The sequence below is a fragment of the Paenibacillus sp. cl130 genome, assembly GCF_900116035.1.
Classification (GTDB): domain Bacteria; phylum Bacillota; class Bacilli; order Paenibacillales; family Paenibacillaceae; genus Paenibacillus; species Paenibacillus polymyxa_B.
Window position 1 is genome coordinate 230,687 of record NZ_FOYG01000007.1, and the last position, 57,671, is coordinate 288,357.

General features: G+C 46.1%; 49 protein-coding genes and 1 riboswitch (2 of these 50 running past the window's edge). Of the genes, 6 read left to right on the forward strand and 43 right to left on the reverse strand.

The window, feature by feature from the left end:
* A protein-coding gene (locus BM358_RS19575; RefSeq protein WP_023989831.1) for an LLM class flavin-dependent oxidoreductase crosses the window boundary here: on the forward strand, window positions 1-181 show its 3' portion. 824 nt of this gene lie to the left of the window's left edge; 181 of the gene's 1,005 nt are visible here — the last part of the coding sequence; the start codon falls outside the window, past its left edge; it ends in the stop codon at window positions 179-181.
* Window positions 182-503: 322 nt separating this feature from the next.
* Here BM358_RS19575 and BM358_RS19580 read toward each other — a convergent pair whose 3' ends face one another.
* From BM358_RS19580 to BM358_RS19595, 4 genes are all read right to left on the reverse strand, one after another.
* Entirely contained in the window at window positions 504-2,120 is a 1,617-nt protein-coding gene (locus BM358_RS19580) for a cellulase family glycosylhydrolase (RefSeq protein WP_023989832.1), read from the reverse strand.
* A 406-nt stretch (window positions 2,121-2,526) separates the two neighbouring features.
* Complete coding sequence (locus tag BM358_RS19585) at window positions 2,527-2,778, reverse strand: hypothetical protein (RefSeq protein WP_025723818.1); 252 nt, start codon at window positions 2,776-2,778, stop codon at window positions 2,527-2,529.
* Window positions 2,779-3,001: 223 nt separating this feature from the next.
* Window positions 3,002-4,762, reverse strand: a complete 1,761-nt coding sequence (gene dhaK / locus BM358_RS19590) for a dihydroxyacetone kinase subunit DhaK (RefSeq protein ID WP_028542485.1) — start codon at window positions 4,760-4,762, stop codon at window positions 3,002-3,004.
* A gap of 1 nt (window position 4,763) precedes the next feature.
* The gene (locus BM358_RS19595; RefSeq protein WP_028542484.1) at window positions 4,764-5,897 is read right to left on the reverse strand and encodes a glycerol dehydrogenase; all 1,134 of its coding nucleotides are present in this window, start codon (window positions 5,895-5,897) and stop codon (window positions 4,764-4,766) included.
* A 189-nt stretch (window positions 5,898-6,086) separates the two neighbouring features.
* On the opposite strand from BM358_RS19595, the gene BM358_RS19600 reads away from it, so the two are divergent.
* Window positions 6,087-7,118: a PocR ligand-binding domain-containing protein gene (locus BM358_RS19600; RefSeq protein ID WP_028542483.1), complete on the forward strand. Its 1,032-nt coding sequence runs from the start codon at window positions 6,087-6,089 to the stop codon at window positions 7,116-7,118.
* Between the two features lie 179 nt (window positions 7,119-7,297).
* On the opposite strand, the gene BM358_RS19605 is transcribed toward BM358_RS19600, so the two are convergent.
* From BM358_RS19605 to BM358_RS19715, 24 genes are all read right to left on the reverse strand, one after another.
* Window positions 7,298-7,504: a hypothetical protein gene (locus BM358_RS19605; protein WP_028542482.1), complete on the reverse strand. Its 207-nt coding sequence runs from the start codon at window positions 7,502-7,504 to the stop codon at window positions 7,298-7,300.
* Window positions 7,505-7,649: 145 nt separating this feature from the next.
* Complete coding sequence (locus tag BM358_RS19610) at window positions 7,650-8,093, reverse strand: SUKH-3 domain-containing protein (RefSeq protein ID WP_028542481.1); 444 nt, start codon at window positions 8,091-8,093, stop codon at window positions 7,650-7,652.
* Between the two features lie 505 nt (window positions 8,094-8,598).
* Window positions 8,599-9,081, reverse strand: a complete 483-nt coding sequence (locus BM358_RS19615; RefSeq protein WP_028542480.1) for an SUKH-3 domain-containing protein — start codon at window positions 9,079-9,081, stop codon at window positions 8,599-8,601.
* 735 nt (window positions 9,082-9,816) lie between these two features.
* The gene (locus tag BM358_RS19620) at window positions 9,817-10,275 is read right to left on the reverse strand and encodes an SMI1/KNR4 family protein (protein WP_028542479.1); all 459 of its coding nucleotides are present in this window, start codon (window positions 10,273-10,275) and stop codon (window positions 9,817-9,819) included.
* A 13-nt stretch (window positions 10,276-10,288) separates the two neighbouring features.
* On the reverse strand, window positions 10,289-10,723 hold the full coding sequence (locus tag BM358_RS19625) for an SMI1/KNR4 family protein (RefSeq protein ID WP_028542478.1): 435 nt from the start codon (window positions 10,721-10,723) through the stop codon (window positions 10,289-10,291).
* The gene (locus tag BM358_RS19630) at window positions 10,714-13,527 is read right to left on the reverse strand and encodes an HNH endonuclease (protein WP_028542477.1); all 2,814 of its coding nucleotides are present in this window, start codon (window positions 13,525-13,527) and stop codon (window positions 10,714-10,716) included. The genes BM358_RS19625 and BM358_RS19630 overlap by 10 nt, the downstream gene beginning before the upstream one ends.
* Window positions 13,528-13,548: 21 nt before the next feature.
* Window positions 13,549-13,941, reverse strand: coding sequence for a DUF4280 domain-containing protein (locus tag BM358_RS19635; RefSeq protein ID WP_023989844.1), 393 nt, complete (start codon window positions 13,939-13,941; stop codon window positions 13,549-13,551).
* A gap of 15 nt (window positions 13,942-13,956) precedes the next feature.
* Entirely contained in the window at window positions 13,957-14,481 is a 525-nt protein-coding gene (locus BM358_RS19640) for a hypothetical protein (protein ID WP_028542476.1), read from the reverse strand.
* Window positions 14,463-15,110 (reverse strand): hypothetical protein, encoded by a 648-nt coding sequence (locus BM358_RS19645; RefSeq protein WP_023989846.1) that lies wholly within the window; start codon window positions 15,108-15,110, stop codon window positions 14,463-14,465. Before BM358_RS19645 ends, BM358_RS19640 begins: the two co-directional genes overlap by 19 nt.
* On the reverse strand, window positions 15,107-16,519 hold the full coding sequence (locus tag BM358_RS19650) for a hypothetical protein (protein WP_023989847.1): 1,413 nt from the start codon (window positions 16,517-16,519) through the stop codon (window positions 15,107-15,109). Before BM358_RS19650 ends, BM358_RS19645 begins: the two co-directional genes overlap by 4 nt.
* On the reverse strand, window positions 16,516-17,115 hold the full coding sequence (locus BM358_RS19655) for a hypothetical protein (protein ID WP_028542475.1): 600 nt from the start codon (window positions 17,113-17,115) through the stop codon (window positions 16,516-16,518). Before BM358_RS19655 ends, BM358_RS19650 begins: the two co-directional genes overlap by 4 nt.
* Before the next feature lie 25 nt (window positions 17,116-17,140).
* Window positions 17,141-17,917 carry a hypothetical protein gene (locus tag BM358_RS19660; RefSeq protein ID WP_023989849.1) on the reverse strand — a complete coding sequence of 259 codons (777 nt, stop codon included), beginning with the start codon at window positions 17,915-17,917 and terminating at the stop codon, window positions 17,141-17,143.
* Between the two features lie 18 nt (window positions 17,918-17,935).
* Complete coding sequence (locus BM358_RS26580; protein WP_023989850.1) at window positions 17,936-18,088, reverse strand: hypothetical protein; 153 nt, start codon at window positions 18,086-18,088, stop codon at window positions 17,936-17,938.
* A 60-nt stretch (window positions 18,089-18,148) separates the two neighbouring features.
* The gene (locus BM358_RS19665) at window positions 18,149-18,661 is read right to left on the reverse strand and encodes an RDD family protein (RefSeq protein WP_028542474.1); all 513 of its coding nucleotides are present in this window, start codon (window positions 18,659-18,661) and stop codon (window positions 18,149-18,151) included.
* Window positions 18,662-18,698: 37 nt separating this feature from the next.
* Window positions 18,699-21,350, reverse strand: coding sequence for an Hsp70 family protein (locus tag BM358_RS19670; protein WP_028542473.1), 2,652 nt, complete (start codon window positions 21,348-21,350; stop codon window positions 18,699-18,701).
* 31 nt (window positions 21,351-21,381) lie between these two features.
* Window positions 21,382-22,071 (reverse strand): hypothetical protein, encoded by a 690-nt coding sequence (locus BM358_RS19675; protein WP_028542472.1) that lies wholly within the window; start codon window positions 22,069-22,071, stop codon window positions 21,382-21,384.
* Window positions 22,068-23,387 carry a hypothetical protein gene (locus BM358_RS19680; protein ID WP_023989854.1) on the reverse strand — a complete coding sequence of 440 codons (1,320 nt, stop codon included), beginning with the start codon at window positions 23,385-23,387 and terminating at the stop codon, window positions 22,068-22,070. Before BM358_RS19680 ends, BM358_RS19675 begins: the two co-directional genes overlap by 4 nt.
* Window positions 23,388-23,433: 46 nt before the next feature.
* A complete protein-coding gene (locus tag BM358_RS19685; protein WP_028542471.1) occupies window positions 23,434-25,311 on the reverse strand; it encodes a serine/threonine protein phosphatase in 1,878 nt (625 codons plus the stop codon).
* Window positions 25,312-25,333: 22 nt separating this feature from the next.
* Window positions 25,334-26,164: a PP2C family protein-serine/threonine phosphatase gene (locus tag BM358_RS19690; RefSeq protein ID WP_023989856.1), complete on the reverse strand. Its 831-nt coding sequence runs from the start codon at window positions 26,162-26,164 to the stop codon at window positions 25,334-25,336.
* A 35-nt stretch (window positions 26,165-26,199) separates the two neighbouring features.
* Window positions 26,200-26,727, reverse strand: coding sequence for an FHA domain-containing protein (locus BM358_RS19695; RefSeq protein ID WP_028542470.1), 528 nt, complete (start codon window positions 26,725-26,727; stop codon window positions 26,200-26,202).
* A 67-nt stretch (window positions 26,728-26,794) separates the two neighbouring features.
* Window positions 26,795-27,343, reverse strand: coding sequence for an FHA domain-containing protein (locus BM358_RS19700; protein ID WP_028542469.1), 549 nt, complete (start codon window positions 27,341-27,343; stop codon window positions 26,795-26,797).
* 32 nt (window positions 27,344-27,375) lie between these two features.
* Window positions 27,376-27,825, reverse strand: a complete 450-nt coding sequence (locus BM358_RS19705) for a J domain-containing protein (protein WP_023989859.1) — start codon at window positions 27,823-27,825, stop codon at window positions 27,376-27,378.
* A 130-nt stretch (window positions 27,826-27,955) separates the two neighbouring features.
* Complete coding sequence (locus BM358_RS19710) at window positions 27,956-28,381, reverse strand: hypothetical protein (RefSeq protein WP_013311475.1); 426 nt, start codon at window positions 28,379-28,381, stop codon at window positions 27,956-27,958.
* A gap of 119 nt (window positions 28,382-28,500) precedes the next feature.
* Window positions 28,501-30,669, reverse strand: coding sequence for a hypothetical protein (locus BM358_RS19715; protein WP_023989860.1), 2,169 nt, complete (start codon window positions 30,667-30,669; stop codon window positions 28,501-28,503).
* A 638-nt stretch (window positions 30,670-31,307) separates the two neighbouring features.
* Between BM358_RS19715 and BM358_RS19720 the strand changes: the two genes are divergently transcribed.
* Entirely contained in the window at window positions 31,308-33,395 is a 2,088-nt protein-coding gene (locus BM358_RS19720; protein WP_028542468.1) for a vWA domain-containing protein, read from the forward strand.
* 43 nt (window positions 33,396-33,438) lie between these two features.
* Here BM358_RS19720 and BM358_RS19725 read toward each other — a convergent pair whose 3' ends face one another.
* The 15 genes from BM358_RS19725 to gcvH form a co-directional block, all read right to left on the reverse strand.
* Entirely contained in the window at window positions 33,439-34,350 is a 912-nt protein-coding gene (locus BM358_RS19725; RefSeq protein WP_028542467.1) for a serine/threonine protein kinase, read from the reverse strand.
* 177 nt (window positions 34,351-34,527) lie between these two features.
* The gene (locus tag BM358_RS19730) at window positions 34,528-35,781 is read right to left on the reverse strand and encodes an L-lactate MFS transporter (RefSeq protein WP_023989863.1); all 1,254 of its coding nucleotides are present in this window, start codon (window positions 35,779-35,781) and stop codon (window positions 34,528-34,530) included.
* Window positions 35,782-35,971: 190 nt separating this feature from the next.
* A complete protein-coding gene (locus tag BM358_RS19735; RefSeq protein ID WP_023989864.1) occupies window positions 35,972-36,736 on the reverse strand; it encodes a LytR/AlgR family response regulator transcription factor in 765 nt (254 codons plus the stop codon).
* Window positions 36,733-38,394, reverse strand: coding sequence for a sensor histidine kinase (locus tag BM358_RS19740; RefSeq protein ID WP_028542466.1), 1,662 nt, complete (start codon window positions 38,392-38,394; stop codon window positions 36,733-36,735). Before BM358_RS19740 ends, BM358_RS19735 begins: the two co-directional genes overlap by 4 nt.
* A 62-nt stretch (window positions 38,395-38,456) precedes the next feature.
* The gene (locus BM358_RS19745) at window positions 38,457-38,687 is read right to left on the reverse strand and encodes a hypothetical protein (RefSeq protein ID WP_028542465.1); all 231 of its coding nucleotides are present in this window, start codon (window positions 38,685-38,687) and stop codon (window positions 38,457-38,459) included.
* Window positions 38,688-38,873: 186 nt separating this feature from the next.
* Complete coding sequence (locus BM358_RS19750) at window positions 38,874-40,370, reverse strand: methyl-accepting chemotaxis protein (protein WP_028542464.1); 1,497 nt, start codon at window positions 40,368-40,370, stop codon at window positions 38,874-38,876.
* A gap of 285 nt (window positions 40,371-40,655) precedes the next feature.
* Complete coding sequence (locus BM358_RS19755; protein WP_028542463.1) at window positions 40,656-41,297, reverse strand: 50S ribosomal protein L25; 642 nt, start codon at window positions 41,295-41,297, stop codon at window positions 40,656-40,658.
* A gap of 231 nt (window positions 41,298-41,528) precedes the next feature.
* On the reverse strand, window positions 41,529-44,063 hold the full coding sequence (gene pulA / locus BM358_RS19760) for a type I pullulanase (RefSeq protein ID WP_028542462.1): 2,535 nt from the start codon (window positions 44,061-44,063) through the stop codon (window positions 41,529-41,531).
* A 303-nt stretch (window positions 44,064-44,366) separates the two neighbouring features.
* Window positions 44,367-46,022 (reverse strand): amino acid ABC transporter ATP-binding/permease protein, encoded by a 1,656-nt coding sequence (locus BM358_RS19765; RefSeq protein ID WP_028542461.1) that lies wholly within the window; start codon window positions 46,020-46,022, stop codon window positions 44,367-44,369.
* Window positions 46,015-48,168 (reverse strand): DUF454 family protein, encoded by a 2,154-nt coding sequence (locus tag BM358_RS19770; protein ID WP_028542460.1) that lies wholly within the window; start codon window positions 48,166-48,168, stop codon window positions 46,015-46,017. The genes BM358_RS19765 and BM358_RS19770 overlap by 8 nt, the downstream gene beginning before the upstream one ends.
* Before the next feature lie 214 nt (window positions 48,169-48,382).
* On the reverse strand, window positions 48,383-49,528 hold the full coding sequence (locus tag BM358_RS19775; protein WP_028542459.1) for a mannitol-1-phosphate 5-dehydrogenase: 1,146 nt from the start codon (window positions 49,526-49,528) through the stop codon (window positions 48,383-48,385).
* Window positions 49,525-49,959, reverse strand: a complete 435-nt coding sequence (locus BM358_RS19780) for a PTS mannitol transporter subunit IIA (protein WP_028542458.1) — start codon at window positions 49,957-49,959, stop codon at window positions 49,525-49,527. Before BM358_RS19780 ends, BM358_RS19775 begins: the two co-directional genes overlap by 4 nt.
* Complete coding sequence (locus tag BM358_RS19785; protein ID WP_028542457.1) at window positions 49,956-52,034, reverse strand: BglG family transcription antiterminator; 2,079 nt, start codon at window positions 52,032-52,034, stop codon at window positions 49,956-49,958. Before BM358_RS19785 ends, BM358_RS19780 begins: the two co-directional genes overlap by 4 nt.
* Before the next feature lie 81 nt (window positions 52,035-52,115).
* Complete coding sequence (locus BM358_RS19790) at window positions 52,116-53,594, reverse strand: PTS mannitol transporter subunit IIBC (RefSeq protein ID WP_028542456.1); 1,479 nt, start codon at window positions 53,592-53,594, stop codon at window positions 52,116-52,118.
* 377 nt (window positions 53,595-53,971) lie between these two features.
* On the reverse strand, window positions 53,972-54,370 hold the full coding sequence (gene gcvH, locus BM358_RS19795) for a glycine cleavage system protein GcvH (RefSeq protein ID WP_023989876.1): 399 nt from the start codon (window positions 54,368-54,370) through the stop codon (window positions 53,972-53,974).
* A gap of 300 nt (window positions 54,371-54,670) precedes the next feature.
* Window positions 54,671-54,862: riboswitch (glycine riboswitch) on the forward strand.
* Window positions 54,863-55,039: 177 nt separating this feature from the next.
* Here gcvH and gcvT point away from each other — a divergent pair.
* From gcvT to gcvPB, 3 genes are all read left to right on the forward strand, one after another.
* Window positions 55,040-56,140, forward strand: a complete 1,101-nt coding sequence (gene gcvT / locus BM358_RS19800) for a glycine cleavage system aminomethyltransferase GcvT (protein WP_028542455.1) — start codon at window positions 55,040-55,042, stop codon at window positions 56,138-56,140.
* A gap of 128 nt (window positions 56,141-56,268) precedes the next feature.
* Window positions 56,269-57,624 carry an aminomethyl-transferring glycine dehydrogenase subunit GcvPA gene (gene gcvPA / locus BM358_RS19805; protein ID WP_028542454.1) on the forward strand — a complete coding sequence of 452 codons (1,356 nt, stop codon included), beginning with the start codon at window positions 56,269-56,271 and terminating at the stop codon, window positions 57,622-57,624.
* On the forward strand, window positions 57,621-57,671 hold the start of the coding sequence (gene gcvPB, locus BM358_RS19810) for an aminomethyl-transferring glycine dehydrogenase subunit GcvPB (RefSeq protein ID WP_028542453.1). It continues 1,446 nt past the right edge of the window; 51 of the gene's 1,497 nt are visible here — the first part of the coding sequence; the start codon lies at window positions 57,621-57,623; the stop codon falls past the right edge of the window. The genes gcvPA and gcvPB overlap by 4 nt, the downstream gene beginning before the upstream one ends.

The window sequence follows — 57,671 nt, forward strand, 5'->3', positions numbered from 1 at the left end:
GCGGCTGCGTCAATCCGCAGCATGGCGTGTTGTTGGTACCCCTGAACAGTGTAAGGAACAGCTGCTAAGACTGGCTGAGCAGTATCGTACCGATGAGTTGCTGATCGTTTCATCCATACATGACTTTGATAAACGTGTTCAGTCCTACCGTCTGCTGGCCAAAGCTTTTGATTTGGTATAGACACAGTTGAACGGAGGCTGAGCTTCAGAAACATAAAAACCCCCGCCTGCCTATAATGGCAACAGCGGGGGTTTGTCGTATGAGAGGGGTTCATTGGAACCACCCACTCTGCACTATGGAAGTAATTCAAGCACCACAAAAGTCGAACATCATCTGGTACTTTGGTAGTATATATACCGAAACTAAAGTGTTAGTCGTTACCTTCTAAAGTTCCAGTCCTCATATACCAAAGGCGCATATTCTATACTCCAAACCTGGGAAATCTTCCACCCAAAAGTCCCATATCTTTACTCGTTCCGATAAAGTTAGTAACGATTAAATTCTAAGGCTCTATCCCCCAAACCAGCTTACCCTGCTGATATACAGTGCCATGGTCCCAGTCTGCGAATGCTGTTTGGGTAGCACCATAGGAGTAATCGTTGGTCTCATCAAAATTGCTCCAATTTGCAGCATGAATCCGGGGTTGAATTTCTCCGCTTTCCCCTCCGGGCTGAATCGTTCCCGCTCCATCTGTGAAAGAGATCTCCATATATTTATCAGCCTTAGCCTTTGGATTCGGCAATGTTACAAATGTTGCTTTTACCTTTTCATTGCCAATCCTGGCCCAGTCTACAAAAAACTGCTGAGCTTGTTTGCTTTCATCTGTGTAATAGTAGCGAATTTTTAGATCACTCAACTTCACAGCTGTTTTCCCTGTATTTTTGATATTAAATTCAGGACGGATTGCGTTATCCTTGGCGTTCGTGTCACCGGTGCGATACTGAAGCACAATCCCTTGATCGTTACTGCCTGGTGTACTTCCTCCGTTACCGTTATCGCCGCCGTTGTTGCCACCACCGTTATTACCGCCAGTGTTGCCGCCATCTCCGCCGTTATTCCCACCGTTGTTTCCGCCTCCACCATTGTTGCTGGAGCCTTCCAGAATCGCCTGTTTTACGAATTTGCCGGAAGCGGACAATTGTGAATCAGGCCATCCTCCCTTACGGTCAGCACCAGGCAACAGCGCAGCAGAGGTCTCATTTTTATCTGCCAGCGACCAGTTAGCCCAACTGATTCCACGGCTTGCCAGAAAATCAGTCCATACTTTGGATTCATTCAGGAACGGACCACCGTTACCCGAAGCATCGCTTGTACCCCACTCGGTAGCAAATATGCCCACGCCTTTGTTCAGCGCATAATCGACCCGATCGCGCAAGTACTGTCCATGCGTACCCGCATAGAAATGTACGGTATACATTGTATTCTTGTCTGGAAGTGGATGGTCTGCTGCATCATGTACATCCTGACTCCATGTGCCTGTTCCTACAATAATAATATTGTCCGGGTCCTTAGCACGAATAACCTGAGATACCTCAGACGCATAAGGTCGGATTTGATTGTTCCAGTTCACATTCCCATTCGGCTCATTGGCAAGCTCATAGATAACGTTAGGCAAATGGCCGTACTGAGTCGAAAATTCATTAAAGAAAGCTTTGGCTTCATTTTTATGAATGTTCGGATCGCCATCTGAGAGAATATGCCAGTCAATAATGACGTACAAGCCCAGTTTCTGTGCTGCCTCAATCGCTTCCTTCACTTTATTTTTCAAAGAAGGATTGGCGATATAACCATCTTCTTCAGTGTACAGTGCAACCCGGAATACGGAAATGCCCCAATCGTCCCGTAGCCATTTCATAGAGTCCTGATTTACCAGATCCCCAAACCATTGGACGCCGTGAGAGCTAATACCTTTGAGTTGTACAGGTTTACCGTTTTTATCCACCAGTTTGCCATTCTTTACTGAAAGTTGTCCGTAACGTTCCACAGGGGTCGTCCCAGCAGCCTCTGCTGTTTGCGTATTCCAGTTGAATCCGTTCGTTAACGTTAACAGTAATACTGCTGTTAGCATCACCGCTACTCTTTTTGCGATCCTTGGCAGGATCCATTGCCCATTCATCATTTACACATTCCTTCCTTTTTATAAAGTAGATGAGACTTATCAGTACGTTGTTCTCCGCTCTTTTGCCCCCTCCTTCATACAACAAGAGGATCAGGTCCAAACATAGATGTCACTTACCTGTATATGGATGATACTACTATTATAGTTAGTTTCATGTTACATTTCGACTTTATGATAGAAAATGAACAGGAAGTCACGGTTTTGGGATGAGTTCTGCTTAGTTGGCTACTATGGAGTACTAAAGGGACAAAAGACTCATTTGCCAATTGAAAAATTTGGAGAATTTTAGTTGTTTAATAAAAAAAGACTGCTTCCCGATGCTTTAGCTCGGTATAGCAGTCTTATAGATGATCTTATATGTGATCGAATAATGTTACAAATATCGTCTTAACGTATGATCTCCCTATTACCCCTGAGCGGTTGCTTGAGGTTCTTTGGTCGTCTGATCTTCCTTCATATCGCCGCCATCCGTCGCTTGATCTGTCAGTACAGTCTCAGATGAGTTACCTATTACCTTGTCTATAAGTTGCAGCCAAGGTTCTTCACTACCTCCACAGCTCTCAATATCACCGAGCAGGGACTCTAGCGTGGTTCCTTCTTCTGGCAAATCAATAACTAAACTGTCTTCGTCAACTTGGATGGTGCAGCAGGTTTTCATTGTAAATCCCTCGCTTAATTCATATTTGAGCATGCAGTAAGCTAGCTCAGATGGGATGAACTCCCATGGATTCCGGGATAAGCCCTTTGAATCCGTCTGAAATTATAAACCTAATGCACATCAATTGCAATGAACAAACCTTGAATTTTTAAGAATTAGCGAGTGTTACAGAATGGATATCTAAATGAAGTGTTCGCGACAGTAATTTTGGATATATAGAGAATCATTTCAAACACTCAGCGAGCTCCGTAAATATCACCCCAAGCGCATAAGCCCCCGCATCTGGATAACCGAGGCTTCTCTCTCCGACCGTTCCGGCACGACCCATGCGCGCCACGATGTCTTCCGTCTTTTTGGCCCCTGATACAGCGGCTTGAGCACCACTTACAAAGGCTGCCTTCACATCAAAATCTAATTTTACGCTCTCCAACCAGCTATCCGCACATGGCACTAATGCATCTATAAGCGTTTTATCGCCAACGACGGCTCCTCTGCCGAAAGAACGTTCGCCTGTCGATTGTATGCCTTGCACCGCAGCCTGCATCATATCCGCGAATTCGGAAACGGTGAGTTCGGTTCGTTCGCCCGCAGATCGTGCCGCTGCGCGAAATGCTGAACCCCAGATCGGACCCGAAGCGCCACCGCAATATTCCATGATGACGAGCGAGCATGAATGAAGAAAGGCTCCCATCGTCAAAGAATCTTGATTCAGGATGTCTCTCCATTCCCGTTTCAGCTGACGAAATCCCTTAGCAACGCTCATGCCAAAGTCGCCGTCGCCTGCATGAGAGTCAAGATCGCAGAAAGGTACCTCATTCTTGATGATAACCTCGCTCATCTTATCGACTAAATAGATAAGATTGTTCAACGTAACTTTGTTGTTCTCAATAACCGCGAAGGCAGGGTCCGTTTCCACCGCAAAAGATACTTGCCGCTTTTCGTCTACTACAGTTGAAATATCCGTGAATACGACATGATCAACAGGTCCAGCCACCTTGAACGCAGGTGCGTTGCTTTCATGGGAGAGGAGCGTTTTCAGTTCGTTGTCCAGCTTCATGATGGAAACCGAGATGCCTGCCATATCGATACTCGTCATATAATTGTTGACAAAAGTGCGATCGATCGTGATCCCCTTCGCTGCTAGTTCGCGAGTGACCGAATGATTGAAGAGGTACAGTTCTTGCAGAGGGGTGCCGCCGAAACCATTGATCAACAGGGCGATTTCTCCGCCGAATCCAGTTTCAATCTGCATGTCTCGAAGGAGATCGGTTACCATTCTGCCTGCCAACGTATCCGCATCCGTCAGCTTCTCACGGCTGGTCCCAGGCTCGCCGTGAATGCCGACGCCGTACTCGATTTCATCATGCCCGAGCTCTAATGTTGGCGTACCCTTCGCCGGCACGGTACACGAAGTCAATGCGAATCCGATACTGCGTACATTCGCAGCGGCTTTCTCGGCCACTGCTTTAACTTCCGCCAGACTCCGGCCCTCTTCCGCCGCTGCACCCGCAATCTTATGGACGAGTACCGTTCCCGCCACCCCGCGCCGTCCGACTGTATATAGGCTGTCTTCTACAGCGATGTCGTCTTCAACCTTTACATAGTCCACTTCCAGACCGTCTTCAGTGGCCAGATGGGCGCCGTTTCTAAAGTTCATAATATCGCCGCTGTAATTTTTAATAATCAGCAGCGCACCTTTTTTCCCGGTTGTCGCTCGGATGGCCTGATATACTTGAATTTGTGAGGGAGAGGCGAAGACATCACCGCAGACCGCGGCATCGAGCATCCCTTTGCCAACAAAGCCGGCGTGGGCGGGCTCATGACCACTGCCACCGCCGCTGATGAGCGTTACTTTCTCCGCGTTCAATTCCTTTTTTTTGAGCACTTTGTATTTTGGCAGAAATTCCAGCTCGGGATGCGCGAGCGCAATACCGCTGCACATCTCAAGGACCAAATTTTCCGCACGGTTGATGACCTTTTTCATGCTACTTTACCTCCGCTTTGTACTGGCTCCCGATACGGTCGGCCGCAGCGATTGCCGCTGCAACCTGCTCCACTGTGACCGAAAACGGCATGGAATGAATCGATTCCTCCAGAATGCAGGCCTTTGCAGCTACTTCCATGAGTTCTTCCTGGCTGATATGATCGACGCCAATATCAGCCAAGCAGACCGGTAAACCGACGGCTAAACAGAAATCAAGTACCTGATGTAATTCTTCCGTCGGTGCGTTTTCGAGCACCAGCTGTGCGATCGTGCCGAATGCAACTTTCTCTCCATGATAATAATGATGCGTGCCTTCCAAAATCGTGAGTCCATCATGAATCGCATGGGCCGCCGCAAGTCCGCCGCTCTCGAAGCCGAGGCCTGAGAGTAAAATATTAGTTTCAATGATATTTTCGAGTGCTTGCGTAACTTGGTTTTCATCACATGCCGCTTTTGCTTTGGTACCGTCTTTCAACAGCATTTCATAACATAGCGTTGCAAGTGCAATCGCCGCATTTGTACCTACTGTTGGCGCACACTGTCCTTCGCGTACTCCGTTAGGCAGTCCGGCATTGACCCTGGAGTAAGAACGGGAGGTCGCACGGGCTTCAAAGTAAGTCGACAGTGCATCACCCATGCCTGATACGAGGAATCGGGTTGGTGCATTGGCAATTACGGTGGTGTCGACTAATACGACACTCGGACTTTGCTTAAAATAGGCGTAATCGTCGAAAGCGCCTTCCGGGGTGTAAAGAACGGCCGAGTGACTTGTCGGTGCATCCGTCGCAGCAATCGTCGGACAGATGATAAGCGCTTCCCCTTGGGCCACGCATTTCGCCGCGTCGATCGCTTTCCCACCGCCGAGACCTACGATACAATCGCATCCATTCGCAGTAGCAATTTCCTGAAGTCTAGACACTTCCTGTCTGGAACACTCACCCATAAAACCGCTTTCAATAAAGGTCACGTTATATTTATCCAAAGTGGAATCAAGCTTATCTTTTACCCGCGCCACATCGGCAGGATGCGCAATCAGTAAAGCGGATTTGCCGAAGGTGCTCACATAGTAACCCAAATTCAACAATTCGTTTTCACCTTGTACATATTTGCTTGGGCTGATAAAAGCTTTTCTCATCTATAATTCCTCCTTATGATTGTGTTGGCTTCGTTCTGATTAAAACTATAACCGAACCATGTAAACTTTACATTGGAGGAATCAAGGAATATATTATAATCTACAATCGTATTTTTTTGCACTGAAGATCACAAATTGTACTTTTTTGTTATCGCTTACAGGATAATTTACCATTAAGGGATGAGAATCTTGATACGTGAACATTTGAGCATCCAGAAAATCTTTGATTTGAAAAAGTGGGAGCAGTTGCAGGATTCATTAGCATCCGTTACCAAATTAGCCATTCTCACCGTCGATTATAAAGGGAATCCCGTAACTAGCCACAGCCAATGCCAATCGTTCTGCAAGAAGGTTCGCCAGGATGAGAGTCTCCTTCCCTACTGCCAAAAATGTGACTCTCGCGGTGGACTTGAAGCGGTGCGTTCCAACAAACCTTATATTTATCTCTGTCATTATGACATCGTCGACATCGCGGTACCGATCATTATTGACGATAAGTACATCGGCGCCGTCATGGCAGGTCAGGTCCGCTTAGCCGATCCTTCGAGCGCCTTACAGCTGGAGCAAATCCTCACGTCAAAAAATGAAAAACTGTACAGTTCCAAATGGGAGGAACTTAAGAACGACTACGCCGATCTGCCATCCATGACCTATCAGGAAATTCAGACGATCTCCAACATGTTATCCTTATTGTGTAATTATATTGTTGAAGAAGCCATGAACAAAAATCTTCTCGCAGAAATGTTCGAGAAGGCGTCGGCCACACAGTCCACTCCGCAGTTGTCCGAGATCCTTCCTGGCTACTCGCTGGAGCATATCGAAAGCCTTAAGAAAGAAATGAATAATTTCTTAGCAGATGCCTATCTGAATTCCTCAGGAGATGTGGATATTCCGTGTGGAAATCCCGTACTAAAACCCGCCTTTGAATATATTTTTCAGCACAAGGGTGAAACTTTTTCTCTCAAAGCCATGGCTGACTTGTGCCACATTAGCCCAAGCTATTTTAGTCGGCTGTTTGCCAAGGAAACGGGGGAGAACTTTTCCATCTATCTTTCCCGCCTGAAGATTAAATGGGCGAAGCAATTGCTCGAAGCTACAGATATTCCTGTATCTCAGATCAGTAGCGAGCTCGGCTTCAATGAGCCGGGATATTTCATTAAAATATTCAAAAAATATGAAGGCACAACGCCCGCGGTGTACCGAAAGTATTACAAGGGATAAAATAAACGAAAAACAGATGATTCACGGGTCTATCGTCTCCATGATCATCTGTTCATGTAAATTAGTTCTGCTCAGCTACTTATGTCCTGGTGTGCTTCTCAAGCTGCAAGAGATGGTGATTTGCGCTCAATCACCATCCCCTTTTTATCAGCAATTTTATGTTGGAGTGTTCTTTTTCTTTACTGTAGTGTTTCAGACTGATCCTGAGCGTTCGTTTCATTGTGCATGGATTCCGATTTTTTCTTACGAAATAATTTGGCAAAAAACTTGCCTATTACACCAAACATACCTGCACAAGCTGCACCGATAAGTATGATAACCTTAATTCCCGCGCCCTTAAAAAAAGCAATACTTGAGATTGGCAAAATTACTTTTACTATCGCCATTTCTTCTCCATGTAGTTCCTTTCCATTTTTATTTTGGGTATACAGAAAAGCCTATTCCCCCATTGATTCAAAACGGAATAAGCTTTAAAAGTTTATTAAAAATGAAGTTATTTATTGCTTAGTTGACTTTGTTAAATACTTAGCTTCATTCCTCACTAATTACCTTTACTTCTTTACTCTCACATAAATTATTCATAGCTTCATATATATTATTGCCAAATTTCCAAATATAATAATCGTCCATGATACCGTATACTTTTCCTGTCTTAGACATAAACATAGTTGCATTATCGTCATATGCCAATCCGATTACAACTAGCTCTTCTCCAATTATCGTTTCATACCTGCGATAGTGTTTCCTTTCGATTCCTTCCCTTAAAAATTCAGGACCTATCTGAAAGTCATCTGATTCGTCACTAGGTACTGAATACTCTAGTCCTCCGAAATGTTCAAATGCCTCTTTAGCAGGATCAAATACTTCAAATCCTTTTTTTTCTAAAAAGTTTATTGTTGAGCTGGTCTCTACTTTTCTTTCAGAATACCAACCAGCATCTTTTAAAACATTAATAGTTCTTTGCGAAAAAGTCATATGTTAACCTCACTCAGTTTATTTATCATTTAAATTACCATTATCAACCATAAAGTCCTTAAATGTTTCCTTGCATTTTTTAAGTATCTAGTGCTTCATAAATGTTATCTCCGAACTCTAAAATGAATATTCATTTTCCCTACATAAAACACTATTATTAGAAATAAATATTATTAATTTTGTACTATGCGCCTTGTCTAACTACAAGTTTTGTTTATACTGTATATTTACTGACAACTCTCGCAGCAACACTCTAAAAGCCTCAGTCTATGAAAGTATGCCTTTATCCATTTTCGCAACTTTCGCTACTAAATTGTAATCGATTATTTCTCTGCTACTTCTAGCTTTTGATACGGTTTGCAAAAAAAGACTTACCTCAACTCAAATTTCGAGTGGAGTAAGTCTGTGGCTAAGTTATTAGCTTTTATTAATCGTATTAATTCAGTATATTCTACTTTCGTGGTAGTACGTAGGCTATTTTATATTTGATCTACAGTACTATAAATTAATCCTCAGGAAATAAATTAGGGAATTTATCTTGGTCTAGATATTCCTTGTTAAAATAAACTTCTAACATTTCATAAAAATCGAAACCTATAAAAACAATATACATAAATTCATATGAACCAGCAAAATAAAATTTATCTGAGTCTGAAATATAAATATCGAGTGTACTTCTAGGAAAGAAACCTAAAGGTGTCAACTTCTCACCAATTATTTCTTCAAATTCTTTTAACTCTTCGAATGTTACCTCGCCTTCACTTGGATCAAGTATTAAAGATGTATAATAATTCGAGCCTTTGGATGGTAATTTCAAATTTATACCTCCAAATTCCCCCAATATATTTAATGCTAAGGGATTTGGCGTAATATTGTACTTTTGATACATGTCCTTATAAAGTGATATATCAATTTTCCTTCCTTCATACCAACCATTTTCCTTGAAGTATTTTTTAATCTTTTCGCTCTTAAAAATGTTTCCCTCCATTATTTATTTTTTCCTTAAATACAATTCAAATAAATAATCCATAGTGCCAAATCCTCTAGATTTAATTCTTTTATCAACAGATGATTAGTTGCATTAAACTCAACACAGTTCTTATCTATCTACGCAATAGGTTAGATACAGGAATTTTACCGTGTTCTTTAATTGTTTGCTTTCCCAACCCTTTCTGTCCCGATTTCCCACTAAATCTAATATCAATGCTACCTATTTTTCTATCGACGGTAACAGCTTGCTATCTTTAGAGCACTACTTTGAATCTTTATGAACTTTGACAAGACCTTTTTAGCAAGCTAATCCGCTTCTTCTTGCGTAAACTTATAACTCATGACCTTATTGTAATTCTTCTGCATATCTGTCTGTGGAAGTCGTACGCTGTCCATCTTATTAACGTGTGGAACCGATGGAACAGAGGCTCTGTTGTCCATTTAAATTTCTGACCCAGTTAGCTGCCGGTCTGCTCCAGCTTGTTTACATCTTTGCCAAAGCTCGCTCCGAGGCTGGGACAGATCACTTGTCTAACTTTAGCGATATCACTATTTCCTTCACTGTAGTGACACCATTTATGGTCGTGTTGTGACTGTAATCGGAGCTACCGTTGACATTGCGCCATCTCCTCACCACCCCCAAGGTAGCAGCTAGAGTAAAAAAAAAGCCCTAAAGGGAATTTTGGACTTTAGAGAGTCCTATTCCATATTAGGGACTTACTATATTTTAGAATTAATCTGGCTTGAAGAGTGAATTTACAAACTCGCTAAAACTTTGGGATACTAATTTAATAAATTCTTGCTTTAACCCGTTGTCCTCCTCAATATAATCCAAATCGCAGAAATAGACTGTTCCTTGGTCCTCTCCATTTATAGAAAGACATATAAGACTATCTGCAGGATCTACACCAAAAGGGATAAAATTAGAAGGAATTATTTTCCCAATATTATATTTTTCATAGTAATATTCTAAATTATTCTCCGTTTCTTTACTTAGTGGAAGAAATAACATAATTGACGATGTTATTGTCTTATCTTTTGTTTCAAATCTTCTTCGAACAGTCTTACCTCCATTATGACACAGTAAAAAATTCTTATAATCATTTGGCAAGATAAGATTAAACGTTTCTTCAAAAGTTTCTAATTCTTGATTTTTAATTGGTTTAAATGAAAATTCAAATTCTATATTCATAAAATCCCACCCACTATTCTATAGAATACAATTTATCAAGTAACTCCGTAAAAGTATCACAGACAGGTGTTATAGCTTCTTCCCCTATCTCTTCATGATCAAAGAATATAATTAACGGAACTTCTTTATTAAAGCGATAATCAAAACCAAGTAAGTTGCCAAATGGGTCTCTCCCAAAAGGAATAATTCCTTTGGTGAAAGAATCCTGTGCAAACTCACGAAACATTGTAATATTTAGCTCGCTATTGGTAAAGCTAATCAAATCATTAAATACTCCTTGTGCGCCGTTATCATAATCAAAGTTATTAGGTACGGGATAACCACCATTAAAATTTTTAACGCATTCCTTATAATCTTGAGGGAAAGTCACTTGAAAAAGTTGCTCAGTTGCAGCTATAGTAGCGTCATCGACTGGCCCCTCTGCAAAAAGCCATTTTTTCAATCCCATATTAACATCTCCAGTATTTTATTTTTCAGTTTCCCCGTTCTACCTGGTTTTCCGCCACCCCAAACCGCTCTTCCACCGGTATGTCCTGCAGCTTGATGTTCAAAATAATCAACTACTTGCATTTTTCCTGGATCTTGATGATGATGCCAAGTTAAAGTTTTTGGAACTTTGCCTTCTTTTAATAAGGCTAATTCATCTGCGCTGAATTTTTCAGCAAGTTTTGGATTTTTAGCTATATCATCATATAGCTTTTTTGAAAGATATTCAAATTGTACACTATCCGGCTCTAAGTAATATTTTTCAGGTAAAGAAAGATCATATTTTGAATCAAACATAGGGAAGCCTTCTTTATCATACGCAACTAGGTAATTATTACCATTTTTTACAGAAGTAAAAGTGTAAGAGGTTGTACCATCCTCATTGCGAACTTTCTTTTTATAGTTTCTTGGCGTGTTAGGTTTCCTAGTATATGGAGGTTGCTTTCTAGCTGCTTCTTCCATAGCCTTCTCATAAGCTTCTTGCTGTTTAGCTTGGGATACTTTCCCCGTTCCCTCAACCTTTTTCGCCGCGCTCTCTTCCATTTCCTTCATGACCTTGTTGTAATTCTTCTGCACATCCGTCTGTGGAAGTGGTCCGCTGTCCATCTTATTAACGTGCGGAACTGGCGCTCCGTTGGCTGTGGCCAACTTCCCGGGGCTGAGGCCGTCTGCCATTTTACTTAGTTGCTCATTGAACTTCTGACCCAGTTTACTGCCGGACTGCTCCAGCTTGGTTAGAGCTTTGCCAAAGCCTGCCCCGACTGCATCTACACCTTTGCTAATCCATTGCGGTGTAACCTTGCTGCCTACCTTTTCCGCGAATCCGCCGATGGCCTTGCCTACTTTGGAATCCAGTACGCCTACGGTGACAAAACCCAGTCCTGCGTCTTTTGCTACTGAGCCCCAGTTGATCTTTTCACCACTTAGCACCTGACTCGCCAAATTTTCCGCGGCATTTGTTACACCGCCGATCGCTGCTTTTCTTAGCAACGTTCCTCCTACACCGAGTGGACCAAAGATCGCTCCAGACACTGCCCCGATCCCCGCTTCTTTTAAGCCGGTCAGGGCATAGTCACTAAAGTCGCTCACTTCCCCTCGAGCGATATCCGATGCCGCCAAACTCGCTACGCCCAAACCACCCGCCAGCAGTGCTCCTCCGGCTACCGCCGCAATGACCACCGTACCCGCTCCAAGCGTCGCTACCGTAATGGCTGCTACCACGGCTACGGCTGCGACAACCGCCAAACCGCCCAAAATATTCATCCCCAGCTTGCCCCAGTTAAACGGTTCAGGGGGTGGCGGCGGTGGAGGTGGCTGCCCTTCCTTCGGCTCATCGTCGAACGGCGGGTACGCGGTTCGGTCGCTACCGTCCGCCCATACATTTCCTCCCAACACGTGGTATTCGTTCTCTACCGAAAGCCCCGTGCTTCCTCCCGTCTGGTACGCCATGACCTGACTGGTTCCGTCAATAATGATTTTCTTCGGCGTATTCAGAATGATTTCCTGCTCTGCTTCTAGTGTTAGCTTTTTGGGACTAGTTATTTCAATCCCAGTAGCATCGTCCAGACTCATCTGCAATGTCCCACCCGGATCACCCATGATATGGATGCGACCCGGTGCCATTTTCAGCTCACTTCCATGCTCCGTACCAAAATATCGATCATTGGGATTACTCGTTTTCGCGCAACCGTCTCCATTTGTACGAACCGCACCCAAAATCATTGCTCTGGAACCAGACGCATCTGGAAAATACAGGCTTGCCTGTGTTCCCACCTTCGGCATACTGTACATCGCACTTCCCGTTGGGGGAGCGAATGGATACCAATGCGGCTCGGATACCCCATCATCCTTATCAATCGTCAGCCGCAGCTTCACTTCCTCTCCCCGTACCGCGAGGACCTCTCCTTCCAGAGAAATTCCGATTGTTTTGGGATTGGGGATGAAATCACTGCGAATGCCCTCCGCGCGGGCCAACACATAACTGAATAGCAAATGCCCCTTTTCCATGCGGCTTCGCAATTCAGTTACAATCATTGTTTTCTGGCGAAATTGCACCTCGTCTCCAAGAGCATACCGTTCTCCGCTTTCGATCTCGTATTTGAAAAAGTCGGTATCATGTAGCCCGGCTGACGTTCCGCCTGCCCACTGATAGCCCTTTAAATCTTTACTTGCCGTATAAGGCGTATCCTTCCGAATCGTTCGTTGGGTGCCAGCAGGCATGCCGAAATACAGCTTCGGCGCTGCGGACTCCCATATGTCGCTGACCACCACTGTATGTAAACGGCTCGCCATCCGTTTCATAAGCTCCCAATCGGTTTCATCATATTGTAAAATGGCTTCGCCTACCGACTGCTCTCCGGTCTGGAACAAGACATCACTTTGCTCATAGCCTTGAGCAAGCTTATGCACTAACTGTCTATATGTTTGTTTTTCCTCAGGAAAAGACCGCTTTCTTTTGACAATATCCAGCTCAAATGAGCCACTGATTCCTTCCAGTGTAAGTGTATATACTCCATTATGGTTCTCAACTTCCACCGTATGGACGACACCCTTAAACAAGCTGATTTCTTCTTGTCCATTCTGCGCATACACATGTAGCTGATCCTCTGAGGTCGCATCCAGCGCAGCCGTGGCATGACTCGACTCCTTACAAATGCCTGTGAGTGTAATACGCCCATGCTCACTCGGCTTCCACTCGATCTGAACATCCTTTAAGACCTGAATGGGGTAGGGGGAATCTATTCGAATCTGATCATATCCTATCATGTTTTCAAACCTCCCTTCCAGCTACTCCTCCTGCTGGCCATTCGTATGAAATTCGATAAATCCATGATATAAACAAGTCTGAAATGAAGAGGTCGTCAAGGCTGGCTGGCCTTCCACCTTTGTCTGTTCTTTTGTGTTTTTCCACTTATCCGTCAGCATCGGCAGGCATGGCTTTCCAGAAATAGTAGAGCCATCTTCGGCGATCAGATAAATAGTTTCGGCACTCGGCTGTTCCGGACTATTACAAATTCCAAAATGAGGGACATTTTCAGGAGAATAATCTCCTTCATTCATCATGGGTTTACCATTAACAAAAGCCCCGTGGCTGTTCGGCAAATTGATCTTTCGAGGATGGGTCCCGCAAGTGCAACGCATACAGGCCCCCCGTACGACATAATACTCATTGTCTGACATGTACCCTTTCCCTCCCTATTTCACCTCGACTTGCTCCAAAGCGATCCCTGTGTAATCACGCCGCAATATACTTTCCGCCACGTCTAAACGGACGATGATCATCGGGATAGCACTCTCCTGGATTGTAAATATCTTGTGGCTCCGAATAGCATCTGCTTGTAATACCAGCTTTCGAAACACACTTTGATCCAAATTCCATTCACTTTCCGGATGTACAGCTGTGAGCCGCTCCACAAAAGGAATATAGTAATTCTTCTGTATCCTCTGTTCGATCTGAGTAAGTATCGTTAATTTCATAGGCATCTCCGGCACATAGGCCTGGACAAGACGCTTTAAAGCATCTGAAATAAGAGGAATGGGACCTTCTAGATAATCAATAAAAATACTTTCTGCATCTGCCTTCACGTGAAACATCAATGGCTTGACAATATCCTCCGGCTGCAAATCATACAGCTTCCACGGATCAATCGTTTCCATCACCTTTTGTAGCGTAGGAACATTGGTATACCGCACATCCTGCTTTAAGAGGAAATAATCCATGAAGATTCCCCCTCTCGTGTCTCGGCTCCCTCACTATGCGTAAAACGGCACAATATTTCGCTATCATCTCGATACTCTCCGGCAAATATCGTGCATATGTCAGCTTTCGGCAACCTTTCTAGTGAAGGGGAAGCAACGAAGGCGGGCATCTGACTTTTCAGAAACTCAACGGTGAGCAGATGGTATTTAACCGCTTCAATTTGTTGAATTTGCTCAATATCCATCGTCGTAATCTTACGGGCATAATCGGACTTGAGCTTTTCCAGCTTAGCCATGCGATTGAACAGAGGCTCGAAAACAAAGTTTGCCGACCATTCCACAGCGCATTCAGCCTCATCCAGAAACCAATTCTCATCATAGGCGTCTATACGATAAACCGCTCTATTTTTCATAACACGGGTTCTGAGCAAGGAGATATAAATATATCGAATATCCCCCTTGCGACCTTGCTCGTGCTGAAGGGTAGCGAGCTGGCATAGCGACTCTAAAGCTGCTAAAAGCTCCTCTTCAATGGCTTGCTGCCGTGCCAGAAAGTTGTTTTCAATAAGTGCCAAATCATGTAGCCATTCCGTAAATACGTGCTTTTCCAGCAAATCCTGCAACGCAGCATCCCGATCCATGAGCTTCATTCAATGTTCACCTTACCCCCGGTTAATCTCACATCGTCCATGATGTCGAGTTTGGCTCCGGATTGAATAAAACTTACGCCTTCTTTCCCCTCCATAATAATTTTCGCTCCCCCTGTAATTTGGATATCTTCCTGAGCAGACAGGGTTATTTTTTTGTTACTATTAATTTCAATCCCGCCTTCATCCGTGAGACGCATGAGCATTTGCCCACTGTTGATAATTTCTACTGCACCAGGCTTGAAAACGACTTGTTTGCCGTACTTGGTGCTGATACTTTTGACCGCAGGATCACTCCTTTTAACCGGATCAGAGGAGGCAAGATCGACAGAACTGGCGGCAAAAGCATGCTGCTCCCGTTCATCCGGAAAGTACAGACGAATTTGATCCCCTGCTTCTGGCATAACATACCAGCCGCTGCCATCAGGAGAAGAATAAACCGTAGAATAGGGAAACCACATAGCCCCGGATGCAGTCGAGTCTTGATCAATTTCCAGCTTGATTTTCACTTTTTCTTTGGAAATATCAATCACCTTGCCAAACAGAGAGGCTCCTGACAGATCATAGGCATAGACGGTTGGGCATTTTAACCCATGTGCATCTCGTAAAATGTAACGATTCACGATCAGATTTCCTTCTGTGGTCGTTTCCGCCTTGGCTATGTAAAGAGTTCTTTTATGAAAAATGACGGAACTACCGAGTTCTAGCACTTTGTTGCTGGTCACTTCATAGCTCAAGCTGTTAGACTCGCCATATTCCGGCAGTCCGTTGCGGGACATGAGCTTGTGCTCCTTCAAGTCTTTTTTTATGGAATAGTTATGTTCGTTCAGCGGTTGAGGGGCACTAGAATGGGGGACACCAATCACATATTTCAGTCCTTGTTGCATCGTAATTGGAATTAAAGCAGCATGTAGCCGAGAAGCAATTCTTTTGACAAAAGCCCAGTCCGTTTCATTGTATTGCACTAATAATTCACCGATAGCTGCGCCATGAGAAGCCTCATCAATCACTTCTGCATCAGTATATGAACTTGTAACATGCGAAAACAGTTTGTTATACGACTCTCCTGTTTTTTGGAATGAACGACGTTTAGGGCGAATGTCCATCATTAAGGTTTCACTGCTAGCCTCAATCGTAAGCTCGCGTACTCCGTTTACAGCTTTTACAGCAATATTCGTGACAATTCCCTGAAAAAACCGGATCTCCTTGCCTTCACTCTTTAAAAAGACTTCGATGTGCTCATCTTCATCCGCTTTTTCTACGTATTGATCCAGCTTGTCCTCCGAAACAATTCCACGTATGCAGAAGCTCACATGTTCGTTTAACTGTTTAATGAGATGGATACTTAATACACGCTGAAACTGATAAGGGGCCACCTGAACATCTGCTGTGGTGTAAATGGGGTTACTCATTCATATCCCTCCTTTTCTGCCTCGTCAACCGTTTGAATGGTACGAATCATCTGTAGGACGACATCCCGCCATTCAGCATACTGCTTATACGGACAACAAAATGTTCCCATGACCGTCTTTCCTTCCAGCTCAAAGTAGAACATATTGTGGTAGATCGGCTGGTCCAGCGCAGGACTTTTAAAGTCAAAATAGCCAATCTGCTTACCATGTATCTCTTCTATTTTTTCTTCATAAAATACGTGGGCAGGATTCATATTTTTCATCATGGCCTTCATGCCAGAAGTGAGCTGCTCCACCCATTCATCTTGTAACGTCTGGTCCACCCGATTCAGGGTAACATCCACACTGCCCAAGTCATTCGTCAAAATCATTTCTGGACGTTGCTCATGAGGATATTTGATCTTTTGTAAATGCTTGGGCATTGGAGTAAAGATAGAGGGGACATGCATTTTCAGCCGATCCTCAAAAAAAGATCGCTCTTCAAACACATAGGATTGACCGTTAATGATTATGGGTCCTGCTAAAATATTGTTAGACCTCTTCAGCTTCTCCATCTCACGGAGCCGATCCAAAATCTTTTCATCCTCATATTTCATAATGCACACTCCTCTACCTGATTTTCTAATCCACAATCATCCGTCCTGCTCCGCCGCCCTGCCAACGGCCTGCTGTTCGTTTTCCACGTCCGGCGCCTTCTAGAATAAGAACTAGCTGTCTATGCAACTGAGCATGAGAATAATCTCTGTATTCCGCACCATTTCGGTTTGCAATGTAATGCTGGATAGATTCTCTGTCCACGGCTTCCAGGTTCAGGCACATAAGCGCAAACATACAATCCATCGGATCTGTGGCACCACTTTTAAGCAGTTCGGATGCGAAGTAGCGCATCGTTTCCGGGCGCAATGTACTCTGCTTCAAACCCGCAAAAGGAGCATAAATATCGCTCCATGTATTGAATTCGGTAGCCATGTCAGCAAAATCCTGATAATCCGAGCGAAGCACGGCTCCATCTTTGAGCTTGAATCGGCCCAGCTCCATCTCATCCAGACCGATCTCTGCCTCATCCTCCAGCACGATATCTGCATGATGGGCTGTGAAATCCGGGCGATCTGTTTGTTCCAAAAAGAGCAGCTTCAACACCGACAGCCGCCCCGTGGCCGCATACGGCACTTCCTGCTCCTGCTCCAGCAGGTATAGTCTGTCCTTGTGCTTCACGATGCCTCTACCAATGGTCAGCGTGTACTCCCCTACAGTTACGTTCATTCCGGTAATAATGCCATCCGAAAAATCCTGATACCGGATATCCAGAAAACTGCGAGGGTAGTCTCGCAGGTTCTCCAGCATCTCGGTTTTAAGAATACGGCCCTTCTCAAACTTAGGAACGATATGCGTTAACATGGTACTCCCCTCCTTTCCCTATTCTTCTTTATTTAGGGGAACAGATAGCCGATTCACACCGGGTGCAGGAGGCGGAACAGGAACTGCATCATCAATGGGTTGAGCTTTACTTACTCCAAGTAGTCCAGTAAATAGGCGAATATTCTTTTCTAAAAATCTGCGTATATCCATCGTGCTCCCCCTGATTGAAAACTACGGTTCATAATAATCTTAGAATCTATTTATCCACCTTTACATCCCGGCTCCCCGTTGAGCCTGCTCACGAAGGATATAGTCCAGCTCGCGTTTGTCCACAACATAGGTACGGGCGATTAGATCGTGGAGGGCCTGTTTTCTCGCCGTAAAGGCTGCCATGATAAAGCCGACGAACAAAATGATGACCGATATAAGCTTACTCCAGTAGCGGGCACTTGCACGTCCAAAGCTGAGCTTGTGATTAAACTCATCTACCACAACGATGCCGAGAGCCAGCTTGCCCACCGTGGCTTTGCATTTGGATGATTCCATAAGCGCATAATATAGCCATATAGCCCCCCAATTCAGCAAGGTCTGTCCTATTGTTTTCATTGTAAAAATATAAGGCGATCCGTCTGAGAGCAAAGAGCTTTCTGCTGGAGACGGTATCCAATCCCCTAAGGCCCGAATTACAATCCAGATCAATCCTATTATTAAAAATACAAACCATAGAATAAGGCTATCGATGATATAAGCTAAGGTGCGTTTCCAAAAACCCGCATACAGCATGCTGTCCCCTCCAAATGTGTTTACTTTTCTTATTCAATTATTTCGTGCCGTCAAAGAAATCCAGCTCGGAGAGATCATTTTCGAAGGCAAAAAAGCGTTTGGGACCCAGATGCAACAATTCATCTCGACGGGTAATCGGGACTACATAAAAGCCCCATCGGCTATCCCCGACAAAAACAAAATATTTCGTTTCCTCATTGCGGATGGAGTCCGTATCATCTTGCGGGATATCCCGCCCATACAACACGGCAATTTCCTCATACGGCATGGGTTCAAAAGCTTCTGGCCGACTACGATACACATGGCGCTGACGCAGCTTGCCACCGTCGGCCGTCAGGAAGAACTCCACCTCAGCCGCATGAGACGGCCGGGAAATAGAACCGCGTACCCGGTTGCTCTCCAAACTCGCAATCAGCTCCTTCTCGCGTCCCGTATGTGTCCATGCGCTGACCGTATACGGAATAGCCGGAATATGATTGGTAATGACAGGCTCAATCGTGCCCATTTTTTTAGCGTTCAGGTAACGGATAGCCCCGCGCAGACAGGCCATTTTCAACTCAGGTACCCGGCTGAGGTCCTCTGCCTTTTGACGAAACTCAATACTGCGCCCTGGTACAAATTCCTTGAGTGCTTCGCGAAATACGTCAATCCGGCAGGACTGCCCGGTTAGCTTGATAATCGAATAATCCTGCAAGCGCCCCTCCAGATAAAAATCATCCAGAAACTTGCGCACAATATTGTAGATGTCTGCCTTAAGAAGTTGCTGTATCTCCCGAATGTTAAACACCACATCAGGCAAACCATATTCATCACGAAACCGTCCGTTCTCGATGACTGAAACCAGCCAACGATCCATCACTGCAATGTTCAGGTCGCTTTCAGCAGATAATACCTGCTCGGATTCGAAGCGGCTGCGCAAGATCCCCGTACGTAGAAAAAATTCCTTTTTCATATTTTCTGCCGCGCTCCACAACAGATGAAAATTACTCAGTACCCGCTGATATTCATCCCGTGTAGCATGCTCATACTGTTTGAACGCGGTAGGCAAGATGGCCTCTGCCTCACGGTAGCGTTCCTCCAGTCCCGCATATACAGCATCTACACCAAACTCATCCACATGACGGTACAAATCTCCCGAAGGAATGCCGATCAGGGCATCAATATCGGTGTCAGGCAAACGAGTCTCGGCAGCATAATAACCTGCAAATACAATTTTCATAAACTGCATAATCCGATACGTCAGATTGTTGCCGCCAAAATTGGTATCCCCATTTTCATACGTTGTGTGAATATCCAGCTTGTAAGCAATACGTCCGTCCTCAATTCGGAATCGGCAGGAAGACAAATCTGTCGTGCCTCCACCACAATCAATGACAAGTGCCTGGTACTCCTCACCGTCCGCAAAAGTCCCTCGTTCCATCTGGTCTGCCAGCGTGTTGTACAGCACCGCCAGCCCTTCGTCCAACGCATCCTCCGCTTCAATCCGGTAATCAGGCAAAATATCGCTAAACATCTCTATAAATTGGGGCTGCAGCTTGACCGGAGCAGAAAAGTGCAGATTGCGGAACCGACACTTAAATTGCTGCTCGGCTGTAGCAATCACATAACGGATAAAAGCAGCTAAAATATCGCTGCGGGAGGCAGTTGCTGTATTCCCCTCGGAATCCATTAATTCCTCGATTCGCTTGTAGTCGTTGACCCACCGCTTGATTCCCCGTAATACTGTCGCACGGCTGCCTGCCACGTCAGATCCACGTAATGCATCCTCCCCAAATACATAAAGGATATGTTCCGGATTGGAGCAGTCTGCGACGCGAATAGCAGTCGGCAATACTTCGATCCAGTCGCCTTCTGCCCCTTCTGGGCCGGGGAATGACACATAATTGATGGCGTTCAGCCTTACTGTGCTGCTCATACCTGTATCAGGGGCCGTAACGTAGGAACTATCCAAATAAGCACCTGCTGTGGTGTTAGAGGTGCCAAAATCAATCGCAAGTACCGCATCTGTAGTTTCCGTGCCTCGAATGATCAGCTCTGCCACCGGAACCCGGTGACCTTGAAGCTTCAGCGGCAGCATCGGCTTATCTCCATAGTAGAGGTTATAAAAATATTCTGATTCCTGTCTTCGCAGAAATAGCAGGCTATAACTATGATTGGACGTCTCTCGCAGTTCAGCGTCGCGATGACGAGAAAGATAATATACGCCTGTTCGTCCCTCATCCTTCACCAAATTCAAAACACCGCACAGTTCTCCTGTCGCATTCACCAGCAGCACATTAGATGAGCTCAGCCAGGGCAAATCGGATTCGATCCGGTAGTTGTCCATGCGACCTGTGCGTACACCCTGATACAGCGTGATTTTAGCGGGAACCCGGATACCGCTGCTCTCCTGCCGACGGTCGTTCCAGTTTCGCTGTAGAGCCGATTCCATGCGTTCAAAACCGCCAGGGTTCGGCCTTGTGATGAGTAAATGCTCTTCCGCGCTCCGAAATCGCAAAATCACGCGAATCAATTCTTCACGCGCCAAGCGATTGGCAAAGCCCTCGACCAGTCGTTCCTTATCGCATATTCCGCGTAACTGAAAGGTCGTCATTTGTTCCAATTCCGCCCGCGTGTATTTCGCCGTGAAGCGTATGCTTTTTCGATCGGTGAGCGGGTCTAGCAACCTGTATGTATAGGGTCCGTTCATCGTTCACATGTCCTTTCTTAGCCATTTAGCCTTAATAGAGGGCGATAGCGTCTATTTTCATCGTAGGATCTTCCTCTAAAATGCCGAAATGACTTGTCCAATACAATTCCGTCGTAAAACGTGCCGGAAGAAACAAATCCAGAATCAAATCCACTTTAATCCGTGACAACGGTGTCTCCTCTTGGCCGATATAGATGAGCAGTTCGTCTTTTTCCTCACAATTGGTGTAAATGATTGAGCGATGAAAGACGCGCCGCATCGTTTCTTTTAGCAGATGTACGGCTTCTCCCGTCTCATACAGGCGCAGCAGTCCTTCAGCAATCGCGTCCTGATCCTCACGGTTTAATTGTCCAAAGCCTTCCTTTACCTTCGGGCCAAAAATGCCCTCTGCAATATCACGCCGAACAAACCGGATATGGTACTCCCGCCGATTCATCCCTTGATACAAGTCCATTTCCGCCAGAAAATGCATCATAATATCAAATAGCGATTCTCTCAGCTCCAGATACTCTTCAGCATCCGGTGGAAACAGATCCCGAAATATAGAATAAAAGCGGTAGTACGGATTTATTTCCACTACCTGCTCCAAATGGGAAGTATTCAACTCTGCCAGACTAAGCTCCATATACGGAGAGTAGCTGACAGCGGGTACGAAGCGGAATTTATCTACATCCAGCCCCTGTTCCCTCGCGCGCATGAGCAAATCCCAGACGTAATTCACACCCATTCTCCTTCACACTTGTACTCCGGAAAATACATCTGCACTTCCGATACCAGAAAGCTCATTAAATCGGATAAAATATAAGCAGGCGCGGTGGGCAAAACATCGTCAGAACCACGCCTGAACCCCAAACGCATGATCTGCTTGCCTTCCTCTGTCCGTACGTTATCGCTGACAAACGGATTTAATGGATACGTCTGGGTTTTGGTTAACAGGTTGCTTACATCATTTCTCCCTGCACCTCCCCAGATGTCCACACGTTCCAGCTCCAGCCCCTGCGCTGCTTCAAACGAGTTTACGATGCGCATGATTTCCGCTTTGGCACGGACAATCACGGCCTGTTTTCCTGCATAGCGGCCCAAAAAGCTGTCCTGTCGCCGATTGGACAATAACGGATAAGTCTGACGACTAAGTCTCGTTGTAACAGGCTTCGTAACCTTCAACACATTCCATTCGCCAGACTTATCACGTGGTGTGACAATCGTCAGTTCCTCTTCTGTACGCTTGATATACCGGATATCACCTTCAGTCCCGTCAATCAAATAACCATGCTCAGGACCTGTTTTTCGCAAAGGCAGCACATGCTCATAATTCACACGATCCATAGCGGGTATAGGAAAACCGCTGTTCTTTAGAGATAGCCTTTCAATGTTCCAAAGAGGAAAAACGTCGCCCTTCTTAAAAACATCGAATTCCTCCAATGAAATTGTAATTTCATGAATTTCTTCATGGGCAGCCGGCTCGCCGTCTCCACCAATCAATACACAGTCCACAAACTTATAAGCGTATGGGTGATTAATTGTTTTCCACGGCATGCCATTTTGCATAAAGGTATGATATAACTGCTCAATCTCCAAAATATAAGAACGGTTATGCTCCAAACGAAAACGAATCGGATAATTGCCGGTTTCCGTGACCAACATTCCTGAGAAAATTCGCTTGCTGCGCACCAGCGCTGAGATTCGTTCGGTCTCCATCTCAAGAAAAAGCGTAAACAGCGGCATCGCACCGCCTTCGCGTACCACCTCTGCCACACGGCTGATGTCCATCTGCTTTTCTTCCGTATCAGACGGTAACACAGGATATAAAAATTCATGAATCGGGTCATAGTCCTCACGCGATGTCAATGACACGTACACATCAATCTTTTCTTCCGTATTCTCAATTTCCTCAAATACCCGCCGTTCTAGCTGGCGGGTCATTTCTTCCTGATATTCGACGAGGTTCATAAATACCCCCGCCATCATATTTTTCAGTAAACGTCTCTGCTCTAAATCGTCCATCTTGCTCAAACGGTCTTGTACCAGCTCTTTCACGACGTCTCACTCCTTTCCGGCTCCAGCTTCATTGAACATGAAAAACTTAACTTCCGTTCGCAGCAGCCCGATCTTGGTTCTCTGAATCAGACGCCCCTGCTGCTTTAGAAGCAGAATCAGCAGTTCCTTGCTCTTTGTTGGTATCCACCTTGGCCGAAGGGGCAGTTCCATCGCCTGTGCTCATGCTCTTTGCAGCCGAAGAGGCTTCCTTCTTCGCAGGTGTAGTTCCCGCTGAAGCCGTTGGCGCAGCCTTCGTTTGCGATTCTGCAGCAGGGATTGCAGCAGCGGAAGATGAAGCTCCACCCGCTGCGTCCCCTGCGTCCGTGTCGTTCAACGCTCCGTCAGACAATCCCAATGCAGCAGGAAGCTGACCGTTTTTCTGCTGCTCCGCGCTCTGCTTTTCTTCCGCCTTGGCTATGCTCCGCTCCAATGCCAGAACACTTTCGAGCTTATCGATCTCCTGATAAATTTCCTGTGCCCCGCTATAGGCATCAATGGCCCCTTCATAATCGAGATCCTTCATCATCCGATCCCCTTTGGCCTGAAGTTTTCCAGCTTGAATCTCCTTGAGCTGCTGCTGAATAGCTGTCAATTTATCGTTGGCCTCGGTAATTTTCTTCTCCAGTTCTTTTTGCGCGGACGTATAACCGGATTCCATCGCAGCCTTGTTTGCTTTCTTGTATAGCTTAAGCGCATTCGTGTAATCGCCGCCCTGAAATTTTAAATCTCCGTCCTTCATCCAGCTCGCTGTCTCGGTATAGCTGTCCAATTGATCGATTTTATGCTCAATATCCTTCACATTAAACGGTGGATATAGCCCGGCGCTTTTCCGTGCTTTCTCGTAACTGGCTTCAGCTTTGGTAAAGTCCGCCTTTTCCACGTAGCCGTCTCCGTCCACCAGCAATTGAGATAGTTTCTGTTCGGCTGTATACAGTCGCTTATGAATCTTATCGTTAATTTTAACCGCCGCGTTTTTCGCTTCGCTGTAGGACTTAAGCGCCTTCGCATAATCTCCTGTCCTTGCATAATCGTCTGCGGCTTGGGCTGATTCGATCATCGTTTCCAGTGCAGCTGCCTTATTCGCAGCCATACGAGCCAGCGTAATCCATGCTCCCCCGCCCACAACAATAAAGACAAGCAACGCAATCAAAATCCGTTTGATCAGCTTACGGCGGTTTTTAGGCTTTTCCTGAAAAACTTTATTTACATAAATGGCCGCTGCCGTGTAATTATTCACCGTCCGGTGCTGTTTGCTTAGCAGAACCTCTTCCAATGTATCCGTCAGCATGACCGGGTCCTTCGCTTCCTCTAGTGCTCCCAGCATTTCCGCCAACTCGACGTCCTCCCACATCCCTGACGTAGCGAGCAGGATTACATCTCCATCTGCAAGCTGCGTCTTTTTGGCGTAATGGGCATGAACTCCATTGGGATTTCCCAAGTATTCCAGCAGATTGCCTCGTTCCTCATGTGTGCTGGTCGCTTCGTCTGGAATGCGTCCATCATCTGCCAATGACTGAGCCAGGCTATGATCCTTACTGCGAAAATTAAGCCTTCCATTGCGAAAATGATATAGTCGCACATTACCGCACGAAACATACACCATTTTGTTGTAGTTGGTCACTACCATCAGCAGACTGGCTTTGAGCCGAACACGACGGCTTTCAAATTGCAGCCAATCCTGCGCTTCACGCAGATCTCTCATCAAGCGCCGTTTGGACATGGAAGGCTTCTCCATGAAGTTTTCCAGCACCGTTTTGACAACCATTTCTGCGCTGCGCAGCTCCTGATCCGAATCCAGACCGTCTGCGAGGACATAACAGGCCATGTCGTCCGTCTCCATGAATGCAAAATAGTCCCGGTTGTCTATGTAAGAGCCCGCTTCCGACACAAAGGCGGTACTAAAATCGCTGTTGTCCTTGCGCATCGCTACCCCCGTCTTTCTTGTTTCATCCTATCGCCAAAATAAGTACTGTTGCATTATCCTGACTTTTAAAGCCCTTATCATTAATGGCGTCGATCATGGCATCCGCTGTTTCCTGTGGTGTTCCACCCTTGCGCATAATCTCTTCCAGTTCAATCTCCGTCAGCGCCTCCTGAATGCCATCGCTGCACAGCAGCACATGATCGCCCGAATACAGACGAATCGGTGCACTACCCAGCTCCATGCTCTCAAAGCCCTCATAGCCCAAGTAGTTGACCAGTTGATTACGCACTGGACTCGTTTTGGCTTCCTCCGAGGTCATTTGTCCAGCAAGCACTCGTTCCTCCAGCAGTGTTTCCGCTGTATGCTTGGAATTGACTGTTTGGAAATGACCATTACGGTAAATCGTAATCAGGCTGTCGCCCACCGCTCCGTAATACAGCTGATAACCGCACACAATGACCGCAGCCAGCGTCGTTCCTCCGCCCTGTCCATTCAAATTTTGCAAAATGCCGCGATTGCTTTGAGTTGCCGCCTCTGCAAAATATCCGTTCAAATTCGTTGCATCTTCCAGCTTGGCAAACGCCTTCGTAAAAGTCGTCACAGCCAAGGTACTGGACATACGTCCATTGGCCAGTCCGCTAATACCGTCTGCGACAACAGCCAGCGTACCGACAGGTGTCGTCATACTGGAGAAATAATCATCCTGCTCGCTCCGGCTCCCGATCGTTTGACCATTTCCGATCTCAATTCCACTCACGGTACGGCTGCCGGAAATTCGCGTCAGTCGTATACGGATCATGAGCAGAACAGCGAATAGTACCGCAGCTCCACTTACAACAAAATAAGGCTGCATATCGTTACCTCCCTGCACCATTGCCCAATTCCGTCCTAGTTTTCGTTATCCCACTCAAAATGGGCGCCACACAGCGGGATAAAGATAAATTTGCTGTGTCCCAGCTGAATCACGTCATAGGCAGCCAGCTCTGCTGGTGAATATACCGCCTCGTTATTGTGGTACGCCAAACCTGATGAATCGCCTGGCAGCAAGTAAAAGTTACGTTTCTTCGGATCATAAACAATAACCGCATGATTTCTGCGGGAAATCGTGTTGTCCCCGATAATGCGGACATGCATTTCCTCTGCGCGCCCGATAAAGTTTTTCTCCGCCATAATGCGATAGTCCTGACCCACCTGTGCTCCTTCGATACATACCAGCCATCCAGTTACCGGATGAATGCCCACCGTCTCACCCAAATACGGCATTGTTTTGTCATTATCTCCTGCGACGTTTGTTTTCGCCGCTGGCTCCGCGCTCTTGGGTGCAGCTATATTTACTACCGTGTTGCAATAAGGACACGTATTTCCGTGCTTTCGTGTACTGAACATGTGTCCGTTCGGGCATCTTGTCAAACTCATAGTCGGTTCCTTCCCCCATTGTCATAATTGTCTTTTCAGCGATCTAAGGATTTTGCAGCATCCTCATCTATTTAACGAGCAGTCTCGTATTGGCAATATATAATAAGTCACCTGAGTAAATCCGGTATGGCTCACCGCTTTCCAACTTCTTGGTTACACTTTCGTTGGCAGACCGCAAGCCTGTACCATTACCGGAATCCACATCCTCCACAAACCAGTCGCTGTTCACCCGGTTAAGTACCGCATGCTCCACACTTACCAGGGAGGCATAGTCTGTACCTACCAAATCAATATCCGCCTCTGAACGTGACGTTGTTTTACCGATTAAGAGCGACGTTTCGCCTTCGATATACCATTCTTTAATGGACTCGCCCTCTTCATCAATCAACACCAGCTTGGCAATCCGATGACGTTGTGCCTTTGGCTTGGCCACGGGTACAACGGACACCAGATTGCGCAATATGTATACAAGCACGCCGATTCCAATACCTATCGCGACCACGGTTTTCAAACCGCTGTAGCCTGTACGATTAAACACATAAAAGGCGATCGCCAGCATCAGCCCGAACATGGCAACATCTATGATGAAAACCCATCTGTTCTGCGCCGTTTTCACTGCTTGCTTCCCCCATTTCTATCCTGAAATCATCACTTTTTACGAATACCGAAAAATTGGTTAAACATCGCTGAGGTATCCGTCGGATCACCGGTTTTTTTCGTTTTTTTCCCTGGTGAGCCCTCCTTCGTTTTCGGATGAAAACCAAAAAATTGCTCAAAATCAGTTCCTATATCAGCTGGATTGAATCCTTTGGCTGCCGTACGCGCACCGCCGGAGGATGCAGCCCCTCTGCCTCTCTCTCGCTGTTCCCCGCCAGCTCCCTCAGTTTTTCGGATGAGCTCGGCATCGTATGCCTGCCGCAATGCTTCGTCACGCAAGGTATTGTAAGCCTCGTGAATTAGCTTGAACTTGCGCGTTGCTTCCTCGCTTCCCTGGTTGGTATCAGGATGATACTTTTTGGCCAGTTTACGGTAAGCCTGCTTAATCTCTGCCTCCGAAGCATCCCGGCTGACACCGAGCAGCTCATAGTAGTTGGTCATTGTGTGATGTTCCCCTCTCCGAAAAAAATAAATATTAAGAGACCCGTAGGCCTCTTAATATTTATCCACCCTGCACTTGTGTGCCGGGTGAGTGTGTGTTTAAGCTGCACTTAACGTGAAGACGTTAAGCTTAAACCGGATATCCGCCGTCGATTGTAGCCAGCTCGGTTTTGTCTTTCTTTTGTTTGATGTAGAGTGTAAATGCACCTACACCTTCTGTGTCGCCGAAGTGCTCGTTGTAGTCTACAACGAAAGCATTCGGGAAGTGGATTTTACGCACAACTTGATCAGCTGCGATAACTTCCAGTGTTACTTTACGGTAGCTGTCTGCTTTTTCAGCAGGAACCAGAGACCACAGAGCCAGTTTCAGCGTGTCATCCGCGCTGTCACCATCTACTGCTGTGATGATTTTGCCGCTGATGCGCAGCGTGGAGCCTACGTCAGTGGAGCGTGCATTGGAATCGTCCGGTGTATCGGTGTCATAAATAACCGTTTGGATGTTATCCAAGCCCAGCTCGATTGTTTCTTGTCCTTCTACTTTCAATCTGAATCCCATGTGTGTTGCCTCCTTGAAATTAGGTAATATGATGGCGGGAGATGCAGAGCTTCTCCGCGATTTATGTATAAAGGCGGTTCTGGATAGAAACACCTCTAACATCTTTCGTAGTGCTCGGATCATGATTTGACCGAGCTGGTTCCCTTAGTGATCATGACTTCCAGGTTCTTCACATTACCGTTGAAGACCAGATCGATATGGCACATATTGCTTTTCTCATCAATAATGAAGCTCATATCGTCTCCGTCCTGAATGATCGAGTTAACAGATCCTCTGCTGCTCAGCCACTTGCTCTTCTGACTGCTCGGATTGTTACTGAAGAAGCGGACGATATTTTCGTGTTTGAAGTCCCCTGTCTGGTAGCGCAAAATACGTTCAATGTACGTGCTGACCAGCGTCTTGTAGATGGAGTCAAAACCGTCCTCGGACATCGCCATGCTTCTCGCCTTGTAGACGGTAATCCGGCGGATATCCTTATCCTGAATCTGAGCATTCTCCGACGAGAATACAAAGCCGAAGTTTTTACGGTTGATGGCATCCTTGATCGTGTTGGTGAAACCGGTGATTTCCTTGGCCATCGTCGTCACCGTGCGCAGACTGTTGTCTCCCGCTTCAATGTCGAAGCGTACGCCAGGGAAGTTCTTATTGACCGTTTTGAACGTCTCACGCAGGTATTCAGGACACTGATAGGAAGCGACCAAGCCGGCGGCAACATAGGCTGCACCCACATAAACGCCCTCGATCCACAGCTTGAGAATATCCTCTTTCTCCTTAGAGAGCTGTACACCGTCTTCGGTCTGTAGCATTTTGCTGTCGATAATGACCCCCGATTTGTCCTTCGGAATAATCGTAAAGTTCGGTACACAAGGAATGGCAAATTCGCTATATTCTCTGCGAACGAGACTGGCACATTTATCGACATATTTGTCGATACCTGCTGTCGCCATACTGTTGAAAGTCGTTTCTTCACCGGATTCAAAGTTAAAGAACATTTGAATTTTGTAATCCTTCACGACTTGCAGCAGCATCGAGAGCGATTCCATAGAATTTCCGCCCTGCTTAACGACCTTCTCGTTACCCTTGAAGCGTTCACGTGAAACTTTTACCTTACCGGCTGCTTCCAGCTCGACGGATGGAACGATACCGAACCAGATCGTGTCGCTGAATTCATTCTTAGCATTCACAGTGTTCAGGTATGTTTCCAGGCGCGGGATATTGCTGCTTTTCACCAGCATGTCCAGCTTGTTGTTCGCCACCAGCATTGTCGGCAGCATGCCTTTGCTCTTCGTTGCATATTGATCGAAGAACATTTTGACACCGAGAATTTTCTCCACAAGCGGCTTAACCGCCTTTACGAAATCGTCCTTGGCATTTTTATAGAACTCCAGATACGTGTTGTAGTTTTGAACTTCAACCGCTGTATCCACCTTGGTCTGAACTGCCGGCAGTGGCACAAACGTGCGAACCACCAAATCCTTGACATAGTCAGAAGGCGTATCTGTGATGGAGTTATAATCCTCTTCGAATACTTGGGAGAGATCGCCAGTGCTGTTCTCATCCAATAACATCAGCTCAGTACTGTCGCTCTTCGGCGCTTCAATAATTTTCAGTTCGCCGCTTTCCCCAATGGAGAGCATACCCACCTGAATCAGCTCGCCGGAGTTTTCCTCTTGGGCGCCACCGAGCAGAAGGCGGGTTTTGATGTCCTCAATTGCCAGTGGGAGCATAGCCATAACATTGTTATAGTTCTGACTCGCTTCCTCGAACATTCCATTCAGCTTGTCACCCATGTCGAGTTTCTTTGGATCGCCATCATCCAGCTTGTCGTATTCACCATACATATAGTGAATCTCTTTGCGGACTTGACGAATATCATCCATGACCTTTTTCGGTGAAATCATATCCAGCAGATTTTCAAATTTGAAATCTACATTTGTAATTCCTTGACTGCGCTTGGTATCGATGAGCGTAAACAACATTTTCAGAAAGTCATTACTTTGATTTACACGAATTTCAGAAATGCTATCCTCATCAATTCCCTCTGGCTTTTTAAGGGTGTAGACGACTTTTTGATTGGCCGCGTTAAAAAACGAATACACGGTTGGTGAAAACTTATCCAAAAATTCGTCAAAGCTGCGCACCAGAAGGTGCTGATTAATTTCCTTGATCTTTTCATCGCTCAAGCTGTCAATACCCTTCACATCACCTACAATGGTGATCAGGTCCAGCTTTTCCGGGTTAATCTCTTCAAAAAGCATTGTACGGTTGGTTTGATAAATGATTTCCATCGCTGTCGGCAAATGAATAAAGTATGAGTTATAGGTCCATTGCTCCATATACGGACACGGGATGTCCAATTTGAAACGGACGAATACTCATTTTTAGTTCTTTTGCCTCCTCCCCCCTACTTAACATTTAAATTCGTCAAAGGATTGAGCTTATACCACATTTACGGTACAGGCATGTAACCTCGAAAATCGGTCCGAAGCGTTATTCGGCTTTTAACGGCAAAGCATACAAATGAGATGTTTTTCAAATTCAAAAGTCAGATAACACAGAAATTTTAAATTTATGATTTCGTATTCCTAACTTCAATCCCAATTTTTGCCGTTGATACGAGAGCTATCATACAAAGTACCCTTCAGTTTTGTCAATTTCTGTAGTCTCAGATTGAAACAGGGCACTTTGACTCATTTTATGCGTGAATACGTAATTTTCATGATATGTTAGACCTGTTTCTTCAGGGAAATATTCACAAATGGAACCCAATTACCGATAGAAGTCCATTGGATATTTCTGATAAGCGTAAAAGAATCAAATTCATGGCTAATGTGAGGTTTATCAGCTGTTTTGATCCTTTATCCCTTATATCCCAAGGATTAGGAGAGTTGATCCCCCCATGTTGGTCTCGACGATGGAGGAGCTTATGTTCAGAATAAGGAAACTAGGGATTATTGTTTTCATGACTTTTGTACTATTTTTACAAATGGGCTTAAATGGGGTCATTTGCACTGTAAATCAGGCTAATGCAGCATCTTTGGGTGCTGTCCCGATCGAGGGTTATGATGCCGTTTTTGTATTGGATACCAGTTATTCCATGAGGGATACTGATCCTGAGGGCATTGCTGCCGAAGTCATCAATATGTTTATGGATTTGAGTGATGCAGACCGCACACGCGTAGGATTCGTTGCCTACAATCACAACGTGGTCGCCTCGAAACCACTGACTTCGATTGCCGTGGCAGCGCAAAAATCCCAAATCCAGCAGGATATCAGAACGCTAAACCGTTCCGGTTATACGGATTTGGGACTTGGGTTGCGCAAAGGCTCGGAGCTACTAGCGGCAGGAGCATCCCAAGGGCGTCAGCCTTTTATGATTCTATTGTCAGATGGAGAGACTGATTTTGGTGCCTCCTCTGGTTCCCGATCTAAAGGTGACTCCAATAACGATGTGTCCTCTGTCATCAAATCTGCACAGACCAAGGGATATCCGGTGTACACGATTGGTCTGAACCATGATGGCACAGTGAACCGACAAGAACTCGAACGGATCGCTTCTCAAACGGGTGGAGCTTCTTTTATTACGAGTAGTGCCGAGGATCTGCCGGAAATTCTGAACCGTATTTTCGCCAGTCAAATTCGCTCCAAGCTCGTTCCAATTGCTGCAATTACGACCACTGGCGAGATGCAAGAATTAACTGTAACTCTACCTGATTCTAGTATGGAGGAAGCCAATCTGGTGCTTTTGTCGGAGCATCCCCTTCTGGAAACACAGCTATATTCCAATTCAGAAAATGTCCGCAGGTACAAGTCGAGCCGATATGCGATTTTAAAAATCGAGCATCCACAGGCAGGTAAAGTGAAGTTGAAACTACGGGGCATACGCGGGGATTTGGTAAAAATTAATTTACTTGGCAGCTATCGACTGGAAGCCGAAGCTACCATGGGAGGAAAGCAAGCAACGGCAACTCATGGCGACAAGCCTGTGCAGTTGCTGAAGGGTCAAGCCACACCGTTTCAAGCTCAGCTCCTGTTACCCAACAGTCAAAAGCTTACGGATGAAGCCGTATATACGTCTCTCCAAGCCCATATTATAGTTACTCCAAAGGGGGGCACAGCCAAAAAGGTGCCTATGACCTATAAGTCAGGAGCCTTCCATACCGAATATGCGTTCCCTCAAACCGGGGATTATACATGGCAGCTATCCCTGGATAGTCCGCAATGGTACCGTAAGGGAACTGTACATAAAGTTCACGCGGCCAATGCAGCGCCACAAGTCTTGAAAGACCTGACGATTCGCCTGGTAAAAGAAGACGACGATTCCCGTCGAAGTTTATCGGATTTTATCATTGACCCGAATCATGACAAGCTGAACTATAAGCTGGATTCAGAAGCCTCTGGGGATGCGGTCCATGCTGAGATTAACGGTAATGATCTGCTGCTATCCGAGCTCCACACAGGTGACACTCAGCTAAAGATTACCGCTACCGATCCGGAAGGCGCATCCAGCAGCGCTACACTAACCGTTTCCGTACAATCCCGGTATACAGCCATTAAATGGACGGTAGCCATCAGTGTCGTGGTAGCCGCTTTTCTGTATTGGTTCTTGCGGCCGAAGCCACAGTTTGCCGGAAGAATCGAAGGATATTTTCTCGCTACAGCAAGTGGACAGGAGATTCCGGTAAAATCTTGGCCGCTCACCTCCTTTCCGGGTCGTAAGGTCAGCTTACAGGAGTTGTTCCGTACGCTTGACGTTCACGAACCGTTGCCAGAAGCGGAACGGATTCTATTTTCCGCAGGAAAAAAAGGGAGCCTAATCGTGAAACATGATACACGCTGTGCCTTACAGCATGGAAAGATCAGATTAGCCCGCAACAAAAAAGCGGTCATGGAGTACAGCGACAAACTGTACATTACATTCGAGGATGGTGTGACTGAAATCGAGCTGCGATACAAAGCGATTAAACCGAATACTTCAGTGTACACCGACCATATCCAAGCTCCGACAGGATAATGTCCGTCACAACGTAAAAAAAGAGAAGCACCGTCTCTTACGATTAACGAACCGTAAGAGTAGGGCGCTTCCCTTTTTTTATCCAATATTCCGCACGTAGTGCGGCTTTAAACCATCGAAGTGAGCGGCAACGCTTGTTAGCCTGTACCTCCAGACCACGCCGAATGACATACGGCAGCAGAGAAAGTCCCGCATTTTCAATCTGAATCCGCTCGGAATGATCTGCAAACAATCGGCCTGGCACATCTGGCGGAGGTGTTCCTTTTCGGCAATAATACAGCGTGGCGGCCAAACTATAGATATCCGATACAGGCCCCTGCTGCGAACGATTAGAGTAAAATTCCAGCGGAGAATAGCCCGCCGTGGTGAAGATCGGATGCTCTTTACCTTCAAAATGCACAGCCGAACCAAAATCAATCAGCTTGATCTTGCCATTTTCCCCAATCATAATGTTACCCGGCTTAATATCCCGATGAATAATTCCTTTGTCATGAATGTACTCCATGGCATCAATTAAAGGTAGCAGCGTATGGTACAAAAAAGTGGGATCATACGTTGGCACAGCCTCTTCTTTCATCATTCGATCCAGTGTCTTGCCTGCACAGTATTCCATGACCAGATAGGCAGTTCCATTTTCCTCAAAGTGATCTATATAACCGACAATTCCCGGATGACTTAACTCCTTCAACATTTGCCCTTCACGCAAAAAATAATGCATAAACTCCACGTATTTGGATTGCATAGAAGCACCGCAAGTGACCGTTTTTCGATCCATCCCCCGCAAAGCCAGTGCATTCGGAAAAAATTCCTTCACAATGACCTTTTCTCGGTTATCCAACAGCCTTGCCGTATACACGATGGCCAGCTCACTGCGGGACAAGGCGCTTCGAATTTGATATGTATTTCGCAGCTTCGTATTGCGGGCAAGCAGATTCCCGCTTGTATCCACGATCATGACTCGTCCTCCTGTCAGGTTCTTAGCTTATGTCTTTTGTATATATCGGCTTATTACACATCTTTTTATTATACCGTAAAATAGATTATTGGAAAAACAAATAACCTGCCATAATCTCCCTTAGAGAAATGATGACAGGTCTTTTGGCATTCATCTGGTTCTTTTTTCTCAAATCGTTTAACCCAGTTTCGTTCCGGGCTTCATGCTGCGCACACTGTTCGTATTTTTCTTCCGTTCACTGCGCAGTTTGCCTTTGCCTTGTTCTGGAGTGCGAATGGTGAGGGCAATTAGGAACGATACGACACACAGCACAGCAATCGTGGTAAAGGTCGGGATGAATCCACCGAGCAAGGCTGCAATAAATGACCCCGCCAGCGCACCGAGGCCAAAGCCTTGATACACAATACCATAGTTTTTGCTTTGATTTTTCAGACCGAAGAAATCAGCTACGATGGCAGGAAAGACTGTAATGTTGCCGCCGAAGCAAAAAGCAATTCCTGCTACACAGGCAAAGAACAAACCATAATTCAGCGGTACCAGACTCAGCACTGTAACTGCGACCGCCGTTGTTAATAGAGCACCCGCTACTACTTTCAGACGACCTACTTTATCCGATAGCGCACCTAAAATGATCCGACCCGCCGTGTTAAAAATGGCGACCATAGCGACCGCATTAGCGGCTGTTGCTACATCTAGACCGGCCATCCGTACGCCGATATCCTTGACTACTCCAATCAGGTAGAGACCACTCATACAAGCGGTAAAGAACATTACGAACAGCAGGTATGCCTGCTTGGTGCGCAGCATTTCTTTAACGGTGTAGTCCCGCTGTACAACCCCATTTTGTACCGAAGGCTTGTTCACGACTACAGCTTCTCTTACCAGGAAAGAACCACCCACAATCATGATCAGCACGATCATTCCCCAATATAAAAACGCTTGTGATACGCCAACGGACTGAATCAACGAACCATTAATATACTTGAATATAAGACTGCCTGTTCCATATGCCCCAACCGAAATACCGGAAATAAGTCCTTTTTTCTCAGGAAACCATTTAATCAGATTCGACAGTGATGTAATATATGCCGTTCCATCCGCAAAACCTACGACAATACCCGCCAAAATGTAAAGCAGGGACAGCGATGTTACCTGCGAACTGAGCATGAGCCCTGCTCCTAACACGACACCTGCACACAAAATCAAACGACGTAGTCCCCATTTATCCTGTAGTTTGCCTGCGAATAATGTAGCAAACGCCAGTGCAAAACTGGTAATTGAAAATGTAATGGCAACCGAACTGAGATTCCAGCCAAAGCGGTCCACCAACGGTTGATTAAATAAACTCCATGTGTAAATGGTTCCTAATCCCATCTGGACAATTATCGTTCCAAGCACGACAAGCCAACGATTTCCGCTGTTTGTTTTCATATAAATCTCCTCTTTTCATTCCGGCTCTACAGCGTCAGTTTGTTATCATGATAACCGGGAATCCAGTACGCTTTGCGCCTGTGGAGGAGCAAGTCTGTAAGGATTCTCTCTACATCGATTATTATAACCCTGCATGTTAGCCAGAAATCGTTTGAGGAATGAAATGCACATATAGCGGAATGAAATGCCTTTAAAGTCGCATAATTTGCCGAAATTCCTTGGCTTTACTACGGCTCACCGGAATCTCTGCTTCTAGTCCACGCAAACGCAGGAGATACGTATGGTTGAACCAAGGTACAATTTCACGGATCTGCGATAGATTCACCGTGTATGAACGGTGACAGCGGAAAAAGTCCTGCTGCGGCAGCCGGGCATGAAATTCCGAAATGCTCATCGGCATCGTATATTCTTCGTGCCTTGTAAAGACACGGGTCACCTTTTCCTGCGCACACGCATAGTAAATATCGTTCGCATCCGTCACAATGATTTTGTCATTTTTCAACAAATTAATACGACCTGGCGCAGCAACAGTACTGGCTTCAGCAGCTCGGGATTGTGCAGTCTGGACAGGCTCCTGTATTGGAACGTTCTGCTGCTCATAAGCATTTTCCAGCTTGCGTAGCATAGATGCGATCCGTTTTTCATCATATGGTTTGAGGATGTAGTCGAACGCCTCCAGTTCAAAAGCCTGCGCCGCATGTTCTTTATAGGCGGTCGTAAAAATAATATAGGGCTTTTTGGCAAATTTGCTAATGTTCTGTGCCAGCAGCATCCCGTCCAATGAAGGAATGTTAATGTCCAGAAAGATCGCGTCCGTCTCCTGATCTTGCAGAAACCGAAAAACATCTAGCCCATCCTCGAAACTATCGGTCACCTCAATGTTGCTATGAGTCTGAATAAGATACTCCAGCTCTTCACGCGCCGGAAGCTCGTCTTCTACAATTATGGCCTTCATGACTTCTCCTTTGGTATGTCAAAATAGACTTCGGTGCCCGGTTCATGCTTCAGAATAATAACTCCTTCGCCGTACATAAGCTTGAGTCGTCTGTGCACATTGTACAAGCCGATCTGTTTAGCCGGAACCCGATCATGATACAGGTTATCCACAACATCATCCCGTATACCTACCCCGGTATCTGCTACAGAAATACGCACCATTTCTCCACGATCCTTTACAGAAATAGTTACTGTACCTGTCCCCTTTTTCTTGAGAATTCCGTGATTAATCGCATTCTCAACCAGGGGCTGGATAATAAGACTTGGAATACGCACAGACACCTCATCCATTACATACTCTACCTGAAGTCGGTTGCCGAAGCGTGCTTTTTCAATTTCCACGTAATCAGACACCTGCTGAAGCTCCTTATGAATTTCGATCAAATCATCATTCAGCTCCAAATTATAGCGCAGATAGCCCGATAAATTAATGATCAGCTCTCGTGCCTTATCCGGCTTGGTGCGTGTCGTAGAGGCAATGGCATTCAGCGCGTTAAACAGAAAATGAGGATTAATTTTCGTTTGGAGCGCCTTTAGCTCGGCTTTATTCGCCGCTTCCTTAATTTGCTCCACACGCGACACTTCCATTAACGTGGAAATGATTTGAGACAAGCCAATTGCCATCGTCTGCAACGGATACGTGATTTTATAAGCTTTGCGATAATAAATCTTCAACGTGCCGGTTACTTCTCCGCGCTCCTCTAACGGGATAATGAGCAGAGACTGGATTTGGGGTGTTTTATCGTCTGCAATATGGTTGCGGATCGTGATTTTACCGCTGCGGATCGTCGTTTTAGTCACATCGCTAATGATCTCATCTCCGATGTGATAACGCTCTTCGCCAAAACCGACATAGGCCAGCACATCTCTGGTATCCGTAATCGCCACCGCGTCTGCCTTGATATCTTCTTTTATGATCGAACAAATGGTATGCAAGGATTCCGCATTAATGGAGCGAAAATAAGGCAACGTCTTATTGGCAATATCTAGCGCCAGCTTGGCCTGTCTGGCCGCGATATTCTCCTTTTCCCCCTCCACACTCTGGATCAACAGAACGATTAAACCGATACTGACTTCTCCGATAATCATCGGTAGACCAATTTTAGAAACGATGTCCACTCCAAGGTTATGGGGTTGTGCCATTACCAGAATGAGCAGCATCGTTAATGCTTCGCAGACCATACCTGCGGCGATACCGACTAGCCATCTCTTGGAACGGTTGACCCGGCGGCCGATGTATCCTGACACCACACCTGCCAAAATACTCGTAATCAGACACGGAATCGAGGTCACTCCCCCGATATCAATTAGATAACGATGGATACCTGATACAATACCTGTAACGATCCCAACCCATGGTCCGAACAAAATACCGCCTGCCATAATTGCAATGATTCGAACGTTAACAAGCGAACCTTCGACTTCAATCCCGGTGTAGGTGCCGAACAGCGCAAACATACAAAAGATCAATGTTAATATGGCCAGCTCTGCCGGAGAATGGCTGTTCTTTTGCAAGGTTTCCTTAAACCGCGGGATACGTGTAATAAAAAATAAACAAATCAGTAACAACGCTGCGCGCTCAAATAGCTGCATCAGCATTTCCAACAAGGCGTTCACCTGCGTTCCTCCCAAATAAAAACGGATATGCCTACATAGGTTGTGTTATCGTGTACGTCGTTCTACACACCATACCCAAGTATCATCAAGCCACATACAAATAAAATAATAACAAATATATTATCAACAAAACTCGGCATGTCAGGTTTCGGCATAAACATGCCCGAACTATTCAATTTAACAGGGACGGAATTCGCAGCCCATTGAATGACGGATATAAAGCGCTCCATCGTATATATCACTCCGCTACCCAATAGGCTCAACACGCCGATCAACAAATATTTAAGCTCCATAAGAATTTATCCCCCCTTAGTTACAAAGCATTTAAACTGCCACAAATTATACCATCAACTTCCATCTAATTATAGCTTCTAGAAATCCCATCTTCATTTCCCTTCTTCAAACACAGTAAAAAACCGGAGAGTACCGCTAGATAGCGATAATCCCCGGATCTCTAGTCCGATAATGAAGCATTTCGGTTATTTGCTTTTGCTGATTTCGGTAGGAATGTTGTCCTCCTTCTGATCATGTACCAGTTCTTTTAATTGGATAATCAACGCCTCCAGCTCACTAAACCCGGTCACCATATTGGAGGTTATATTTCGTTGCTCCTCTACTCCAGCCAAAATTTGTTCTGACGCTGCACTCGCTTGTTCCGTTACACTTGAAAATTCCGTCATTTCTTGAACAACCTGAGATGAGTATTGCTGCATGCTATTCGTACTGTTTTCCACATCTACGGCCTGCTGCAGCACTTTATTGGCATTTTGCAGGATATCCTCCAGTACAATTTCGGTCGAATGTGCCGATTCCATACTTTGCTGTAGCCTTTGCTGTCCCATGTCAAATTGACTTACGACAGAATCCATCTGAGTTCTCAGTTGAGTCAAGATACCTTCCATCGCCACCGAGCTGTTCCCTACCATTTCAGCCAAATTACGCACTTCTCCAGCCACGATGGCAAATCCTTTTCCATGTTCTCCCGCTCTGGCGGCCTCAATGGATGCATTCAAGGACAGCAAATTAGTTTGTTTTGAGATTTGAGTAATATCTTTAAGCATGGCAGACATGCTATCACTTTGTACTTTAAACTCATCCAGTTCTTCTTTGGTACGACTCATGACCTGACCCAAATCCTTGATTTGAGACGTTAATGCCAGCAGTTGACTGCTCCCTCTGTCCCCGGCATTTTTCGTATCTTCGGAAAGCTGCTTCAGTTCTCGGGAATGATCAGCTACCTCTCGCACGTGCCGGTCAGATTGGGCCAAGTTATCCGTAACCTCGGTGATATTCGAAGCTTGCATTTCTACCCCTTTGGCAACCTCCTGAAACCCGATAGCGACTTCATTCGTCACGCTGCCCGTAGCATCCACTTGATTCCTGAATCGTTCTGTAAAGTTATGCAATCCAGCCACTGCTTGTTTAACTTGCTCAAACAGAAATTCAATTCGTTGCCTTGTAGCATCGATATCTTTATTTTGCTCTTCACTTTTCTTAAACTGCTTTTGATTTAATACCGATACCACTAACAGTAGCAAACCAATGAGTAAAACAATAATAAACTCATGCACATAGCGCAAAGAACCGGTAGCTGGGGGAACTGGGGGCGTACCGATTGTTATTTGCACAAAAATATTACAGAGATTTAAGGTCATAGCTACCAGAAAATATCGGTAAGACGGATACAGCAAAAACAAAGAGCAAATTAATATGGTGGTCACTACCTCGACGCTAGATAAGTTCAAAAATATACACATTAATACGCTAAAAAACGTAGTAATCCACGGAATAAGGCGGATTCCTTTCTTTTTCATATTCAGAATCGTTAAAACTGCCGCGACGACAAATCCTACACCATTAGATACCCACATCGAGGGATTAGATAATGCCGGGACGATGCCGCTCAAGGCCATAATCCAAAAAATAATGATCACCAATTTGTTTCTTTGCCACAACAATTCACTCGTTCTGTCCATGATTGTGTACGCGCTCCTTAGATATATATTAGGTATTTATAAAATAAAAATGTAAATGCCATACTTTATATATCGTCATATCAGAACACGTAGTGAATGAAAATCGTACAAACACTCCACATTCCCTTTAATTTCCAAATTACAACAGAACAATTTTAAAGGGAAAGAGTATGTAATCGTAAATAAATGAATGAATGCAAAAAATCGCCCCCAGACAGGGAGCGATTTTGAATTCATTTTTGATGACTTCGCAATTGGAAAAGGTTCATATACCAACTGACAACATTAGGATTCCTTGTTTTCGGAAGCCTCTTTAGCGCCTTCGGTTGCCGCTGCATCACCTTCCACAGCAGCATTTTCCACTTCAACTGCACGCGGAACGATAATAGAAGCAAGCAGTTCTTCTTCAGGGACGTGCAGTGTTACTCCTTTAGGGAGTTTCAAGTCGCTAGCGCTCAGCTTGTCGCCAACATCCAGTGCGGATACATCCACCTCAATGGTAGATGGTAAATCAGCCGGAAGACCTTCGACTTCTACTTCCGTTTCCTGAACTTGCAGAATACCGCCTGTTTTTGTACCTACAGGTGTACCCTGATAATCAATAGAAACACGCACGCGAAGCGGTTTGTTTTTGGCAATTTTCAAAAAATCGGCATGCAACCATTGGTTGTCACGCTGTTGATAATCTTTAATAATAACTGGAATGGTTTCTCCACCCTCTACAGTGAGGTTGAACACCTCTGAACGTCCGGTTCTGACTACTTTATTAAATTCCTTGGCATCGACATGTACAGGGGTTCCTTCAAGCTCAGAGCCGTAAACCACAGCTGGAATCCGTCCTTTTAACCTCAATTCACGAATAGCCGAACCCTTCTTCTCTGTTCTCGGCTGGGCGGTCAGTTGAATACTTCCTCCATTAGAACTCATGATATACAACCTCCTTCAGGTTACCTTACAAATGATTTTCCTCCAAGAATCTTGCCTGTTTACCAGTCGTACTACAGGATATAAGCCAGCAAGCTGGCAAAACTAAACAAGTCCATAATTCTATTTTACCCCTTTTTTCTGAAACTGACACACGTTTGCATAAAAAAATAGCATTTCTCGAAATGATCGAAAAATGCTACTTGCGTGTATATAGCGACCAAGCATACAAGTCTATCCGGCCCGATTATCATTTACCAGTAGCAAATATTCTTCTCTGCCACTATGAATCAATACCTGCATCACAGACTGGTTCGGGTCTATATCAATATATCGATCTGCCTCCACATCCTTAGCATCCCAGTGATTAAGCCGGACAATGTAGCCGATTCGCTGTATATCAGGGGCCACCTGAATACGCGCTACTGCACGACCATCATCCAAATCACGGAATTCGACATGTCCGTCGCGGTGCCCCGTTCCCCATACCCATACGTTCCAGCCAGTGTATTGCCGATCCGCACGCTCGTAGATCAGTTCAATCGTGCGAAATGGGGCGACTTCACTATCTTTTCCAAGCTGGACATCTGTCAACGCTATGGCTGTACCTGCAATTTCTTGATCTGTCCCTTCATCCGAGTCTTCCAATTCGTTCTCCGCCTGACGATTAGCCTGATCTTGTTCAGTCACAAATGAGACTCGTGCAGGTTCTTCCTGATCATATAACACCATCATCGACCAGCGTGATACGGTTACACGATGGCCTACGACTTCATACCGTGTCTCATTACCAGCCCCGTGTGCGTCCACGACCACATGCCAACGATCCGATTCCGCAGGCAATGCTATCGTCTGCTCTGCATCTGAGCCGTTATAAATCACCACAATATGATTCCAGGCATCACCGTTAGCATGGTGCCTCAAAGCAAAAGCCACCACATGCCCACTGCTTTGCAGCACTTCCATGTGCTGCTCCACCAGCTCACGATGATCCATTCGGAATGCCGGGTGGCTGCGTCGCAAAGCAATTAAGCCTTGGTAGTAATCAAACACTGGGCGAAACCTCGCCTTGTTATCCCAACGGATGGCATTCACCACATCTGAGCTTCGGTAGCTATTATGGTCTCCACATTTGGAGCGCAGCAGTTCATCCCCTGCATGAATAAAAGGAATACCTTGAGATGTGAGTACCATGCCGTTAGCTAACAGGGACTTGCGTACGGTTTCGTCCTCTAGCAAGTTATTTTCATCCAGTTCCCAATACGGGTCTGCTTCGGCAACAGCTTGTTCAGGTGTCCTCCCATCCTGTGGCTTCCCCTGCTCCCATTGTGGAAAACGACAATGCTCCCGCAAATGTCTTACCGTCAAAATTTTATCCCACAGATTGAGATTATCGTGGGCAGTTACATAATTGACGGTCTCCGATGGCTGAGCTGTGAAATCATGAATAGCCCCAAAAGCACCTTTAAGCACCTGTTCCTCCTGATGTTCTGCACCTGTGGCAAACCCGCTCCCAGTACCGTCGCTATCCCCCTTAATAGCAGAACGGTAGTTGTCGTTAAAAACAGCAAAGCCTTTGTCCCGTTGCGTTCCTTTTAGCGTAAGCAAGGGTTGCGGAGATTCTCCTCCCGTCCAAGGCTCACCATAGATAAGCAGATCCGAACGCACTTCAGAGCGAAGTTCTTGCGTAAGCTGCACCACGGTTGGGGTATCAATCAGACCCATCAGATCAAATCGAAAGCCGTCTATATGATATTCCTCTGCCCAATAGCGTAGTGAATCCTTGATATACTTGCGCACCATCGGACGTTCGGTTGCCACCTCATTACCTACCCCTGATCCATTGGTGAGCTGCCCTTGTTCATCTGTACGGTAATAATATCCAGGTACAACAGGCTCAAATGGCCCCTGTTCCACCGAATAAGTATGGTTGTACACAACGTCCATAATGACACCGATGCCGGCAGTATGCAAAGACTGTACCAGCAGTTTCAGCTCTCGTATGCGTGTCTCCGGATCAGCCGGATTGGAAGAATAAGACCCCTCCGGCACATTATAATGCTGCGGATCATAACCCCAGTTATATTCAGTATCTAATTCCGCAAAGTCATTTACCGTATGAAAATCAGCTACTGGAAGCAAATGAACATGTGTAATGCCCAGCTCCAGCAGATGATCCAGCCCGATGCTGTTCCCCTCAGTATCCTTCAATCCCGTATACGTAAAGGCCTCAAACCGTCCCTGAGCAGCAAATAAGTCTTTTTTCCCCGTATTAAAATGGGTATCCATCGAAAAATCACGTACATGAAGCTCATAGAGAATGGCATCTGTCGGCCGCTTAAGTGTAGGCCCCACATCCAATTCCCATCCGTCCGGGTTGGTTTGAGCCAAATCAATGATCGCTGTACGCTGCCCGTTGGCTGATACCCCTGTGGCATATGGATCGGCAGCATAATGAATGGTGTTGTCCGCCCACTCCAGCCTGTACATGTAATAATATTTGTTCCAGTTCCCTTCCAGCTCTATAGACCATACACCTTGATCATCACGGCTCATGAGAAATTCCTGACCACCGCTGTGCTCCTGAACGTTCCCCTCCTGATCGTACACCCCCGCATCGTTATACAACGCTATATGGACCTGCTGCGCAGTCGGTGCCCATACCTTGAACTTGCTGCCCACAGGCGTATAAGTAAGACCCAAATCATAGCCTTCATATATGGGATATGTTGTGTGCTCAAGCTCTTTGAGCTGATTGAAATCTGACATTCCTGTTCACCACCCATTTCTGTACATCGGCATACAGCCTCTGTTCATCCATCATTTATGATGTTTATGACTTGTCAATATACCTCAGGATTTTGTAAAATCTTCACCTAATAGGCTATCAAAATAAGACAAGCTTGAAAAGCTGGATGATTTAAATAAGGATGACGCTTCCATTTCAACGCACACTCCATTTTATGACAAAACCATGAACAGGCTACAGCTTTTGCCCTCAAGCATAACAATAATTTCCTAGATTTCATCACTTATCGCTAAATAAGTACGTTAAAAAACACGTTAGAAAAGTCAGGACAATCTACGGTTATCCATTTCAAAAATATCGTCTGCAATCCGCATGGTAGAACTTCGGTGCGAAACAAGGACAACCGTTTTATCTTGCTGCTGTTCCTTTAACGATTTTAAAATAATCGCCTCGTTCAGGCTGTCCAAATTGCTGGTAGGCTCGTCGAGCAGTAAGAGAGGCGCATTATGGACAAAGGCTCTCGCCAACCCCAAGCGTTGGCGTTCTCCACCGGACAGCCTGTCCCCCAATTCTCCAACTCGGCTGTCATACCCTTGAGGCAAGGTCATAATAAAATCGTGCACTGATGCCTTACGTGCTGCTTCCACAACCTGCTCATGCGTTGCATCAGGCTTTCCGATTTTGATATTAGCTGCAATTGAATCATCAAACAGGAACGTATGCTGGTCTACATAGCTCTGTAAGCCTCTCAAATGTCGGGTTCCAATTTCCTTCAAATCGTGCCCGGATAGCAAAATTCCACCTTGCTGCGGGTCCCTAAATCGCATCAGCAACTTTAGCAGCGTAGACTTGCCAGAGCCGCTTTTACCCTGAATGCCTAAAATCCGCTTATGCGGTATCGTGAGACTTACATCATTCAGCACCGTTTGACCATCGTATGCAAAAGTCACCTTGTCTACTTGTGCCCCAGTAAAGGCAACACTCATCCCTTCGATATTTTCCTCTACCTCCGGGGTTTCCTCCAATAGACTCAACACTCGTTCCCCGCTAGCCAGCGTTTGAAGCAAATTGTTGGACAAATTGCTCAGTGCGACGACAGGACCAAATGAACTAAACAGGGCAATGACAGAAATTAGCATACCTGTAAAGTCAACGTGACCATTAGACATACCGTACAATCCAGCCAGCAGCATCAAGAATGAGAATCCAACTACAGCCGCATCTGTGATGGCTCTTGTGATACCTTCATGATGCTTCAAGTCCTTCTGCTTGGCATCCAATTGATCCGTACGACGGTTAATCTCATTCAAACGTTGTTCTCCTTGCCCATATTGCACAATTTCCTTCATACCCCGTAAGCTGTCCAAAAAATAACTGCTCAGCTTGCCAAAGCTACTTCGGTATTCCATCCCCTGACGTTTGCCCATACGTGACGTGAGTAAAGGAATAAATAAACCGACAGTTAGGTAAGCAAGCGCAGCAAGCCAGCCTAATAGAGGCTCATAAGAACCGATAAAAAACACCATGAGTAGTGAAGTGATGATGCCGATCATAACAGGCGCTATCGTATGCGCATAAAATACTTCCAGTAGCTCAATATCACTCGTAATGAGTGAAATCAGATTCCCCTTGTCCTTGCCTTCCAATTTGGCTGGAGCGAGTCTGCGCAGGGCTTGAAGTACCTTATCACGCAGTACAGCCAGCAGCTTGAAAGCGAGATAATGACCACTCATTTGCTCGCCATAACGAAATACGCCGCGTAGTACGGCACAAACCACGATCGCCGTCAGCAAAAACGACATGGTGTAGCCTGTCGTGATGCCCGTTGCTGTAAGCAGAGCTAGGGCTCCAAACACTATAATGCCAATAGCACAAACAAAACCAAGCACTCCTGTAACAATCGTGATGAGTAGCACAGGTAAAAGAGGTCCCGCCAATACCAATAATTGGCCCATGATCCGTAATCCATGTCTACGCATATACAGCCCCTCCTTTTACAAACTGCTCTACCCGGTGTTGACTGAGATACATCTCCGCATAATGTCCCTGCTGGCTCAACAGCTCATGATGCGTTCCCGATTCTGCCACCAAACCGTTTTGCAGCACATAGATACAGTCGGATTGAACTACATTTTCCAGTCTGTGAGAGATAAGAATCACTGTTTTTTGACCTGCCAGCGCATGTATAACCTCCATAATGCCTTCCTCACTTTCACTGTCAATGTTAGAGGTGGCCTCGTCAAAAATGTACACACGACTATCATGCAGCAATGCTCTGGCTAGTGCTAGCCGTTGGCGCTGTCCTCCTGACAGATTTGCCCCTTGCTCCTCCAGTTCTGCTTCCAGTCCTCCTTCTGAAAGGATAAAATCATACAGCTTCACTTGTCGCAAAGCTTCCAGCATTTGTTGCTCATCCGCGTGCTCATTGCCCATTTTTAAATTTGCTTCCACTGTGCCTTTAAAAATATAGCTGTTAAAACCGATCCAGGTCATGTGACGCATGCGGCTTCCTTCTGAAATATCGGTAAGCTCTTTTCCTCCAATCGTCAGACTTCCTCGATACCCCTCGTGATGCCCAACGATCAATCCGGCTACCGTACTTTTACCAGAGCCTGATTCCCCAACAATTGAAACAAAGCTGCCCTGGGGAATATCCATGGATATATTTCGTAAGGTATCTCTTTCGTCGTAGGCGAAACTCACCTGTTCCAGTCGAATATCTGTGTTTTCTATGCTTTCTTGTCCTTGTATAAGATCCTCAGTACTCAACATTTGAAATATTTTGTCGCTTGCTGCCATTCCGTTCATAGCGATATGAAAGTAAGAACCCAGCAGACGCAGAGGAATGAAAAATTCTGCCGACAGCAAAACAATGATGATTGCTCCCGCCAAGCCAATATGGCCTGAAGAATATTCGCTTACCGCGACCAGTACACCCGCAGCGGCACCACCAAATGCGATAAGATCCATAATGGCCACGGAGTTAAGCTGCATAGTCAGCACTTTCATCGTCATTTTGCGAAAATCCTCCGCTGCTGTGTTCATTTCCTGATGTTTATCCTGGTCTGTTCCGTACATTTTGAGCGTAGTCAGACCTTGTACATTCTCCAAAAAGCTGTGGCCCAGATTGACGTAACTGCCCCAATATTTCCGAAAAAGCTTTTTAGCCATCCTCATAATGACAATGATCGACACTGGAATTAAGGGAACGCAGATCAACAGTATAATGGCTGCTTTGAAGCTGACAAAAGAGAGGGTGATGAATAACGTTACGGGGGCAAGCAGACTGTAAAATAGCTGAGGCATGTATCTACCGAAATAGGTTTCAAGCTGCTCTACCCCTTCTACAGCAACCTGTATAACCCCCGAGGTGGAGGTATGATCTGTATATGCGGGTCCCATTTTGAGCAACTTGCCGTAAATTTGCGAGCGCAGCGTTTTTTTAGCATTTACCGAAGCACGATAGGATAACATACTGGCTGCATAATTGCTCAGACAGCGAACTGCAATAGCAGTAATAACAATGACCGTCATAGATAGAATCAGCTTGCGAGTCACTTGTCCTTCCCATGCCTGCTGCATAACAAAGGCCATAGACAACACAGCGGCTATACTCCCCAAAAGACCGATCCACTGCACAAGCACACCCAAGACGATATATTTCCGAGAATGTTCCACTAGACCGAGCAGACGGCTGTCGACCATTTTAGACCTTTTTTTCGGAGTAGGGGCAAGTGAAGATGAAGGCGTTATTTCTGCTGCAGCGTTTCTCACTGTTCCGATTCGGAATATAAAGTAATAATATTTAAAAAGGATGACCAAGACGATGAGCGTTCTGCCCCACACATTAGGGGTGAAAATAAAGCCTGTAATCAGCATCGCTGACGCTAAGCCCAATGTGGTGATTTTCGTAGACAGCTTCAACGACCTTGTTTGAACAAAACTCTCTAGATGCTTTTGGTACAGAGCGGTATTCGAAAACCACTGGTGAATCCTTTCGGACCCCCGCATAAAGAAAAAGGTCGCTAGCAGCAGAAACGGTGTAGTCGGTAGCAACGGTAGCACTACACCAATAACTCCAAGCGCCAAAAATAAAAACCCTAAGGTAATATAGATCGGTTTCACTATAATCCTCCCTAATAGTTATAATAGTAATGATTTCATTTTATAGATAATGATAATCATTATCAATATAAACAATTTAAGCAGGTTGTTATGTGATGTAAATCACGCATATAAAAATCCTCTTGAAGCACATCTCTACAGAACACGTTAGTGTTGATGTCGATGCTTTGTCTTCAAGAGGATTTCCGAGAATAGATGTTGATAATTCGTTGTTTTATGAATTTATAATATCATATTGCTCCAATATCTGCCGATGTAACGGGTGATCTGCGGTTATGGAAGTATAACGCGTCAGCGCCACACCCAGTCCTTCAATGCGGATCACCTGCTGAAGCTCGACTGCCTCGGGGTCCTCCGTAATATCAAATTTACAGGCAGCAGCCATTCCTAACGCCAGATGATCCGTCGGGATGCCATACTCCTGCGCTTGCAGCGCGGGACGTACAAGACGGTCATTGGGAGACAGCTTGCGCAACGGTGAACGTCCGACCCGAGTAACATCGTCTGTCAGATTAGGGTTGCGGAAGCGATCCAAAATTTTAGAGATGTACTTCTTATGCTCCCCTTGATCCAAACCGAAGCGCTTCACAAGCACTGCTCCTGTCTCCTCCAGTGACCCTTGTATCGAATCCACCACCTTGCTATCCTTCATGGCCTCCTGGATGGTAGCATAACCTGCGGTATAACCAAGATAGGCTGCCACGCAATGCCCCGTATTCACCGTGAACAGCTTTCGTTCAATGTAAGGCTCTAGATCCTGCACGTACAGGATGCCTTCGATTTCTTCATGCTCAGGTGCCATTTGTGAACGATCCACCACCCACTCGTAAAAAGGCTCTACCTGCACATGTAACGGGTCCTCGTGGTGTTGGATCGGCACAATCCGGTCTACAGCAGCATTGGGGAAATATACCGAAGCCTCTGCCTTGGCACGAGTCGCCTCATCCAGTAGCGCAAAAACATGCTCTTTCAGTTGGGCGCTGCCTCCGATTGCATTTTCGCAAGCAATCACATGCAGCGGGCCTGCCCCTCGCTCCACCCGCCGCGCTATTCCCTCGGCAATACCTGCTGCAATATGCCTGAGGATGCTAACCCCTACCGCGGTCGTTACCAGATCAGCATGGTCTACCGCATCCGCTACAGCGGATGCATCTCTGCCGTCAATCGCCGTTACATTCGTGACCAGCTCCGTATCCTTTGTATCATTGGCTAGCTCTACGGTGTATTGTTTACGACGACGTAACTCGGATACAAGGGTGTCGTTGACATCTGAAAAGACAACCTCATAGCCTGCACGCGACAGAATCAATCCGATAAAGCCGCGACCAATATTTCCTGCTCCAAAGTGGACGGCTCTCATAGCTCCATCTCACTTTCGAACAGATCTATAATTTCCTGTGGGGTCACCGCGTTGCGAAGTTTATCCATATTTTCTTCCTCCGCACACACCACAGCGATACTCGTCAAAATCTCCATATGATCGCCGCCTTGTGCTGCAATGCCGATTACCATGTATGCTTTTTCTTCCCCAAAATCTATGCCTTGTGGAAACTGAACGATGGAGATGCCTGTGGATTGAATAAGCATCTTGGATTCCTTGGTGCCATGTGGAATAGCCAACCCGTTCCCGATATAGGTGGACACGATCTCCTCGCGTTCCAGCATCTTGTCAATGTACTCACTTGAAATATGTCCTGCATCCAGCAGGATTTGTCCAGCCATACGAATCGCCTCATATTTGTCTTTGGCGGTTGCGTTCATTTTTACTTTGTCTATCGTCATAATACTCACGGTAGGTTCCTCCCTGTCCCTAATTTACTGTGGAAAAATTCAGCTAGCTCACTCGATATATAATTGACAATATGATCCCTGCTACCGTGTTCCAGTAGCGTAACCATGTCTTCCTGCAAGAGTAATGCACTAATCTCGCTCAATACCTCCAAGCTTTCTCTCGGCAGCTCACGAGGTCCCAACATGAGCAGCACGCATTCTACCTGTTCGCCTGTATCCGCCAACAGCGGCTCTGCCAGCTTATACAAGGTAAGCGAAGGCTTGCGAATATAGTGGCTGCGCGTATGAACTAAAGCAATGGAGGTATCAGAGATCACCTGACTACCTTGGCGCTCTCTTTCCATGAGCTGTGCAGCAACCGCAGAAGGCTCTGTCACATTCCCCCGCCCCGCCTCCAACATGCATATAGCCTCTACGGTCGCCGCCATATCCATCCCCTGATTTTCCAGCGGATACACTTGAAATTGCTGTACAATGTGTACAATTTCCTCAAGACTTTTCCGCAGACCGGTAAGCCACTCTATATCCTGACCAGGCTGAACAGCCTGTTCCTGCTGATGGTCATTGGGATGATTGAGTGTAATATGCTGGATGAATTGACGCAGGCGATCACTCTCCTCCTGCGTCAGCAACGGGCTGATCTTAAGATACCGATCCGGTTCAAGCGGTAGCTCTACTGTCGAAATGATCAGATCATAATCCTCCTTGGGAATCCGCGCCGCCTCGTACCATGAAGCCCTATCCACAATTTTGATCTGTGGGAGCTCTTTGGCGAGCCTTGTTGCCAAAAGTCTGGATGATCCAATACCGCTCGTGCAGACTACGATGGCCCGCACCTCCCGCCGCAATTGTCGTAGCCGCTCCAGCGAAGCGCCAAAATGCATGACGAGAAATCCGATCTCTTCATCTGGTACTTTCATTTCTGTCATGTCCGCCGCAGCCTTTTTCACTGAGTCGAATAAGCTGCTGTAATCCTTGCGGATTTGCTGAAGGAGGGGGTTACGAATCGACCTGCCTTCCTTCAAACGTTTGAACACCGGGGCCATATGGGCAATCAGTCCTTCACGCAGAACACGGTCCTCTTCCAATGGCGTGCCTGTCTCTTCCTCCACACGACGAATCAACTCATGAACCGACTCCAACAGTACGAGATCATCCAACGGCAGTAGTCGGGTAGAGTGATCCTCGGCATCACGAAATAGCAGCCTGAGATAAGATCGTTCCGGCTCTGGAAATTCAATATCCAGCGCCTCTGACAACTCCGTGCATATGCGTTCCACCATAGCTGTGCGAAGCATGATATTTTCATCTGAATCTGTTTTTAAATACGAGAGAAGAGGATCTATAACATACCCGAGTCGCAGACGTACCAGCGAAACGCAAATTTGAATCAGCAGCTCCATGTATTTGCTTTCCACCATGTTTTCCAACCATTTTTCATGGGGCTGCCAGAGGGCCTTTTCCACAATCAGCAGGTTATCTCTGCCAATCATCTCCAGCAACTTGTCGGCGACACGGGTTACAGAACGAAGTTCTTCCCGGGCTGAAAACAGATCGGATTCATCCAAATATTCGAGAGCCAGCTCGGAAATCGCCCGTCTTTTGTCTGTCTCCCGTCCTGTAATCTCGACCCCGTACCCCCGTCTGCGCACAAGCATGAGTCCACGTTCCTCAATCCAGTCTTGCAATTCGTCTAGATCATGACTGACCGTAGTTACCGCGACTTTCAGATCTGAAGCCAGTGCCAACAGCTTGATCGGCTCCCGTGTATCCAGCAGCATGCAGAGAACCACGATCTTTCTCTCCTCAGCCGAATATTCGTCTGACTTCGTATGCAGCAATTGTTTTCGCAGGCATACAAGCTGAGCTGGATCAGCATCTATACAGATACCGATCCCTGACTTTTTCTCCAGCTTCACCTCATGAGCTGCCAGCCAATGCTCGACTGCGCCCAGTTCCCGATGAACCGTCCTTGTGCTGACATTGATCTTCGTGGCAATTTCTCCGGCTGTAACCTCTTTGGACTGCTCCAGAAGATATTCCACGATGTCACGTTGTCGTTTCGTAATATTCATAAGCGCATACCGTTCCTTCCCAAGCTCATCCCTCCAGCAGGAGACGTACATTGCATACAGTCCGCCTGACTTCGATGGGGATTAAGAATCGGATTTCAGACGTTCAACCAGCGCTTCGTATTCAGGACTCTTCAGAAAATTGTCAATGGAAATGTGCTCAGCTTTCGGAGCTACTGTTTTAGCCCGGTCTGTCAACGTTTTTTGCGTAATGACAATATCCGCATCCTGTGGAATTTCACTGATTGCCGTATTCGTAACTGTTACGCCTACACCCGCCTGCTTCATTTTTTTGCGTAAAATCGAGGCGCCCATAGCGCTTGAGCCCATACCTGCATCACAGGAAAAGACGATCTTGTTCACTTCGGATTTATCCTTGAGCGTTCGAGCTGCGGCAATCTCAGCAGCACGTTCAGATTCGTGATTATCTTCCATTACAGTGGCGTTAGCACTTGCACTCTTGCTTTGATTTTTCATATCTTTCAGGCGGGATGCAGCTTCCTCCAGCCCCTCTTCTTTTTGCTTACTAGTCTTGAGTAACACTGCGGCAACAGCAAAGGATACGACCGCAGCAGCGATCACCCCGCTCAGCATTGGCAAATATCCGCCTTTTGGCGTCATTAGAAAATAGGCGATGATGCTGCCCGGTGAAGGAGCAGCAACCAGTCCGGCACCTGTCAACATAAAACAGAAGGTTCCCACAACGCCCCCAGCTATAGCAGCAAGAATCAAAATCGGCTTCATCAAAATATAAGGGAAATAAATTTCATGAATCCCGCCGAAAAAATGAATGATGACCGCTCCAGGAGCCGATGACTTCGCAGAGCCTTTGCCGAACAGGCAGTAGGCTAGCAAAATACCGAGCCCCGGCCCAGGGTTGGATTCCAGCATAAACAGTACGGATTTTCCTGTTCTTGCAGCTTCCTCTAACGCAATCGGACTCAATACTCCGTGATTCAGCGCGTTGTTTAAAAATAATACTTTTCCGGGCTCAATAATGAGGTTGACAAGCGGCAATAGCCCTGCGTTCACGAGGAACTGTACCCCTGCCGACAACACTTGACTGATCATTTGTACAATCGGGCCAATCGCCACATGGGCAAGCAGCGCTAGAATGGCACCGATAATTCCGGCCGAAAAGTTATTGACCAGCATTTCAAAGCCTGATCTGACTTTGCCTTCAATGGCCTTGTCGAACTTCTTCAATATCCACGCAGCCAGCGGACCAGCTACCATCGCGCCCAGGAACATCGGGATATCGGCTCCCACTATGACACCCATCGTCATAATGGCACCAATCACACCTCCACGCTGTCCGTGAATCATCGTGCCCCCTGTATAACCGATCAGTAACGGCAATAAATAATTTTTCATCGGGTCAACCAATTGTGCAAAACCTTCATTCGGGAACCATCCGGTCGGAATAAAGAGTGCCGTAATCAGCCCCCACGCAATAAATGCTCCCATATTGGGCATAACCATACCGCTAAGAAAACGGCCAAAACGCTGTACGGCGACACGAGTGCCTCCTTTTGAACTTGGCTTTGCGTCCAATGTACTCATATTCAAATCCTCCTTGTAGGTAAGCATCACTACCTTTTCTTAAAATTCATACTAAATGACAGCGCTATCTTCATCAACGAAATGAAAACGTACTTTCGTCATGAACGTTGATGACAACATTTAAATTTAAATTATCCGGGAAGGTATTATACCTGCATAATTCTTCTTAATATGACCTGTAGCTATAGAAATTAGTCGAAAAACCGTGCTGGATTATGTATGATTCTTATATGGGGACAACCCTCTAAATCAGAATAAAACACGTAATTACGTTTGCAAAAAGACAAAAAAATAGCCGCTACGTCAAATCATAGCGACTATTTTATACAAAAATCGAGCAGACAAATAACCCTCTTACTCCATACTACAATGCTCCATTATTGCTCATCGGAAATCAACTGCTCATACTGATCCGCAGACAGTAGCTTGCCCAAGGCTTCCTCCACATCTTTATCCATCTCTACTTCGATCATCCAACCTTTTTCATAGGGAGATTCATTCACTAGCTCAGGTGTACTTTCCAGCGTTTCATTCACTTTTAGTATGGTTCCCGTCACCGGAGCAAAAAGGTCGGATACTGTCTTCACCGATTCAATCGTACCGATCTCCGCTCCCTGCTCAATCGTTGCTCCCGCCTCAGGTAATTCTACAAAAACAATATCACCCAGTTGATGCTGTGCAAAGTCTGTAATACCAATTCGTACCGTTCCATTCTCTGTCCGCTGAACCCACTCATGTTCGTCTGTATACCAAAGTTGCTGCTTTACTTCACCCATTCTGTTCCCCTCACTTCCATATGAATAAAATCGCTTTTGCTCACCTGTATTAGACAGGTTAAGATTATGACAACAAGAACACTCATGTCAATAATACTAACAAAAATACTTCATATCACCTCATATAGCGTACTATATAAAAAATTATAACTTATAACAAACGCTTACATATCCTTATTTATATATTAAATGTTTTTTCTATTGTTTTAGATGACATTTTTATTGACATTTTGAATGAATTTGCGTATTAATGGGTTATAGCAAATGCTTTGGGAAACACCCCGACAACTGCAAACGCGGATGAACGCGGAGGGAGAGACTGCCAAAAAGATTCGCATAGCTGTTGCCGCTTGTGAGACATAAGTGCACGCGAATCGGATCAGGTTGTTATCTGCAAAGCCAGGTAATATACCGTTGATCCCGAAGGTAGCGCCGAAGGAGTAAACCTGCATTGCAGGTGAATCTCTCAGGCAAAAGGACCTCTGCCGGACGCATCTCTGGAGAGCATTCGCTATTGGAGCGGATCACCCAAGGGGAAACCCGGTACATACCGGGGTAACTTTCTGGTATCAAGGACAGAGCTGAAAAAAAGAGTGTAGACTGCCGTCTATACGTTTTTTTCGGCCTGTCTTTTTTGTTTAGCCGATCACACCGGATAGGAGTGGAATAATGACTAATTTGCGAAAAACACCGCTATATTCGTCCTACGGGACGCAGTCTGGGGTTCGTTGTATTGACTTTGGCGGCTGGGAGCTCCCGGTTCAGTTTAGCGGCATTCAAAAGGAGCATGAGGCCGTCCGGCAACGTGCGGGTTTATTCGATGTATCGCATATGGGCGAATTTTTGGTTGAAGGCAAAGAGGCCGAAGCTTTTCTGCAAAGGGTGACCACGAATGATGTCAGCCAGTTGGAACCAGGTCAGGCACAATATTCACTCCTGTGTTACCCCGATGGAGGGGTAGTAGACGACCTACTTGTTTACTGCAAAGGACCGGAACGCTACATGCTCGTTGTGAACGCATCCAACATCGATAAGGATTGGGATTGGCTAATTCGCCATATGCCTGCATCCGTTCACATGGAGAATGTGTCTGATGCGATAGCATTGCTAGCGTTGCAAGGACCGGAGGCAGCACGTATTGCCGCAGCCGTGGCAGATACGGACATTACGAATCTGGCATCTTTCCGCTTCCATGAGAATGTGCCATTGTTCGGAGCAAAAGCACTGGTCTCACGAACCGGATATACGGGCGAAGACGGTTTTGAATTTTATATACCTGCTGCGGAAGCACCAGCCGTATGGGAGGGTTTGCTTCGTTCCGGTGAGTCGTATGGGCTGATTCCCGCTGGACTTGGTGCTCGGGATACCCTACGCTTTGAGGCACGGTTGCCGCTATATGGTCAGGAGTTATCTGCCACGATTTCACCACTCGAAGCTGGTCTAGGTTTCTTCGTCAAGCTGAATAAAGGAGATTTTATCGGTAGAGAAGCACTGCAACGTCAGAAAGAACAAGGGATTCCTCGCAAATTGATCGGGCTGGAAATGATTGATCGCGGTATCCCACGCGCCCATTACCCGGTATTCGCAGAAGGACAACACATTGGTGAGGTCACAACGGGGACTCAGTCGCCCACCTTGAAGCGTAATCTGGGCCTCGCCTTGGTGGACAGTCGTTTTAGCGCCCTCTCCACACCGTTGGAGGTTGAGATTCGTGGCAAACGCCTGCGTGCCGAGGTGGTGGCAACACCCTTTTATAAACGCCCGCGCTGATCTTAAACTCTTTTTATTTCTATAAAGCAAATATGTCAGATATGAACTTCTTGGTTTTTCATCTCACACACTTTTTTATTAGCTAATTTACGATCTAAAATCTTGCTTTTCGAAAGGAGTCAGAACCTATGAAGCAGCATCGTTATCTCCCTATGACTGAACAGGATCAAACCGAAATGCTGCGTGTGGTGGGTGTATCATCTATTGATGATTTATTCAGTGACATTCCAGAGGCCATTCGATATCAAGGGGAACTGCCTCTCTCTTCTCGACTCGATGAGAAAGCCTTAACCCGCCACTTGGCCGAGCTGGCCGGACACAACGCCAATACAGACACACATGCCAGCTTCCTTGGCGCAGGAATTTATGATCATCATATTCCGTCCGTCATCCAGCACATCACTTCACGCTCGGAATTCTATACAGCCTACACCCCCTATCAGCCGGAAGTAAGCCAAGGCGAGCTACAAGCCATTTTCGAGTTTCAGTCGTATATTTGCGAATTGACGGGCATGGCTGTAGCTAATGCCAGCATGTACGACGGAGCGACTGCACTGGCGGAAGCGGGCTCACTGTCCGCCGCAGCTACCCGCCGTAAACAGCTTATCGTATCAAGGTCCGTCCATCCGGAGGCACGTCAGGTATTGGCAGCCTATGCACGCGGATTGGATTTGGACATCGTGGAGATCGGCTGTTCGGACGGCGTAACGGATGCTGATGCGCTAGCGGCAGCCGTATCGGAACAGACCGCGGCTGTTTTGGTCCAAAGCCCCAACTTTTTCGGAGCCGTGGAAAACCTGAAGCCGATGGCTGACCTCATCCATGCGCACAAAGGTCTTTTGGTCGTCAGTGCCAATCCACTAGCACTTGGCTTGCTGGAAACACCCGGCAAACAGGGCGCGGATATTGTGGTAGGAGACGCACAGCCACTTGGCATCTCCTCTTCTCTCGGCGGTCCGACCTGTGGATACTTTGCCGTTTCTCAGGCACATATGCGCCGTATCCCCGGCCGTATTGTGGGTCAGACCACAGACCGCAACGGTAAACGCGGCTTCGTGCTGACCTTGCAAGCGCGGGAACAGCATATCCGCCGCGAAAAGGCCACCTCTAACATTTGCTCCAACCAAGCGTTGCTAGCTTTATCTGCATCTGTATACTTGTCTGTCATGGGTAGACAGGGGATCAAGGAAGTAGCCGAGCTAAATTTGCATAAAAGCCGTTATGCTTTAGAGCAATTGCTGAGCTTGAAGGGCGTAACTGCCTCGTTTAACGCACCGACCTTTAACGAGTTTGCCCTTAGACTGCCTGAGGGTACGGATATGAGCAAACTCCAGGCCGAGCTGCTAGCTGCTGGATTTATCGCTGGCTACGATTTGGGCCGGGACTATGAGGAACTTGCTGGTCACATGTTGATTGCCGTGACGGAGCAAAGAACCAAAGAAGAGATTGACCAATTTGTACACACCTTGGGGGGATTGCTATGACACACACCGGACAGGATCAGAAACAAAGGCTGTTGAAGGAACACGAT

Coding starts and splice junctions, on each gene's coding strand:
- BM358_RS19580 (WP_023989832.1), bottom strand. CDS start 2,120: ATGATGAATGGGCAATGGATCCTGCCAAGGATCGCAAAAAGAGTAGCG.
- BM358_RS19585 (WP_025723818.1), bottom strand. CDS start 2,778: ATGAAAACCTGCTGCACCATCCAAGTTGACGAAGACAGTTTAGTTATT.
- dhaK (WP_028542485.1), bottom strand. CDS start 4,762: ATGAAAAAGGTCATCAACCGTGCGGAAAATTTGGTCCTTGAGATGTGC.
- BM358_RS19595 (WP_028542484.1), bottom strand. CDS start 5,897: ATGAGAAAAGCTTTTATCAGCCCAAGCAAATATGTACAAGGTGAAAAC.
- BM358_RS19605 (WP_028542482.1), bottom strand. CDS start 7,504: ATGGCGATAGTAAAAGTAATTTTGCCAATCTCAAGTATTGCTTTTTTT.
- BM358_RS19610 (WP_028542481.1), bottom strand. CDS start 8,093: ATGACTTTTTCGCAAAGAACTATTAATGTTTTAAAAGATGCTGGTTGG.
- BM358_RS19615 (WP_028542480.1), bottom strand. CDS start 9,081: ATGGAGGGAAACATTTTTAAGAGCGAAAAGATTAAAAAATACTTCAAG.
- BM358_RS19620 (WP_028542479.1), bottom strand. CDS start 10,275: ATGAATATAGAATTTGAATTTTCATTTAAACCAATTAAAAATCAAGAA.
- BM358_RS19625 (WP_028542478.1), bottom strand. CDS start 10,723: ATGGGATTGAAAAAATGGCTTTTTGCAGAGGGGCCAGTCGATGACGCT.
- BM358_RS19630 (WP_028542477.1), bottom strand. CDS start 13,527: ATGATAGGATATGATCAGATTCGAATAGATTCCCCCTACCCCATTCAG.
- BM358_RS19635 (WP_023989844.1), bottom strand. CDS start 13,941: ATGTCAGACAATGAGTATTATGTCGTACGGGGGGCCTGTATGCGTTGC.
- BM358_RS19640 (WP_028542476.1), bottom strand. CDS start 14,481: ATGGATTATTTCCTCTTAAAGCAGGATGTGCGGTATACCAATGTTCCT.
- BM358_RS19645 (WP_023989846.1), bottom strand. CDS start 15,110: ATGAAGCTCATGGATCGGGATGCTGCGTTGCAGGATTTGCTGGAAAAG.
- BM358_RS19650 (WP_023989847.1), bottom strand. CDS start 16,519: ATGAGTAACCCCATTTACACCACAGCAGATGTTCAGGTGGCCCCTTAT.
- BM358_RS19655 (WP_028542475.1), bottom strand. CDS start 17,115: ATGAAATATGAGGATGAAAAGATTTTGGATCGGCTCCGTGAGATGGAG.
- BM358_RS19660 (WP_023989849.1), bottom strand. CDS start 17,917: ATGTTAACGCATATCGTTCCTAAGTTTGAGAAGGGCCGTATTCTTAAA.
- BM358_RS26580 (WP_023989850.1), bottom strand. CDS start 18,088: ATGGATATACGCAGATTTTTAGAAAAGAATATTCGCCTATTTACTGGA.
- BM358_RS19665 (WP_028542474.1), bottom strand. CDS start 18,661: ATGCTGTATGCGGGTTTTTGGAAACGCACCTTAGCTTATATCATCGAT.
- BM358_RS19670 (WP_028542473.1), bottom strand. CDS start 21,350: ATGAACGGACCCTATACATACAGGTTGCTAGACCCGCTCACCGATCGA.
- BM358_RS19685 (WP_028542471.1), bottom strand. CDS start 25,311: ATGCGCAAGGACAACAGCGATTTTAGTACCGCCTTTGTGTCGGAAGCG.
- BM358_RS19690 (WP_023989856.1), bottom strand. CDS start 26,164: ATGCAGCCTTATTTTGTTGTAAGTGGAGCTGCGGTACTATTCGCTGTT.
- BM358_RS19695 (WP_028542470.1), bottom strand. CDS start 26,727: ATGAGTTTGACAAGATGCCCGAACGGACACATGTTCAGTACACGAAAG.
- BM358_RS19705 (WP_023989859.1), bottom strand. CDS start 27,825: ATGACCAACTACTATGAGCTGCTCGGTGTCAGCCGGGATGCTTCGGAG.
- BM358_RS19710 (WP_013311475.1), bottom strand. CDS start 28,381: ATGGGATTCAGATTGAAAGTAGAAGGACAAGAAACAATCGAGCTGGGC.
- BM358_RS19715 (WP_023989860.1), bottom strand. CDS start 30,669: ATGGAAATCATTTATCAAACCAACCGTACAATGCTTTTTGAAGAGATT.
- BM358_RS19720 (WP_028542468.1), top strand. CDS start 31,308: ATGTTCAGAATAAGGAAACTAGGGATTATTGTTTTCATGACTTTTGTA.
- BM358_RS19725 (WP_028542467.1), bottom strand. CDS start 34,350: ATGATCGTGGATACAAGCGGGAATCTGCTTGCCCGCAATACGAAGCTG.
- BM358_RS19730 (WP_023989863.1), bottom strand. CDS start 35,781: ATGAAAACAAACAGCGGAAATCGTTGGCTTGTCGTGCTTGGAACGATA.
- BM358_RS19735 (WP_023989864.1), bottom strand. CDS start 36,736: ATGAAGGCCATAATTGTAGAAGACGAGCTTCCGGCGCGTGAAGAGCTG.
- BM358_RS19745 (WP_028542465.1), bottom strand. CDS start 38,687: ATGGAGCTTAAATATTTGTTGATCGGCGTGTTGAGCCTATTGGGTAGC.
- BM358_RS19750 (WP_028542464.1), bottom strand. CDS start 40,370: ATGGACAGAACGAGTGAATTGTTGTGGCAAAGAAACAAATTGGTGATC.
- BM358_RS19755 (WP_028542463.1), bottom strand. CDS start 41,297: ATGAGTTCTAATGGAGGAAGTATTCAACTGACCGCCCAGCCGAGAACA.
- pulA (WP_028542462.1), bottom strand. CDS start 44,063: ATGTCAGATTTCAATCAGCTCAAAGAGCTTGAGCACACAACATATCCC.
- BM358_RS19765 (WP_028542461.1), bottom strand. CDS start 46,022: ATGCGTAGACATGGATTACGGATCATGGGCCAATTATTGGTATTGGCG.
- BM358_RS19775 (WP_028542459.1), bottom strand. CDS start 49,528: ATGAGAGCCGTCCACTTTGGAGCAGGAAATATTGGTCGCGGCTTTATC.
- BM358_RS19785 (WP_028542457.1), bottom strand. CDS start 52,034: ATGAATATTACGAAACGACAACGTGACATCGTGGAATATCTTCTGGAG.
- BM358_RS19790 (WP_028542456.1), bottom strand. CDS start 53,594: ATGAGTACATTGGACGCAAAGCCAAGTTCAAAAGGAGGCACTCGTGTC.
- gcvH (WP_023989876.1), bottom strand. CDS start 54,370: ATGGGTGAAGTAAAGCAGCAACTTTGGTATACAGACGAACATGAGTGG.
- gcvT (WP_028542455.1), top strand. CDS start 55,040: ATGACTAATTTGCGAAAAACACCGCTATATTCGTCCTACGGGACGCAG.
- gcvPA (WP_028542454.1), top strand. CDS start 56,269: ATGAAGCAGCATCGTTATCTCCCTATGACTGAACAGGATCAAACCGAA.